The organism is Lentzea sp. NPDC058436 (assembly GCF_042721515.1).
Taxonomy (GTDB): Bacteria; Actinomycetota; Actinomycetes; order Mycobacteriales; family Pseudonocardiaceae; genus Lentzea.
In genome coordinates, this window is the sequence record NZ_JBHXLF010000002.1 from 173,015 (window position 1) to 228,835 (window position 55,821).

The 55,821-nt window shown below is 70.9% G+C and carries 53 protein-coding genes (2 of these 53 only partly in view); 34 read left to right on the forward strand and 19 right to left on the reverse strand.

Annotated features, from left to right (window positions below; genetic code table 11):
- Together ACFWN2_RS08245 and ACFWN2_RS08250 are read left to right on the forward strand one after the other, a co-directional pair.
- Positions 1-1,079 carry the 3' portion of a PHB depolymerase family esterase gene (locus ACFWN2_RS08245; RefSeq protein ID WP_382425806.1) on the forward strand. It extends 142 nt beyond the left edge of the window, so the window shows 1,079 of its 1,221 coding nt (coding positions 143-1,221); the start codon falls outside the window, past its left edge; it ends in the stop codon at positions 1,077-1,079.
- A 20-nt stretch (positions 1,080-1,099) separates the two neighbouring features.
- A complete protein-coding gene (locus ACFWN2_RS08250) occupies positions 1,100-1,792 on the forward strand; it encodes a GntR family transcriptional regulator (protein WP_382425808.1) in 693 nt (230 codons plus the stop codon).
- Here ACFWN2_RS08250 and ACFWN2_RS08255 read toward each other — a convergent pair.
- On the reverse strand, positions 1,789-5,073 hold the full coding sequence (locus ACFWN2_RS08255) for a tetratricopeptide repeat protein (RefSeq protein ID WP_382425809.1): 3,285 nt from the start codon (positions 5,071-5,073) through the stop codon (positions 1,789-1,791). The genes ACFWN2_RS08250 and ACFWN2_RS08255 overlap by 4 nt on opposite strands.
- A 184-nt stretch (positions 5,074-5,257) precedes the next feature.
- Here ACFWN2_RS08255 and ACFWN2_RS08260 point away from each other — a divergent pair, with 184 nt between their 5' ends.
- The 4 genes from ACFWN2_RS08260 (at position 5,258) to ACFWN2_RS08275 (ending at position 8,721) form a co-directional block, all read left to right on the forward strand.
- Positions 5,258-6,019: a hypothetical protein gene (locus ACFWN2_RS08260; RefSeq protein WP_382425811.1), complete on the forward strand. Its 762-nt coding sequence runs from the start codon at positions 5,258-5,260 to the stop codon at positions 6,017-6,019.
- 13 nt (positions 6,020-6,032) lie between these two features.
- A complete protein-coding gene (locus ACFWN2_RS08265) occupies positions 6,033-6,983 on the forward strand; it encodes a trypsin-like peptidase domain-containing protein (protein WP_382425813.1) in 951 nt (316 codons plus the stop codon).
- Between the two features lie 131 nt (positions 6,984-7,114).
- Complete coding sequence (locus ACFWN2_RS08270; protein WP_382425814.1) at positions 7,115-7,669, forward strand: RNA polymerase sigma factor; 555 nt, start codon at positions 7,115-7,117, stop codon at positions 7,667-7,669.
- Positions 7,670-7,680: 11 nt separating this feature from the next.
- Positions 7,681-8,721 (forward strand): hypothetical protein, encoded by a 1,041-nt coding sequence (locus tag ACFWN2_RS08275; RefSeq protein ID WP_382425816.1) that lies wholly within the window; start codon positions 7,681-7,683, stop codon positions 8,719-8,721.
- A 40-nt stretch (positions 8,722-8,761) separates the two neighbouring features.
- Here ACFWN2_RS08275 and ACFWN2_RS08280 read toward each other — a convergent pair whose 3' ends face one another.
- Positions 8,762-9,601: a helix-turn-helix transcriptional regulator gene (locus tag ACFWN2_RS08280; protein WP_382425818.1), complete on the reverse strand. Its 840-nt coding sequence runs from the start codon at positions 9,599-9,601 to the stop codon at positions 8,762-8,764.
- An 85-nt stretch (positions 9,602-9,686) separates the two neighbouring features.
- Here ACFWN2_RS08280 and ACFWN2_RS08285 point away from each other — a divergent pair, with 85 nt between their 5' ends.
- Together ACFWN2_RS08285 and ACFWN2_RS08290 are read left to right on the forward strand one after the other, a co-directional pair.
- Complete coding sequence (locus tag ACFWN2_RS08285) at positions 9,687-10,457, forward strand: SDR family NAD(P)-dependent oxidoreductase (RefSeq protein WP_382425819.1); 771 nt, start codon at positions 9,687-9,689, stop codon at positions 10,455-10,457.
- Between the two features lie 26 nt (positions 10,458-10,483).
- A complete protein-coding gene (locus tag ACFWN2_RS08290) occupies positions 10,484-11,473 on the forward strand; it encodes a hypothetical protein (protein ID WP_382425821.1) in 990 nt (329 codons plus the stop codon).
- On the opposite strand, the gene ACFWN2_RS08295 is transcribed toward ACFWN2_RS08290, so the two are convergent.
- The 5 genes from ACFWN2_RS08295 to ACFWN2_RS08315 all read right to left on the reverse strand — a co-directional run bounded on the left by ACFWN2_RS08295 (position 11,457) and on the right by ACFWN2_RS08315 (position 17,878).
- Positions 11,457-12,065, reverse strand: a complete 609-nt coding sequence (locus ACFWN2_RS08295; RefSeq protein WP_382425822.1) for a TetR/AcrR family transcriptional regulator — start codon at positions 12,063-12,065, stop codon at positions 11,457-11,459. The two genes, ACFWN2_RS08290 and ACFWN2_RS08295, sit on opposite strands and share 17 nt — an antisense overlap.
- A 19-nt stretch (positions 12,066-12,084) precedes the next feature.
- Complete coding sequence (locus ACFWN2_RS08300) at positions 12,085-12,522, reverse strand: nuclear transport factor 2 family protein (protein WP_382425823.1); 438 nt, start codon at positions 12,520-12,522, stop codon at positions 12,085-12,087.
- A gap of 62 nt (positions 12,523-12,584) precedes the next feature.
- Positions 12,585-15,596, reverse strand: coding sequence for a substrate-binding domain-containing protein (locus ACFWN2_RS08305; protein WP_382425825.1), 3,012 nt, complete (start codon positions 15,594-15,596; stop codon positions 12,585-12,587).
- Between the two features lie 194 nt (positions 15,597-15,790).
- Positions 15,791-16,399: a flavodoxin family protein gene (locus ACFWN2_RS08310; protein WP_382425826.1), complete on the reverse strand. Its 609-nt coding sequence runs from the start codon at positions 16,397-16,399 to the stop codon at positions 15,791-15,793.
- 78 nt (positions 16,400-16,477) lie between these two features.
- A complete protein-coding gene (locus tag ACFWN2_RS08315; protein ID WP_382425827.1) occupies positions 16,478-17,878 on the reverse strand; it encodes an MFS transporter in 1,401 nt (466 codons plus the stop codon).
- Positions 17,879-17,980: 102 nt separating this feature from the next.
- On the opposite strand from ACFWN2_RS08315, the gene ACFWN2_RS08320 reads away from it, so the two are divergent.
- On the forward strand, positions 17,981-18,565 hold the full coding sequence (locus ACFWN2_RS08320; RefSeq protein WP_382425828.1) for a TetR/AcrR family transcriptional regulator: 585 nt from the start codon (positions 17,981-17,983) through the stop codon (positions 18,563-18,565).
- Complete coding sequence (locus ACFWN2_RS08325) at positions 18,562-19,452, forward strand: SDR family NAD(P)-dependent oxidoreductase (protein WP_382425829.1); 891 nt, start codon at positions 18,562-18,564, stop codon at positions 19,450-19,452. The genes ACFWN2_RS08320 and ACFWN2_RS08325 overlap by 4 nt, the downstream gene beginning before the upstream one ends.
- Here the strand turns inward: ACFWN2_RS08325 and ACFWN2_RS08330 are convergent.
- Positions 19,433-20,326, reverse strand: coding sequence for an NAD-dependent epimerase/dehydratase family protein (locus ACFWN2_RS08330; protein WP_382425830.1), 894 nt, complete (start codon positions 20,324-20,326; stop codon positions 19,433-19,435). The two genes, ACFWN2_RS08325 and ACFWN2_RS08330, sit on opposite strands and share 20 nt — an antisense overlap.
- Positions 20,327-20,432: 106 nt before the next feature.
- Here ACFWN2_RS08330 and ACFWN2_RS08335 point away from each other — a divergent pair, with 106 nt between their 5' ends.
- From ACFWN2_RS08335 to ACFWN2_RS08350, 4 genes are all read left to right on the forward strand, one after another.
- Positions 20,433-20,816: a hypothetical protein gene (locus ACFWN2_RS08335; RefSeq protein ID WP_382425831.1), complete on the forward strand. Its 384-nt coding sequence runs from the start codon at positions 20,433-20,435 to the stop codon at positions 20,814-20,816.
- Between the two features lie 76 nt (positions 20,817-20,892).
- Positions 20,893-21,657 (forward strand): SDR family oxidoreductase, encoded by a 765-nt coding sequence (locus tag ACFWN2_RS08340; protein WP_382425832.1) that lies wholly within the window; start codon positions 20,893-20,895, stop codon positions 21,655-21,657.
- A gap of 42 nt (positions 21,658-21,699) precedes the next feature.
- Entirely contained in the window at positions 21,700-22,329 is a 630-nt protein-coding gene (locus tag ACFWN2_RS08345) for a TetR/AcrR family transcriptional regulator (RefSeq protein WP_382425834.1), read from the forward strand.
- Entirely contained in the window at positions 22,326-24,764 is a 2,439-nt protein-coding gene (locus ACFWN2_RS08350; protein ID WP_382425836.1) for a carboxylesterase family protein, read from the forward strand. Before ACFWN2_RS08345 ends, ACFWN2_RS08350 begins: the two co-directional genes overlap by 4 nt.
- On the opposite strand, the gene ACFWN2_RS08355 is transcribed toward ACFWN2_RS08350, so the two are convergent.
- The gene (locus tag ACFWN2_RS08355; RefSeq protein WP_382425837.1) at positions 24,743-25,867 is read right to left on the reverse strand and encodes a sensor histidine kinase; all 1,125 of its coding nucleotides are present in this window, start codon (positions 25,865-25,867) and stop codon (positions 24,743-24,745) included. The genes ACFWN2_RS08350 and ACFWN2_RS08355 overlap by 22 nt on opposite strands.
- A gap of 193 nt (positions 25,868-26,060) precedes the next feature.
- Here ACFWN2_RS08355 and ACFWN2_RS08360 point away from each other — a divergent pair, with 193 nt between their 5' ends.
- From ACFWN2_RS08360 to ACFWN2_RS08375, 4 genes are read left to right on the forward strand one after another with little or no spacing between them, the layout of a single operon-like run.
- Positions 26,061-27,209 (forward strand): MFS transporter, encoded by a 1,149-nt coding sequence (locus tag ACFWN2_RS08360; protein ID WP_382425838.1) that lies wholly within the window; start codon positions 26,061-26,063, stop codon positions 27,207-27,209.
- Positions 27,206-27,625, forward strand: a complete 420-nt coding sequence (locus ACFWN2_RS08365; protein ID WP_382425839.1) for a Dabb family protein — start codon at positions 27,206-27,208, stop codon at positions 27,623-27,625. The genes ACFWN2_RS08360 and ACFWN2_RS08365 overlap by 4 nt, the downstream gene beginning before the upstream one ends.
- Positions 27,626-27,653: 28 nt before the next feature.
- Complete coding sequence (locus ACFWN2_RS08370) at positions 27,654-28,691, forward strand: medium chain dehydrogenase/reductase family protein (protein ID WP_382425841.1); 1,038 nt, start codon at positions 27,654-27,656, stop codon at positions 28,689-28,691.
- A complete protein-coding gene (locus ACFWN2_RS08375) occupies positions 28,688-29,218 on the forward strand; it encodes an ABC transporter permease (protein ID WP_382425843.1) in 531 nt (176 codons plus the stop codon). Before ACFWN2_RS08370 ends, ACFWN2_RS08375 begins: the two co-directional genes overlap by 4 nt.
- Positions 29,219-29,286: 68 nt before the next feature.
- Here the strand turns inward: ACFWN2_RS08375 and ACFWN2_RS08380 are convergent, their stop codons facing one another.
- On the reverse strand, positions 29,287-30,798 hold the full coding sequence (locus ACFWN2_RS08380) for a multicopper oxidase family protein (RefSeq protein WP_382425845.1): 1,512 nt from the start codon (positions 30,796-30,798) through the stop codon (positions 29,287-29,289).
- A 147-nt stretch (positions 30,799-30,945) separates the two neighbouring features.
- On the opposite strand from ACFWN2_RS08380, the gene ACFWN2_RS08385 reads away from it, so the two are divergent.
- Complete coding sequence (locus ACFWN2_RS08385) at positions 30,946-31,599, forward strand: response regulator (protein ID WP_382425846.1); 654 nt, start codon at positions 30,946-30,948, stop codon at positions 31,597-31,599.
- 1 nt (position 31,600) lies between these two features.
- On the opposite strand, the gene ACFWN2_RS08390 is transcribed toward ACFWN2_RS08385, so the two are convergent.
- Positions 31,601-32,440 (reverse strand): DeoR/GlpR family DNA-binding transcription regulator, encoded by an 840-nt coding sequence (locus tag ACFWN2_RS08390; RefSeq protein ID WP_382425847.1) that lies wholly within the window; start codon positions 32,438-32,440, stop codon positions 31,601-31,603.
- A gap of 221 nt (positions 32,441-32,661) precedes the next feature.
- Here ACFWN2_RS08390 and ACFWN2_RS08395 point away from each other — a divergent pair, with 221 nt between their 5' ends.
- Genes ACFWN2_RS08395 through ACFWN2_RS08415 form a run of 5 tightly spaced genes read left to right on the forward strand, consistent with a single transcriptional unit; the run spans position 32,662 to position 37,430 of the window.
- Complete coding sequence (locus ACFWN2_RS08395) at positions 32,662-33,783, forward strand: SIS domain-containing protein (protein WP_382425849.1); 1,122 nt, start codon at positions 32,662-32,664, stop codon at positions 33,781-33,783.
- A 1-nt stretch (position 33,784) separates the two neighbouring features.
- Complete coding sequence (locus tag ACFWN2_RS08400; protein WP_382425851.1) at positions 33,785-34,741, forward strand: N-acetylglucosamine kinase; 957 nt, start codon at positions 33,785-33,787, stop codon at positions 34,739-34,741.
- A 9-nt stretch (positions 34,742-34,750) separates the two neighbouring features.
- Positions 34,751-35,668, forward strand: coding sequence for a DMT family transporter (locus tag ACFWN2_RS08405; RefSeq protein ID WP_382425852.1), 918 nt, complete (start codon positions 34,751-34,753; stop codon positions 35,666-35,668).
- Complete coding sequence (locus ACFWN2_RS08410) at positions 35,665-36,585, forward strand: 1-phosphofructokinase family hexose kinase (RefSeq protein WP_382425853.1); 921 nt, start codon at positions 35,665-35,667, stop codon at positions 36,583-36,585. Before ACFWN2_RS08405 ends, ACFWN2_RS08410 begins: the two co-directional genes overlap by 4 nt.
- Positions 36,582-37,430 (forward strand): ketose-bisphosphate aldolase, encoded by an 849-nt coding sequence (locus tag ACFWN2_RS08415; RefSeq protein ID WP_382425854.1) that lies wholly within the window; start codon positions 36,582-36,584, stop codon positions 37,428-37,430. The genes ACFWN2_RS08410 and ACFWN2_RS08415 overlap by 4 nt, the downstream gene beginning before the upstream one ends.
- Here the strand turns inward: ACFWN2_RS08415 and ACFWN2_RS08420 are convergent.
- Positions 37,387-38,235 (reverse strand): helix-turn-helix transcriptional regulator, encoded by an 849-nt coding sequence (locus ACFWN2_RS08420; protein WP_382425855.1) that lies wholly within the window; start codon positions 38,233-38,235, stop codon positions 37,387-37,389. The two genes, ACFWN2_RS08415 and ACFWN2_RS08420, sit on opposite strands and share 44 nt — an antisense overlap.
- Before the next feature lie 143 nt (positions 38,236-38,378).
- Here ACFWN2_RS08420 and ACFWN2_RS08425 point away from each other — a divergent pair, with 143 nt between their 5' ends.
- The 6 genes from ACFWN2_RS08425 (at position 38,379) to ACFWN2_RS08450 (ending at position 45,913) form a co-directional block, all read left to right on the forward strand.
- Positions 38,379-39,425, forward strand: a complete 1,047-nt coding sequence (locus ACFWN2_RS08425; RefSeq protein WP_382425857.1) for an SDR family oxidoreductase — start codon at positions 38,379-38,381, stop codon at positions 39,423-39,425.
- A gap of 4 nt (positions 39,426-39,429) precedes the next feature.
- Positions 39,430-40,269 (forward strand): endo alpha-1,4 polygalactosaminidase, encoded by an 840-nt coding sequence (locus tag ACFWN2_RS08430; RefSeq protein ID WP_382425858.1) that lies wholly within the window; start codon positions 39,430-39,432, stop codon positions 40,267-40,269.
- A 196-nt stretch (positions 40,270-40,465) separates the two neighbouring features.
- A complete protein-coding gene (locus ACFWN2_RS08435; protein WP_382425860.1) occupies positions 40,466-41,542 on the forward strand; it encodes a BtrH N-terminal domain-containing protein in 1,077 nt (358 codons plus the stop codon).
- 187 nt (positions 41,543-41,729) lie between these two features.
- A complete protein-coding gene (locus tag ACFWN2_RS08440) occupies positions 41,730-42,335 on the forward strand; it encodes a hypothetical protein (protein ID WP_382425862.1) in 606 nt (201 codons plus the stop codon).
- A gap of 90 nt (positions 42,336-42,425) precedes the next feature.
- Positions 42,426-44,639 (forward strand): glycoside hydrolase domain-containing protein, encoded by a 2,214-nt coding sequence (locus ACFWN2_RS08445; RefSeq protein WP_382427417.1) that lies wholly within the window; start codon positions 42,426-42,428, stop codon positions 44,637-44,639.
- Positions 44,636-45,913, forward strand: coding sequence for a glycosyltransferase (locus tag ACFWN2_RS08450; protein ID WP_382425864.1), 1,278 nt, complete (start codon positions 44,636-44,638; stop codon positions 45,911-45,913). The genes ACFWN2_RS08445 and ACFWN2_RS08450 overlap by 4 nt, the downstream gene beginning before the upstream one ends.
- Positions 45,914-45,968: 55 nt before the next feature.
- Here ACFWN2_RS08450 and ACFWN2_RS08455 read toward each other — a convergent pair whose 3' ends face one another.
- On the reverse strand, positions 45,969-47,120 hold the full coding sequence (locus tag ACFWN2_RS08455) for a sensor histidine kinase (RefSeq protein ID WP_382425865.1): 1,152 nt from the start codon (positions 47,118-47,120) through the stop codon (positions 45,969-45,971).
- An 8-nt stretch (positions 47,121-47,128) separates the two neighbouring features.
- Positions 47,129-47,809, reverse strand: coding sequence for a response regulator (locus ACFWN2_RS08460; RefSeq protein WP_382425866.1), 681 nt, complete (start codon positions 47,807-47,809; stop codon positions 47,129-47,131).
- A gap of 97 nt (positions 47,810-47,906) precedes the next feature.
- Here ACFWN2_RS08460 and ACFWN2_RS08465 point away from each other — a divergent pair, with 97 nt between their 5' ends.
- Together ACFWN2_RS08465 and ACFWN2_RS08470 are read left to right on the forward strand one after the other, a co-directional pair.
- A complete protein-coding gene (locus ACFWN2_RS08465; RefSeq protein WP_382425868.1) occupies positions 47,907-48,857 on the forward strand; it encodes a GlxA family transcriptional regulator in 951 nt (316 codons plus the stop codon).
- 111 nt (positions 48,858-48,968) lie between these two features.
- Complete coding sequence (locus ACFWN2_RS08470; RefSeq protein WP_382425869.1) at positions 48,969-49,664, forward strand: alpha/beta fold hydrolase; 696 nt, start codon at positions 48,969-48,971, stop codon at positions 49,662-49,664.
- 2 nt (positions 49,665-49,666) lie between these two features.
- On the opposite strand, the gene ACFWN2_RS08475 is transcribed toward ACFWN2_RS08470, so the two are convergent.
- From ACFWN2_RS08475 to ACFWN2_RS08485, 3 genes are all read right to left on the reverse strand, one after another.
- On the reverse strand, positions 49,667-51,136 hold the full coding sequence (locus tag ACFWN2_RS08475; RefSeq protein WP_382425870.1) for a M14 family zinc carboxypeptidase: 1,470 nt from the start codon (positions 51,134-51,136) through the stop codon (positions 49,667-49,669).
- Positions 51,137-51,286: 150 nt separating this feature from the next.
- Positions 51,287-51,973 (reverse strand): response regulator, encoded by a 687-nt coding sequence (locus ACFWN2_RS08480; protein ID WP_382425871.1) that lies wholly within the window; start codon positions 51,971-51,973, stop codon positions 51,287-51,289.
- Positions 51,970-53,145, reverse strand: coding sequence for a sensor histidine kinase (locus ACFWN2_RS08485; RefSeq protein ID WP_382425872.1), 1,176 nt, complete (start codon positions 53,143-53,145; stop codon positions 51,970-51,972). The genes ACFWN2_RS08480 and ACFWN2_RS08485 overlap by 4 nt, the downstream gene beginning before the upstream one ends.
- 154 nt (positions 53,146-53,299) lie before the next feature.
- On the opposite strand from ACFWN2_RS08485, the gene ACFWN2_RS08490 reads away from it, so the two are divergent.
- Positions 53,300-54,232: an ABC transporter ATP-binding protein gene (locus ACFWN2_RS08490; RefSeq protein WP_382425874.1), complete on the forward strand. Its 933-nt coding sequence runs from the start codon at positions 53,300-53,302 to the stop codon at positions 54,230-54,232.
- Complete coding sequence (locus ACFWN2_RS08495) at positions 54,232-55,056, forward strand: ABC transporter permease (RefSeq protein ID WP_382425876.1); 825 nt, start codon at positions 54,232-54,234, stop codon at positions 55,054-55,056. The genes ACFWN2_RS08490 and ACFWN2_RS08495 overlap by 1 nt, the downstream gene beginning before the upstream one ends.
- A 3-nt stretch (positions 55,057-55,059) precedes the next feature.
- Here the strand turns inward: ACFWN2_RS08495 and ACFWN2_RS08500 are convergent, their stop codons facing one another.
- On the reverse strand, positions 55,060-55,713 hold the full coding sequence (locus ACFWN2_RS08500; RefSeq protein WP_382425877.1) for a hypothetical protein: 654 nt from the start codon (positions 55,711-55,713) through the stop codon (positions 55,060-55,062).
- A 10-nt stretch (positions 55,714-55,723) separates the two neighbouring features.
- Positions 55,724-55,821, reverse strand: partial view of an alpha/beta hydrolase gene (locus ACFWN2_RS08505; protein WP_382425878.1) — the 3' portion only. The gene runs 1,345 nt beyond the window's last position; the window shows 98 of its 1,443 coding nt (coding positions 1,346-1,443); its start codon lies beyond the right edge, outside the window — the gene reads right to left on this strand; the stop codon is at positions 55,724-55,726.

Here is a 55,821-nt window from a genome sequence, read left to right on the forward strand (position 1 = left end):
GCATCTCGTCCGGCGGCTACATGGCCAACCAGCTGCACGTCGCCTACTCAGGGCTGTTCCAGGGCGCGGGCATCTTCTCGGCCGGCGCCTACGACTGCGCGCAGAACAACGTCAACACCGCGCTGCTTGCGTGCATGGACACGTTCCAAGCTCGCAAGACCCCTGCCCAGCTCGAACAGCTGACTCGCGACCGGGCGGCGGCGGGCACGGTCGACGCGCCGCAGAACCTGTCCGGCGACCCGGTGTGGCTCTTCCACGGCACCGCGGACGACACGGTCGACGCCGCGGTGAACAACGACCTCGCCACCTACTACCGCGACTTCGGCGCACGGGTCGTCTACAACAGCACGACCGCGGCCGGGCACGCCTGGATCAGCCCGATCGGCCCGAACGCCTGCGGCTCCACGGCGTCGCCGTACATCAACAAGTGCTCGGCGGACGTCGTCCGGGAGATGCTGGGGCACCTGTTCGGTTCCGTGAACGCGGCCGCCTCGACGCTGACCGGCAAGCTCGTCCAGTTCGACCAGAACACCTACGCGCCCGGCGGCAACGCCTCGTCGATCACCATGGGCCGCGAGGGTTTCGCGTACGTGCCCAAGGCGTGCGAGACCGGTCCGTGCAAGCTGATGGTGGCGTTGCACGGCTGTCAGCAGACGTACGGCCAGATCGGCAACGCGTTGATGGACAAGGCTTATCTCAACGAGTACGCCGACACCAACGGCATGGTCGTGCTCTACCCGCAGGCCACCACGTCCACCGCGAACCCGCGCGGGTGCTGGGACTGGTGGGGCTACCAGTCGGCGCAGTACGCGCAGAAGACCGGTCCGCAGATGACGGCCGTGGTGAACATGGTCAAGGCGCTCTCCAACGGCGGCCCACCGCCCACCACGACGACGACCACGCCGCCGGCCACCCAGTGCGTCACCGCCAGCAACTACGCCCACACCGTCGCCGGCCGTGCCTACGCCAACCTCGGCCAGACCTACGCGCTCGGTTCCAACCAGGCGCTCGGCCTCTGGAACACCTTCACCACCAGCACGATCCGGCAGACCTCGACGAACCACTGGGTGCGGTGTTGATCAGCCCATAAGGTGGTCGCATGACTGGCGCCGACTGGCTCGCGTCCCTGGCCGCCGAGGGTGTCGTGCTGGGCAGGGTGAGCACGGCGGAACGCGTGGCGGAGTTCGTCAGGACGCGCGTCGTGGAGGGCGACCTGCTGCCGGGCACCCGCCTGTCCGAGGAAGCGCTGCGCACCGCGCTCGGCATCTCGCGCAACACCCTGCGCGAGGCGTTCAGGCTCCTGACGCGCGAACGGCTTCTGGTGCACGAGCACAGCCGGGGCGTCTTCGTGCGCACCCCGGACGAGGCCGACGTCGTGGACCTCTACGCCGCGCGCCGGGTGATCGAGAGCGGCGCGCTCTCCGCGTGGCCGCAGGCGCCGGAGGAGAAGCGGCAGCGGGTGCGCGACGCCGTGCACTTCCAGAAGGAGTCGGCGGCGGCGCGGCGCTGGAGCGACGTCGCCACCGGCAACATGAGGTTCCACCAGGCGATCACCGGCCTGGTCGGCAGCGCCCGCCTCGACGAGGAGGTGCGGCGGCTCCTCGCCGAGCTGCGCCTGATGTTCCTGCACATGGGCGACCCGCGTGAGTTCCACGAGAACTACGTGCGGCTCAACCGGGAGATCCTGGAACTGGCCGACTCCGGCTCGGTCACCGAGGCAGGCGAGGCGCTGCGGAGGTACTTCGACGTCGCCGAGCAGCACCTGCTGACCCGCATGCGAGCACACGGCTAACGCGCCCGCTCCAGCACTTCCGCGGCACGTGCCTGCGCGTAGCGGTTCCCGGTGGCGCGGTGGACCTCGACGGCGTCGCGCGCGTACCGGGCCGCATCGGTGAGGGCGCCCGCGCGGAGGTGGGCGTGCGCCAGCGCGGCCAGCGCGGACCCGGCCAGGTCGCGGAAACCGGACTTCCGGGTGAGGTGCAGCGCGGCGCTCGCGGGATCGGGGTCGGCGGTCGAGAAGGACAGGCCGGTGAGCGCCTCGCAGGTCGCGTAGGGGTTGCCCGCCTCTTCGGCCACGGCGAGCGCGCGGGTGTGAGCGCCGGTCGCGTCCTCGGTGCGGCCGAGGGCGAGGAACACGGTGCCGAGGGTGTTGAGCGCGAAGGCCACGTCGATCGCGTCGCCCACCCGTTCCGCCAGCGAGAACGCGTGCTCCGCCAGCCGCAGGGCCTCGGGCAGGTCACCCGCGCGGCGCCTCACGACCGCGAGCCGCCGTGAGCACTCGCCCTCGGTGCCGAGGTCGCCGTGGGACTCGCTGAGCCGCAGGCCGTCGAGCAGCACCTCCCGCGCCCGGTCCAGCTCTCCCACCTCGCTCAGCGCCTCGCCGAGGTTGGCCGCCGCGACGCCCTGCCCGAACCGGCTGCCCAGGCGCAGCTGGAGTTCGCGCGACCTCGTGCAGATCTCGACGGCCGCGCGCAGCCTGCCGGAGTCGCGCAGGACGAGCCCCAGGTTGCCGAGCGGGCTCATCTGCGCCTGCGGTTCGCCGTCGCGTTCGAAGATCCGCAGCGCCGCCTCGAAGTGCGCGGCCGCGTGCTCCAGCTCGCCGTTCTTGAGGAACACGATGCCCATGTTGTTGAGGACGGCCGCCTCGCCCAGCGTCCACGGCGTGCGGCGCACCAGCGCCAGCGCGGCGTGCAGGTGGGTCAGCGCCGCGGAGGTGTTGCCGCGCAACCGGGACAGGTCACCGAGGCTCAGCTGCAGGGCGGCCTGGGCCGCCGCGTCGCCCGTCCTCTCGGCCGCGGAGAGGGCGGCGTTCGCGGCGCGGGCCCAGTCGGACAGGTGCGCGCCCATCGTGAAGTGGCCGCGCAGGACGTCGGTCAGCGCGCAGACGAGCTCGGGGTGGTCCTCGTGCAGGCCCGTGACCGCGGCGACGAGCCCGGGGCGTTCGGCGTCCAGCCACGCCCGCGCGCGGTCTCCGTCGGCGAACTCGGGAGCCGCGGCCAGGTGCGGTTCGGCGCCCGGCAGGACCGCCATGCTCCGGTACAGCACGGCGCGTGCCTGGTGGACGTGCGCCAGCGAGTGCAGCAGCACCCGGCGATGGGCGTCGTGGCGGTGCTCTGCGGAGTCCTCGTCCGCGCACCGGGCGGCCGCGTAGAGGCGGAGCAGGTCGTGCAGCGAGTAGCGACCCGCGCTGCGCTGGTGCACGAGGTGCGCGGACTCCAGCAGGTCCAGCGCGGACGCGGCGTGCCGCACCTCCGCGCCCTGCGCGGCGGCGACCGTCGCGGCCGTCAAGTCCGGTCCCGGCAGGATCCCCAGCAACCGGAACACCGCCCGGACCGGGGCGCGCAGCCGGCGGTAGGACAGGGTGAACGACGCGCGCACGGCGGCGTCCTCGTCGTCGTCGATCGCGAGCGCGTCGAGGCTCGCCACGCCCGTGAGCGTCTCCGCGTGCTCGGCGACGGACAGGTGCGGGCGGCTGCGCAGGATCGCGGCCGAGATCCGCAACGCCAGCGGAAGCCGGGCGCAGCGTTCGGCCAGGTCCGCCACGGCGGCCGGTTCGGCGGCGGCACGGGCCGTGCCGAGCTGCCTGGCCAGCACCGCCCTCGCCGCGGCCGGGGTCAGCACGTCCAGCACGAGCACGCGGGCGCCGTCGCGCGCCAGCAGACCGCCGAGGCGGTTGCGGCTCGTGACCACGACGGTGCTGGCGGGCGCACCCGGCAGCAGCGGCCGGACCTGGTCGGCGGTCGCGGCGTTGTCGAGCACCACGAGGACCCTGCGTTCGGCGAGCAGCGTCCGGTAGAGACCGGCGCGCTCCTCCGGGGCGTCGGGGACCTCCTGCGGCGTCGCGCCCAGGGCCCGCAGCAGCCCGGCCAGCGCGTCGTGCGCGGTCACGGGTTCGCCGCCGGAATGGCCGCGCAGGTCGACGTGCAGGCTGCCGTCGGGGTGCGCGGCCTGCTGGTGGTGCGCCCACTGCACGGCCATTGCGGTCTTGCCCACGCCGGGCGTGCCGACGACCAGCAGCACCGCCGTGACGCCCTGCGCGACGAACTCCGCGCGCATCTCGTCCATCGCGGTCATGTCGGCCTCCCGGCCGGTGAAGCCGACGGTCAGCGGGGGCAGCTGAGCGGGCGTTCGCCGCGCTGCCGGCACGTCGAGCGCGGCGGGGCCCGAGTACAGCGCGGTGTGCGCGGCGCGCAGCACCACACCCGGTGCCACGTCGAGCTCCGCGCGCAGCCGGGCGCTGATGTCGGTGTAGCAGGTGGCCGCGAGCGCGCGCTGACCCGACGACGACAGCGCGCGGATCAGCGCCGCGTGCAGCTCCTCGTGCAGGGGTTCCACAGTGGACAGTGGCAGCAGCCTGGCCGCCACGGCGGCGTGTTCCCGCGGCGTCGTGGCGGTGGCGGCGTTGAGCAGGGCGGTGGACAGGCGTCGCTGGGCCACGGCGATGGCGGCCGGGTGCCACCGCAGCCGTTCGTGCGAGCCCGCGAGCACCTCGCCGCGCCACCGCGCCAGCGCCGCCGTCGTCAGGTCGTGCACGGTGGTGCGATCGCCCTCCGCTGCGGACGCGCGGCGCACCAGGCCGGCGAACTCGAGCACGTCCGAGGCGTCCGGCGACAGCACGTACCCGCTGCGGTCGCGGACGAGCGCGGCGCCGCCCAGCCGTTGCCGCAGGCGGGAGACGTAGGTGTGCAACAGGTTCACGCAGCTCGGCGGCGGGTTCTCGCCCCACAGCACGTCGACCAGCTCGTCCTGCGAGATCGGTTCGCCCGGCTGCAGCGCGAGGACGCCGAGGACCAGCGCGTGCATCGGCGGTCCGGGGTCCACCGGTTGCCCGCGGCGTTCCACGACGAGCGGACCGAGGGCGCCGACGCTGAGCTCCACGACCTCGGGCGGCGCACCGAACAGCCCGGTCGCGGCGGCGAGCACCTGTTCGGTGTGCGGGTGCGGCGTGCGCACCCGCCCGTTCTCCAGGTCCCTGATCGCGCGGACGCTCACGCCGGTCCGGTGGGCGAGGTCGGTCTGGGTCAGCCCGAGCCGGCGCCGGGCCGCCCGCAACCGCTCTCCGAAACCGTCCACCGCAACACCACCTGAAGATCATTCTGCCGGTTCTGCCGGTCGGGCGCGTCGACCGAACAGCGGCAGTGCGCTGGTCCGCGCCCGATGCCGCCGCTACGTCCGCGTCCAGCGGACCTACCCGTTGTGCCCCATAGCTTTTCGGTGTGCCGGAACACCGGCGTGACACCTACCGGAGGGACCTCCAGTGACCACCACCGACCGCGCCGCGTTCGTCCACGCGCTCGACATCGGCGTCGTGCACCCGAAGCTCGCCCGTCCCCGCATGGCGAACGAGGTGACGCCGCAGGGCCCCACGGCCGCCATCGACGCGGGCAGCCTCATGTCGTTCACCTCGGACGTCAGCGCCGTGCACCGCAGCGACGCGCTCAACTCGACGCTGATCGCGCAGCTCAACTCGGACAAGCTGTTCAACCGCTTCGACCCGGCGCAGCTGATCCCCTGGTACCAGAACTACACCACCGTCCTGTCCCACCTCGGCTGGGACATCCAGCAGTTCTCCTTCGAGCGCTACCAGGCGAGCGGGTCCACGATGTCGGTCAGCACGGCCGTCCTCGGCGTGCTCGGCGCGGTGCTGCCCGCCGGCGAGCTCGCGCTGGTCGCCGCGGCGCTGAAGGCGTTGGCGGCGCTCAAGAGCAACGACCCGTGGTACCAGGTGTGGGACGTGACGACCCACGACCAGTCGAACGGCAACTTCCAGATCAGCAACTGCGTCGACCACGACGGCGACGGCAACACCCTCGTGATGCGGCTGTCCGGCTACTCGCTGCACACCACCGACACCACCGTGCGGTTCCTGTGGAACGACTACCAGACCTCGTCCACCGACCTCATGTTCGCGAGCCAGGCCTGCACGCTCGACGAGGACGTCTACAGCCAGGTCCGCGCCGCCGTGATCAAGAAGCTCGGCGACAAGGCCGTCCAGTACGTCGGCAACCTCGACATCTGAGCAGGGGGACACCATGCCGAACATCGACGAAGTGCTGGAACGCCACAAGGAACGCCTGCTGGACCTGCCGGGCTGCACCGGCGTCTCGCTCGGCAGGAAGGTGGCCGGCGGCACCACGACCGACGAGATCGCGATCGTCCTGCACGTCGCGCACAAGGGCGACCAGGACCCGGACACGGCGATGCCCGCCACGATCGAGGGCTTCCCGACGGACGTCGTCGAGGCGACCTACCGCTTCGAGAACATGTCGACCGACCCGTTCGAGAGGCACGACCCCCTGTTCGGGGGCATCTCGGTCACCGCGCTCGAGGACTCCTCGAACTACGGGACCATCGGCTGCTTCGTCAAGGCCGACGGAACGGTGGCGACGGTGCGAGCGGGCGTCTACCTGCTGACGAACCGGCACGTGGTGACCGCGGCACTGGGGCAGGGGTCGACCAACGTCGTCATCCAACCCGGCAACGTGGACACGCCGGACAGGAAGCTGCGGCTCGGCGCGGTGGTGGCCAGTTCGGCACCGGGAGACAGCCGGGCCGACTGCGCGATCGTCGAACTGGGCACCAGGGGGTTCAGGAACGAGGTGCCGAACCACCCGAAGGAGCCCGGCCACAGGAAGCTCGTCGGGATCGACCGGGCACAGGTCGGCGACGAGGTCTACAAGTACGGCGCCACGACCGGGTTCACGTGGGGTGTCGTCGAGCAGCTGAACTTCAGCTTCCAGGACCCCGACACCAAGGCCAGGGTGGACGGCGCGCTCCTGGTGAAGGGTCGCGACGGGAAGGTGTGGTGCAACGGTGGCGACTCGGGTTCGGTTCTCGTGCGTGAGGCGGACGACATGGTGGTGGGCCTGAACTTCAAGGCCGACACCACGTCCGGCACGGAGGACCAGGGCTACACCTGCGGTCTCGCCTATGACATCACCTCGCAGATCAGCCGGTTCAGCACCGCTGTGGCACTGGCGTAGCGAACGGTTCCCACGAGAACGGCCCCGCCCCACCGGCGGGGCCGTTCTCGTGTGCGGGGAAGCAACCTGAACGGTTTCGGCGCGAGTTGACAACAACGGGGTGGAAAGGGAAGCAGAACCCGAGGAGCTCCATGGCGTCAGACGCTGAACTGATCGGCAGATCGCTGCGCGGAGACGCAGACGCCTTCGTGGAAGTGGTCAGCCGGCACGAGAGCGCGATCGGCGGTTATCTCGCACGCAGGGTCGGGCGGCAGACCGCGGAGGACGTGCTCGGCGACGTGTGGGTGGCGGCGTACGCCTCCCGTGCGAACTACGACCGTTCGTACCCCGAGGCCCGGCCTTGGCTGTACGGCGTCGCGCTCAACAGGCTGCGCCGGCACTGGCGGTCCGAGCCGGAGGAAGAGCCGGCGGCAGACGTGGCGCGCATGGCGAGCGGATGGGACCCCTGGCCGGCGGTGGACACCCGCGTGGACGCGCAGGCATCGCTGCGCACGGCACTGGCACGGCTCAAACCCGAGGAACGGGAAGTGCTGAGCCTGGTCGCCTGGGAGGACCTGACCGTCGCCGAGGCCGGACGGGTGCTCGACATCCCCGCCGGCACGGCCCGCCGCCTGTTGCACCAGGCGCGCAAGTCGCTGCGCGACGCCCCCGAGGTGGCCGCGCTGCTGCAGGTACCGACGACGTGAAAGAACAACCCATGGATGAGATGGACCTGATGAAGAAGCTGCGTGACGTTCCGTCCCCGAGCCCCGAGGCCTACGACAACGCCCGTGCGGCACTGCGGACGGCGATGGCGGAGCCGGTGAACACCGTCGTGCGCCCGAAGCGCTGGTTCTCGTGGACCAGGGCCGGCATCGCCGCCGTGGGTGCGGCGGCCGTCGCGGTGGCCGTGGTGATGGGCACGACGGGTGGCACCGTCCCGACCTCGCCGACCGCTCCTGCTGTCGCGGCACCGCAGGAGGTCGAGTCGCCGCTGCTGAAACTGGCCTCTGAGGTGAAGGCGGCCGGTATGCCCGGCGACTCGTCGCTGATCATCCGCTCGTCGCTCGCACCGGACAAGTCGACGTACGTCTTCTACACCGTCTACACGGACAAGGGGCAGCGGTTCCAGGGCGACTCGCCGAAGTCCCTGAAGGAGTCGGCGGCCAAGGGCGAGGACGCGTCCACGGACTACGACCGGAAGCTCATGGCGGCCGCTCGTCTCGCGGCGACCGGTGACCTGGAACAGGCCAAGCGCGACATGGTCAACGCCGCGGGCTGCTGCTGGGCGCTCGGCGGCACCCCCGCCGAGCAGGAGAAGGCCTGGGCCGAGGGCCTGGAGCGCAGGGCGGAGATCTTCCGCATGAAGGGCATGGAGGTGCCGCCGGCCAAGCCGCGCCCGACCGGCAAGGAGCTGGAGGACGCGATCAACAACACCCTGTGGAGCAACAGCACCTACGCCCTGTTCATCGGGGCCGCCAACGCGGACATCCGCGCGGGCGTGCTGAAGCTCCTCGCGACGATCAAGGACGTGACCATCGAGAAGGCCGAGCTCGACGGCCAGCAGGTGCTCAAGCTCATCGCCGTTCCCCCGGTGAGCTCCGGTGAGGGTGCGCACGTCGTGACCGTCGACGCGGGCAACGGCCTGCCGATCCGCTCCGAGGTCGTCCCGGACAAGGGTGCGCAGGACCCGCACTCGGTGGCGAACTACAAGTCGTCCCGCGTGAACCTGGCCGACATCGTGGCCGGCAGGATCTGATCCACCGTCCTGAGAGGACCGGGCGAACCGCTCGGTCCTCTCAGGAGTTCGTGAACTTCTGCGCTCCCAGCACGTTCAGCAGGGCGAGCGCCTCGGCGTCGCGGGATCCGGCCGGCGCGCTGTAGAGGATCAGGTGCTGGTCGCTGTCGGTGAGGGCGAGCGAGTCGCAGTCCACGGTGACCTCGCCGACGAGCGGGTGGTGGAACGTCTTGCGCAGCGTCGGCGCCGCCTGCACGTCGTGCCGCTCCCAGAGCCGGGCGAAGTCGGCGCTGCCCTCGCGCAGTTCGTCGACCAGCCCGGACACCTCCGGGTCGGACGGGTAGCGCGCGAGGGCGGCCCGCAGGTGCATCACGACGTGGTGCCGGAACTCGGCGGCGTCCGACACGCCGTACAGCCCCGGAACCGGGTGGAGGAACGCGCGCCGCGCGAGGTTGCGGTCCTGCGGGGCCAGCTCGCGGAAGTCCTCCATCAACGCGGCCGTGAGGTCGTTGCACGCCAGCACCTCGAACGCCGCCGACGTCACGAAGCCCGCCGTCTGCGGCAGCCGTTCGAGCAGCGCGAGGATGCTCGGACGCACGTCACGCCGGTGCCGTCCGGTGCGGCTCGGCGCGGTGCCCGCGAGGACGTGCAGGTGGTCGGACTCGGCGTCGGTGAGCCGCAACGCGCCCGCTATCCCTGCCAGGACCTCGGCCGACGGACGCGGCGCCCGGCCCTGTTCGAGCCGGATGTAGTACTCGGTCGAGATGTGCGCGAGGACGGCCACCTCCTCGCGGCGCAGTCCGGACGTCCGGCGGCGCGGGCCCGCGGGCAGACCGACGTCGGACGGCAGGAGCCGCTCACGCCGGCTGCGCAGGAACGTTCCGAGCTGCTGCTTGTCCATACCCCGAGTATGCGCGGCGGGTGGCCCCTCAGCCTGGTACAGCCTGTGCCTCCCTCGGCCCCGCGACGCGATCGACGCTGGTGGCATGACGAACAACAACACCGGCCTCCTCGCCGGCAAGGTCGTGCTCATCACCGGCGCCAGCCGGGGCATCGGCGAGGCGGCGGCCAGGCTCTTCTCCCAGGAGGGCGCCTCCGTCGTGCTCGCCGCCCGCAGCGCAGACGCCCTCGACCGCGTGGTCACCGAGATCCGCTCCGAAGGCGGCACCGCCGACGCCGTCACCGTGGACTTGGGCGACCGCTCCAGCATCCGCGCCGCCGTCGAGCGCGTCGGGGAGCTGCACGGACGGCTGGACGGCGCCTTCAACAACGGCGCGGTCGTGCAGCAGCCCGGCCCGTTGCACGAGACCAGCGAGGACGAGATCGACGAGCAGTTCGAGGTGAACTTCCGCGGCCACTGGACCGCCATGAACGCCGAGGCGGCTCTCATGCGGCAGAACGGCGGCGGCGCGATCGTGAACACCTCCAGCATCGGCAGCCGCCGCGCGAACCCGGTGCTCCCCGCGTACGGCGCGATGAAGCGCGCGCTCAACAGCCTCACCGAGAGCGCCGCCGTGACGTGGGGCAGGGAGGGCATCCGGGTCAACGGCATCACGCCCGGCGGCACCGCCACGTCCATGATCGACGAGTGGGAGGCGGCGACTCCTGGGGTGAGCGCGCACATCACCGCGTCGATCCCGCTGGGGCGGATGGCCGAACCGCGTGAGGTCGCCGAGGTGGCGGCCTGGTTGCTCAGCGACAGGGCGTCGATGGTGAACGGCGCGATCGTGCCGGTCGACGGCGGCGCGGGAGCCTGATTCCTTTGCGGGGCTAGGCTCTCGGGATGGCTCGCACCTCCCCGCCGCGCCCCGTCGACGTTGCTCGGCACCTGCCAGGACTGGCGCCGCTGGCCCGCACCGCCGTACGCCTGCACCCCAGGCCGGGTGCGCCCACGGCGGCGGACAGCTCGGCCGGCGGTCCGTTGCTGTGGCCGGCGGGGGAGCCGTGGCCGACGTGCGCCGTGCACGCGGACTCCTTTGTGGAGGGTGCGTCCGTGTCCGACGTGTTCGCGCGACGGCGGATTCTGACCGAGGCGTGGGCTCGTCCCCGAGCCCAGGGCGTGAACCTCCTGACAGCGGACGAGAAGGTCGTCGTCGACCGGGCCGACGAGGGAACGCAGGTCCGGCAGGACGGCCCGATGCCGATGGTGCCGGTGGCCCAGCTGTACGCGCGGGACGTTCCCGGCCTGCCCAGCCCCGGCAGCGCCGACCTGCTGCAGGTGTTGTGGTGCCCCCTCGACCACGAGGACGAGGGGTACGTGCCGAGCACGGTGCTGCGCTGGCGGGTCGCGGCGGACGTGGCCGACCCGTTGGCCGAGGCACCGCTGCCGGCCGCCGTCGACGACAACTACCTGCCGCAACCCTGCGTGCTGCACCCGGAAGTGGTCACCGAGTACCCGGCACCGCACTGCCTGCCAAGGGATCTCGCCGCGCGGGTGCACGAGTGGGAGGAACGGGAAGGGCAGAAGTACCAGTACGAACTGTCCGTGGCCGACGGCTGGAAGGCCGGCGGCCACGGGCCGTGGAGCTTCTCCGACCCGTGGCCGATGTCGTGCCCGGACTGCGGTGCGGACGTCGAACCGTTGCTCACGATCGCGAGTGCGGAGTGGGACGGCGGGCAGAGCTGGCAGCCGGTCGAGGACGCGGAGGCCGTTCACCCGCCGTACCCCGCCGCGCACGAGCCGACGATGGTGATGATCGGCCGCGGCTACAACCTGCAGCTCTACACCTGTGCCGCCGCGCCGGAGCACGGGCACGTCACGAACATGCAGTGATCGACGCCAGAACGATCTGTTGCGCCGCACGGGCCGTGGCGGTCAGCGAGTCCGGATCACGGCTGATCCGGTCGATGCCCGCGCGCATCGCGCCCGACAACAGCTCCACGGTCAGCTGCACGTCGTCGACCTCGGCGAACTCGCCGCGGCTGATGCCGTCCCGCACGACGTTCTCCACCTCGACGACGAGGACGGTGAACGGGTTGTCCGGTCCGTCCGGCAGGTCGGCGACCAGCGGGCTGGAGTTCGGCAGGAACATGAGCCGCAGGCCGTGGTTCGTGGACGCCGTCAGGATCGCCTCGACGATCTCCCGCATCCGGTCCGCCGCTGCTTCGTCGGAACGGGCGGCGATCGCGGTCACCTGCTCGGCCAGCGGACGGCTGGCGCGGCGGGCGAGTTCGAGGACCAGCGTCCGCTTGTCCTTGGCGTAGTTGTAGAGCGTGTTGCGCGCGAGTCCTGCCTGGGCCGCGATGTGACCCATGTTGATCGAGTCGTAGTCGCGTTCGAGGAGCAGGTGCCGCACCGCATCGGTGAGGTCGGCCCACACCATCTCGTGGTGCTCCTCGATGGTGGCGGCGCGAATCCGCGGCATCTGGTCGTTCTCCTCGGCTCTACCGCGCGATGGCGGGCAGTTGCGGTGCGTTCTCCTGGTGGATCGCCGTCAGCTTGACACGGGTGAGCCGCCAGCCGTGCGGGGTGCGGACCGCTTCGTTGTCGTAGAAGCCGACGACCAGCCAGCGGCCGGTGTGCTCGTCCGGCAGCCAGTGCTCGGCGCGGACGTGCGCGTGGATCCTCGCGGTGTCGCCGTCGATCGTGACGACGTGGCCGGTGATGGCGTGGTGCGTCGCCTTGAACGGCGCGAAGGACGCGCTGAGGACCTCGACGTAGGTGTCCAGCGGGATCTCCATCGGCGGCATGCCGGTGACGGACTCGAAGTCGAGCGTCAGTTCGTCGGTGAAGACCTGACGGGGCAGTGCGTCGAACTCCTTCAGGTCCGCGATGTCGGCGTAGTGGCTCATCAGTTCGATGATCTCGGCGCGATCGTCCATGTCGTCCTCCTTTTGCGACAACCTGTCGTAAACGTTACGACAGGTTGTCGCGAACGACAAGGTCAGAAGTTCGACGTGATCGCCGCGATCAGGTCGTCGGTGATCGTGCTGGGATCGGCGGCCTCGTACGCGCCCGCCGTCGTGGCCTCGGCGATCTTCTTGAGCTCGTCGCGTCCGGCGGCGTCCTCGGGGCTGAAGCCGTAGGCGATGGTGAACACCCGGACCGGCTCGGCCCCGGCCGCCGGCTTGATGCGTTCGAGCAGCTGCGCGAGGTCGAGCCCGGTCTCCTTCTCGTTCTTGCCGTCGGAGAGCACCACGACCGCGTTGATGGCCTTCTGGTCGAGCTGCTGCCGCATGGTGGTGACGGCCTGGTCGACGGTGTCGAACAACCCCGTTCCGCCGTCCGCGGGCAGGTCCGCGATCTTGGTCGCGATCTCCCTGCGCTTGACCTCGTCCAGCGGGCCGATCGCGTGCTGTTCGCAGTGGTCGTCGCGGCAGGCGGGACCCGTGCCCGCGTAGCCGGCGGTGGAGAAGTTCCACAGGCCCAGCCGGTCGGAGTTGGTGAACCCGTTGACGATCTCCGTGCGGTACTTCTTGATCAGCTCGATCTTGGACGGGCAGAGGCGGGTGGCCGGGTCTCGTTCCAGCCACTTCGGGTCGCAGGTCTGCTTCTCGACCTTCTCCGCCGTGACGCCGAACCTCATCGAGCCGGACGTGTCGACGACGAGCAGGACGTTCGCCGGCTTGCGCACGGTGCTCCACACGTTCAGCACCTTGCTCAGCGTGCGCGCGGACGGCGCCTGCACCTCCTTCACCGCGAAGTCCGGTGAGACGCCGTTCGCGTCGCCGGGCTCGTTCGACCTGTGCTCGGGATCGCGGAAACCCAGTTCCCCGAAGCGCTTCTGCACCTCGGAGGACCGCAGGTGCGCGAAGAAGTCCTCGGACACGTCCCGCTTCGCCTGGGAGGTGTCCGGCCACGCCAGCTCGACGTACGGGTGGTCGTGGAAGATCGTCCCCTCCTTCGGGTACATCGCGACGAGCTTGGTGCCCGGCGCGGTCTCCTTCAGGTCCACAGGGGACAGAGCGCCCGCCGGGTAGCCGGCGTTGTAGGCCAGCATGGAACTCTCGTCCACGGTCAGCGCCGAGACGTAGGAGAGGCCCTGCCCACGGCGTTCGGCGTTGCGGAGGTTGCGCAGGAAGTGCAGGCTCGTCTCTCCGTAGTGGACGATCGACTGCTCGATGCTCTGGACGAACTTCTGCGCGTTGACGTTGTCGACGTCGTCGTCGACGAGCGGCCCGGTCGAGTCGATGTTGGCGCGGAACGCGTGGAACGCGCCGATGGTCGCGTTGAGGCCGGAGGTCGAGTAGTTGGGGTTCGTCTTCCCGAGCCGGAACGCGCCCCAGTCCTTGCCGTACCGCGCCCACCCCTGCGCGTCGGTGGCGAGGTCTGCGAGCGTCCGCCAGCTGACCTCCCTGGTGCCCGGCCAGCCGAGCGTCTCCGCCATGGGCTTCGGCATGGCGATCACCAGCGGTGACGTCACGACCGGTCCGCGGCTCGCCGTCGGCAGCGCGGCGAGGGCGCTCGCGTTGTGCGTGGCCCGGTCGCGTGCGATGTCCAGCCATTCGCTGGAGGCCGGTGACCAGACGTCGGGACGCGGGCCGTCCGACTCGGTCCAGCCGCGGGCCAGCGTGTTCGCGGCGGCGCCGGAGTTCAGCTCGGTGATCTGGACCTGCACGCACCGCCCGTCGGCCGACCGCGCGCCGTACCCCTTCGCGAACTCCTTGAACAGCTCGCTCTTGTCCGCGGACACGCCGACGTGCACGGTCGTGTCCGGCGTCGCGGAGCACGAGGCCAGCTGCACCTTGGCGTCACCGGCGGGAACGACGAGCGGCACCACGAAGAACGCGAGCAGCGCGACGACCGCCGCCAGCGCGGTCCACCGCGTCCTGGCCTGGCGCCAGAACGGGACCGGGGGAGTCTCACTCTGCTCCCGCACCGCGCCCATCGCCTCGCTGAGCTCCGCGGCCTGCCGGCGGACCTCCTCGGGCACGCCACCGGCGAACGGCGCGCACCCGGCGATGATCTCGTCCAGCGACGGCCGCAGCGCCGGATCCTTGTCGAGGCACCGCCGCAGCAGCGCGACGAGGTCGCTGTTCCAGCCCGCCAGCCCGCTCAGGTCCGGTTCGTCGGCGAGGATCCGGCGCACGGTGTCGTCCGGGTCGTTGCCGAACGGCGGCGTGCCCGTCGCCGCGTAGACCAGCAACGCCCCCAACGAGAACACGTCGCTCGCCGCGGTGACCTCCTCGGTCCCGCGAGCCTGCTCCGGGGACATGAACGCGACGGTCCCGACGGCGCCGTGCCGCGTGAGGCCGACGTCCTCCCGGTTCTTCGCGATGCCGAGGTCGATGATCCACAGGTCCTCGACGCCCAGCAACACGTTGGCGGGCTTGAGATCCCGGTGCACCAGCCCCTTGCCGTGGATGAGCCGCAGCTTGCGCGCCAACGCGCCGGCGAGCCACGCCACCGCCGCGGGCCGCCACGGGCTGGAGACCAGTTCCTGCAACGGCCTGCTGGGCAGGTACTCGGTCGCGAACCACGGCCGTTCCGCGTCGGCGTCGGAGTCGAGCAACGTCGGGAACTCGCCACCCGCGGCCTTGCCCACCTCGTCGACGGACTTGATCTCCCGCCCGAACCGGTCGCGGCTGACCTGGTTCGCCGCGACCTCGGCGCTCATCACCTTGACGACCACGAGCTGGCCGAGCTTCCCGCTGGCACCGAGGAAGACGTTGCCCGTCGCACCGGACCCCACCCTGCCGATCAGGGTGTACGGGCCGATCTTGCGCGGATCGCCGTCGCGCAACGCGTCCAGCTTCAGCGCGTCGAGGAGCTTCTCCCCGTCCCGACCGGGCTTCGGCAACACGAACCAGAGGCTGGTCAGTGCGACGAGCGCGCTGATCACGCTGCCCCACTTGTCGGCGCGGTCGAGTCCCTGCAGGGCAAGGAAGACGATCAACGACACAGCGATCACGAACGTGGCACCGGCCACGATCCGGCGCTTGGGAAAGTCGTGCAAGGAGAACCATCCCCACCTGGAACTCGGGCGGAGTTCGCACGCTCCCCGCGCACGGCTCCGCTGCGGTCGTTCGGTCCGAGCCGACCAGGCATTACATCGCTTGATCGCTTGGGTCCCGTTACAACGCACAAGTGAGGTGGAATCGGCTTCGTGCACGAAAAAGCCCACGCCGGAGCGTGGGCTTTCGGCCGTGCTCAGGACACGGGCGGGTACTGCTCGGCCCGGAGCAGCCGCGCGAGGTGCGCGGCGTTGCGGGCCGCGGTCGCGTTCGTGGACTTCACGGCGTCCGGCGTCTCGTCCAGGTCGTTGTAGTCGACGGTCTGCATCGCCTGGCCGTTCCAGTACGTGCAGCCCTGCGCCGGGATGGAGAAGCCGGTGTCGTTGAGGGCCTGGAAGAGGTCCGCGACGATCTTGTGGGCGCCGTCCTCGTTGCCGACGACGGCGGCCAGCGCGACCTTGCCGAACATGGCGGGGCGGCCCTCGTCGTCGGTCTCGGACAGCGAGGCGTCCAGGCGTTCGAGGACGCGGTGCGCGACGCTGGAGGCGTGTCCCATCCAGGTGGGCGTGGCGATGATGAGGATGTCGGCCTCACCGATGGCGCGGCGCAGCGCGGGCCACTCGTCCCCGTCGCCCATGTCCGCCTCGACGCCGGGCTTGACGTCGTGGTCGACGACCCGGACGACCTCTCCGACGACGTCGTGGTTCTTCAGCTCGTCCAGCAGCTGACCTGCGATGAGTTCGCTGCTGGACGGGGCGGGGGACGGCTTCAGGCTGCAGACCAGAGCCACGGCACGCAAGGACACGGTGAACCTCCACTGTTGCGCGCGCCCTGCTCGGGATCGACGGGGCGCACCCTGGAGGGGAACCCTTTTCGGCGGCGGTCAAACCTGTCCTGAGTGGACCGCGGTGGTCCGGGGGAGCAGGCGCAGCAGCGGCAGGCAGAGGACGGTCACGGCCAGGACGGTGATGATGGCCAGCGTCATGGCGTGGTCGGGCGCACCGCCGTGGAGGTAGACGGTGGTGACGGTGGCGGAACCCAGTGCGGTGGCGAGTTGCTGGACGGCGGTGAGGGTGCCGCTGGCGCTGCCCGCCTCGGACGCGTCCACGTCGCCGAGGGTGATGTCGAACAGGGTGCCGAAGCACGCGCCCATGCCGATGCCGGTGAGCACGCCCGCGGGGGCCAGGGCGAGGAGCGTGACGGTGGTGCCGCTGGTGATCACCAGTGCCAGCAGCCAGCCGCCTCCGGCGAGGGTCACGAGCATGCCGGCGAGGATCAGGTTGCGTCCCAGCCTGCCGGCGAGACCCATGCCCGCCCCGGCCCCGGCGATGATGCCGAGCGTGAGGGGGAGCATGCCGAGTGCGGCGCTGCCGGGGCTCGCGCCGAGCGCCTGCTGGAGGAACAGGGACAGCACGAACGCCAGTCCGTTGGTGACGGCGAAGAACATCAGCCCGACGGTCAGCCCGGAGACGAAACCCCTGTTGCGGAACAGCGACGGCTTGATCAGCGGGTCGGCCGCGGTGCGCTGACGGCGGGCGAACAGCAGCAGGAACACCGCGCCGACCGCCAGGGAGAGCAGGGCGGGCAGGCCCCAGTCCGTCTCGGAGCCCTCGATGAGGCCGAACATCGTGCCGAACATCGCCACGGCCAGCAGGCCCGCGCCGGTGCCGTCGACCCTGGTGGAGCGGTCGGCGCTGTCGCGGGGGAGCAGGCGCGCGGCCAGTGCGACGCCCGCGGTGCCGAGGACGAGGTTCACGAGGAAGATCGGGCGCCAGGACAGTCCGGCGATGTCGGCCTCGATGACGAACCCGGCGAGCACGGGCCCCGCGATCGTGGCGATGCCCAGCAACGGGCCGAACAGGTTGAACGCGGTGCGGCGCATCTCCGGCGTGAAGTGGCGGGTGATGATCGCCATGCCCTGGGGGATCAGCAACGCGCCGAACGCGCCCTGCAACACCCTCGCGACGACCAGGACGACCGGGCTGGGGGCCAGGCCGCAGAGCGCGGAGGCGAGCGTGAAGCCGGTCATCCCGACCAGGAAGAGCCTGCGCTGCCCGTACCGGTCGCCGAGCCGCCCGCCGACCACCAGCAGCACGCTCATGGCCAGCGCGTAGGCGGCGCCGAGCCACTTGATCAGGCCCGGTCCGCCGCCGATCTCGCCGACGATGCTCGGCGCGGCGATCGTGGTGACGGTGGCGTCGATCATGTCCAGCGCGTCGGCGAGCAGGACCAGGCCGAGAAGCGCCCACATGACCGTTCTGCTGAGCGTGGTGGTTGTGTGCACGGGTGCTCCTCGGTGAGGTGGATGACGTCGCCGAGAAAACCAGAACGAATCTAGTTTTGCAATCAGTATGAGTTCGGATGTGTTCTAGGTTATGCTGGCGGCATGGTGACGACCTCTGGACCGGGCCGCCGTGACCGGAAGAAGGCCGCGACCCGGCAGGCCCTGGCCGACGCGGCGTTGAAGCTCTTCCTCGAACGCGGCTACGACAACGTGACGGTGAAGGAGATCGCCGAGGCCGCGGACACGGCGATCGCGACGCTGTTCGCGCACTTCCCGGCAGGCAAGGAGGCGTTGGTCCTCGCGGACAGCGGTGAGCGGCTGGAGTCGTTGACGGCCGCGGTCCGCGAACGTGCCGACGGCGCCTCGGTCCTGGACACGCTCCACGCGTTCTTCGCGTCGCGCGGGCCGTTCAGCGACGACCTGCCAGAGGAACACCAGCGGCACGTCGACCTGGTCATGAACACCCCGGCGCTGTGGCCGTACGCCCGCACGGTGTGGATCGCCTGTCAGGAGCCCCTCGCCGACCTGCTCGCCGAAGCGGCCGGCCACGACGGGCCGGACGACTCCCTGCACGCGCTGGCCCGCTACGTCCTCGAAACCCCGGACCTCGCCTCGCGCCGCCCCGACCGCCGGGCCGCACTGGCCGAGGCCTTCGCCCACCTCAAGCAAGGATGGCCAGACCTGTGAACGTCCTGGTGACCGGCGGCAACGCCGGAATCGGCTACTTCGTCGCCGAACGGCTGGCCTCGGCAGGAGCCGCCGTCGTGCTCGGCAGCCGTGACGCCGGCAAGGCGACGGCCGCCGCTCGTGCCATCCGCGACCGAGTGCCCGGCGCGTCCGTCCGCCACCTGCCGCTGGACCTGGCCGACCTGCCGTCGTTGAAGTCCTCTGTGGACAGTATTGTTCAGCTGGACGCCGTGGTGCTCAACGCCGGTGTGGCGCTGGACGACCCGCCCCGGCGCGAGACCGCCGACGGCCACGAGCTGATGTTCGCCACCAACCACCTGGGGCACTTCGCCCTCGTCCACTGGCTCGGCCCACTGCTCGGCGCCGCCCGCATCGTCACGACGGGCAGTTTCGCCGCCCGGACCGAACGCCTCGACCTGGACGACCTGCAGTCGTTCGATGCTTACGATCCAAAAAGGACGTACGGACGCTCCAAACTGGCGCAGATGAGCTTCGGCTTCGAGCTCGACCGCCGCCTGCGCGCCGCGGGAAGCCGTTGTCTCAGCGTCGTGGTGCATCCCGGCGGAGCACTGGACTCGCTGACTCCCGCCCGCGCCGGGGTCCACGTCCGTTCGGCGTCCCAGCGCCTGCTCGGCCTGCCGGCGGGACTTCTCCTGCACGGCAAGGACTCCGGCGCGCGCACCGCAGTCCACGCCGTTCTTGATCCTGATGTCCGCGGCGGGCAGCTGTGGGGTCCGCGGCAGTTCGGCCTGCGCGGCGCACCCCACCTGGAACAACCGCACGCGCACATGACCGACCCCGACACCGCGGAGGTGTTGTGGCGCAGGAGCGTCGAGTTGACCGGCGTCGACCCGATGGCGTCGCTGGTCAGCGCAGGTCCTTCCTGATCCAGGTGGTGATGGAGGTGTGCTCGGGCTTCCAGCCGAGTTCCCTCGCCCTCGTGGCGCGGACCCGACTGTTCGCCCCCAACGCGTAGCGCGCGAAACCTTCACCCCACACGCGCGCCGCCTCTTCCAGCGGCCACGGCTCGACGGGGCCGAGGCCCAGCCTGTCCGCGATCGCGGCACCGATCTCGGCGAACGACGCCTCGCCGTTCTCCACGAAGTAGAACCCGCGTGCGGCGGGGTCGGTCAGCGCGATCGAGTACAGCGCGGCCAGGTCGTCGAGGTGCACGGTCGACCACGTGTTGAGGCCGTGGCCGACCACGCGCACGACTCCGCTGCCGCGCGCCTGCGAGACCAGCGGCACCAGCAGGACCGTGTCGGGATGGGGCGCGCGGCCGGTGCCGTAGACGAGCGAGTTGCAGAGCACGACCGTGCGCACGCCTTCGTGGGCGACGACGTCGGTGTCGAGCGCGAAGCGGGCCTGCCGGACCGGGTGGGAGCCGGCGACGATCTCGCGTTCGTCGTCGTGCACGGTGAGGGAGAGCGCGTTGCCCTGGGCGTCGTCGGCGATGAGACTGGTCCCGCTGGTGTGCACGAACGGTTTGCCGGAGCCGCGTAGGCCGCGCAGCAGTGCTTCGACGGCGGCGCGGTGGTCGCTGTTCGCCGTGTTGATCACGCCGTCAGCCCGTTCCGCCTCCGCCGTGAGCAGGCCGGCGTCGTCCAGGTCGCCGAGCACAGGCGTGATCCCGGCCTTCAGCAGCAGCGGCGCGTGGTCCGGGTCGCGCACCAGGCCCCGCACCTCGTGCCCCTCGGCGACGAGACGTTCGCCGACGGCGCCTCCGATGAACCCGGTCGCGCCGGTGAGGAAGACCTTCATGGTGCGAAGTCAGCCACGACCACCGCGGACCGCCCAAGTCGTGTTGCCGATCCGGCAAAACGCGTTCCGGGACCCGTCCCCGCATCTCACTCGTACACTCCCGGTCATGCCCCGAATCCTGCTGGCGCTGCTGGTCGCCGCAACGCTGAGCGCGTGCACCACTGCCGAGCCAGGAACACCGGAAACCACGGCGACCTCCGCGGTGGACAAGATCGTGCTGGACGTGACCGGCACCGCCACCATCTCGACGCTGACCCTGGTCGTCGACGGCACCTCCACCGAGGAGCAGGCGGTGACCCTGCCGTGGAGCAGGACGCTCGAGTTCCCCGTGGACAGCGGCCGTCACGAGTGGAAGCTGGTCCTGAAGTACGGCGGCGGCAGCGTGCTGGCCAAGAGCACGGCGAACGGCAAGCCGCTGACGCAGACCGCGGGCAGCAGCTCACCGGGCAGCGACAGCAGTTCCGAGCTGTCGGGCAGCATCTCGAAGTGACCGTCTGAGGGGGTCCTGGCAGGACCCCGGTCGATCAGGGACCTGGGACGTCCGGCGATGGCGGCGAAGACTGGCCATGTCAGCGAATGACATGGAGGAACATCTCGTGGACCTGTCCAACCGCACCGTTTTCATCGCCGGAGGAACCTCCGGCATCGGCAGGGAGCTGGCCCTGCACCTGACCGCCGCGGGCAGCACCGTCGCGGTGGGCGGCCGCCGGGCCGGCGACGGCGAGTTCGTCGTCGACGTCACCGACAGCGCGTCGGTCGAGGCCGCCCGCGACGCCGTGCTCGACCGGTACCCCCGGCTGGACACCGTGGTGATCATGTCGGGCGTCATGCTGCTGGAGGACCTGCGCGATCCCGCGCACTTCGACGCCGCGCAGAAGACCATCGACACCAACCTCACCGGCACGATCCGGGTCATCGACGCCTTCACCCCGCACCTGGTCGGGCGCGGTGCCGGGACCATCGTCACCGTCACCTCGGGGATTGCGTTCCTGCCGTTCCCGCCGATGCCCACCTACGCCGCGTCCAAGGCCGCCGTCCACGCCTACTCCGAGGCCCTGCGCGCGCAGCTGGACGGGACCGGGGTCGACGTCGTCGAACTCGTGCCCCCGGCCGTGGCCAGCGCCGGCCAGGAGAAGGTCAACCCGCGCGCGGTGCCGTTGCAGGACTACGTCACCGACGTCGTGAAGCTGCTGTCCCAGGAGCCCACGCCGAAGGAAGTCCTGGTCGAGCAGGTCCAGATGCACCGCTGGGCGGAACGCGACGGCACCTACGACGACCTCGTCGCCCAGCGCGCCCAGGCCCTGTCCATGCTCCCCGGTCGCCAGAGCTGATCCAAATGGTCTATGGTCCAATCAATCGATTGATTGGACGCGATGGTGGACGAGCAGTGGAACCAGGGCAGGCTGGCGACGGCCGCCGTCGTCCTGCCGGAGGGAACGACACCGACGGGCACGCAGGGGCGGGTGCTGCACGCCGCGCTCGGCCTGTTCGCCGCACGCGGGTTCCACGGCACCTCGATCCGTGAGATCGGCGCGGCCGCGGGCATCAACTCCGCGACCCTGTACGGGTACTACAGCTCCAAGGAACTGGTGCTGGCCGAACTCGTCCTCGTCGGGCACCGCGAGCTGCACCGCAGGCTCCTCGACGCCACCGACGGCCTCACCGATCCCGCCGAACGGCTCACGGCGTTGGTGCGCACGCATGTGTTCGCCCACACCGACTTCTCGTTGCTGGCCGTGGTGACGAACAGCGAGCTGCACGTGCTCTCTGCCGAACTGGCCGCGCCCTCGCTCGCCCTGCGCGCCGCCTCGGAGCAGCTGCTGCTCGACGTGCTGGCGGACGGCCCGTTCGACGTGCCCGACGCGCGCCTGGCCGCGCGGGCGATCGGCGGGATGGGGCAGCGCGTCGGGAACTGGTTCGGTCCCGGTCAGGACCACACCCGCGAGCAGGTGGCCGACGCGTTCGTGCTCTTCGCGCTGCGCCTGGCCGGAGTGCGGGCATGACCGGGCGGGCGCGTCTCGGCGCGGTGCTGTGGGTGCTGGTCGCGCAGTACTTCCTGCTGCTGTTCGTGGTGGAGGCGCGCTGGGAGGTTCCGTACAGCTGGCTGCGCAACGCGATCAGCGACCTGGGCGCGGCCACCTGCTTCCAGTCGGATCAGGTCGAGCGCTGGGTGTGCTCGCCGTGGCACGTCGTGTCCGGGGTGTCCTGGACGGTCGCCGGTCTGTGCCTGGCCGGCGGCGCCCTGCTGATGAGGCCGCTGTTCCCATCCGTGCGGACGGCCCGCGTCGGCCTCGCACTCCTGGTCGTCACCGGCCTCGCCCTGGTCGTCGTGGGCCTGAACCCCGAGGACACCAGCGCCACCCTGCACGTCGTCGGTGCGATCGTCGCCATCCCGGTGGGTGAGGTCGCGATGCTGCTGACGGGGCTCGCTCTGGCGGGCACCGAACGGTGGCGCGTTCTCGGCCGCGTTGGTGTCGCTGCCGCGGTCGTGGCGATGGTGACCCTCGTGCTGATGGTGGCCCAGGTCGGTGGTCCCGCGCTGTTCGGTCTCTGGGAACGCATCGCCGCGTTCCCGGTGCTGTTGTGGGCTGTCGTGTGCGGTGTGGCGTTGCCCGCCAAGCCCGCGGGGCGCCTTCTCCAGCCGCGCTGGTGGATCCCGCTCAGCGTGATCACCGTTCTCTCGTTCGTTCTGCTGTTCCTGAACCAGAGCCCGTTCTGGGGCTGGGGACTCGTCGTCTCGCTGCTCGCCGGTCTGGCGGTGCTCTCGCGACGATGGCTCACCCGGCGGGCGTTGCTCCAGGTGGTGGCCTGGGTGATCTCGGCGGCGATCGTGTTCACCACCGCCGTCGTGGCCTACCCGCCGCCGGCCAACCGGATCGCCGGCACCCAGGCGACCGGCGTCGTGAACACCGAGGACGGGCCGGTTTCCGGTGTGTACAACAGGGATCGCAGCGTCGAGATCTTCGCGGGCGTGCCGTATGCCGCACCACCGACCGGCGACTTGCGCTGGCGGCCACCGCAGCCACCGCAACGCAGGACCGAGGTGCTGACCGCGAACCGCTTCGCCGACTCCCCGACGCAGTCGTCGTCCGGATTCCTGACGCGGGCGCTGACGAGCGTGGTGGACGTGCCGCTGGCCAACAGCCTGGTGAACCCGTATCCGTCCAGTGAGGACTCGCTCTACCTCAACATCTGGCGCAGCACCCAGCCGAAGTCGGCGAAGCTCCCAGTGCTCGTCTACGTGCCCGGCGGCGGGTTCGTCAGCGGGTCCGGCTCCCTGCCCGTCTACGACGGCGAGAACCTCGCCCGGCGCGGGGACGTCCTCACGGTCACCATCAACTACCGGCTGGGCGTCTTCGGTTTCCTGTCCCACCCCGAACTCGCCGCGGAGTCCGGGAACGGCGCCTCCGGCAACTACGGGATCATGGACCAGCTCGCGGCGCTGAAGTGGGTCAAGGACAACATCGCCGCCTTCGGAGGCGATCCGGACCGGGTCACCGTCGCCGGGGAGTCCGCAGGTGGCGAGAGCGTGTGCATCCTGTCCGTCACCCCGCTGGCCAAGGGCCTGGTCGACGGTGTGATCGGCAGCAGCGGAGCCTGCATGGGCACGGCAGGCGACTCGGGCGCGGGGGACCAGGCCGACACCAGGGCGTCCGCCGAGAAGGCAGGACTCCAGCTGAGTTCCGACCTGAAAGCCAATTCAGTCAACGACCTGCGCTCCATGTCCACAAAGGACGTCTTCACCGCCGCGCAGAAGATCACGGGTCACTGGCGGCCGTCGATCGACGGCCACGTGCTCGCCAAGGCTCCGGCGGAGAGCTATGCCGCCGGCGAGCAGCTCGACGTCCCGATCCTCGCCGGCAGCAACGCCGACGAAGCGTCTTTGAGTCTCCTCAGCCCACCCGACGCCGATCCCGGCGAGTACCGCCAGAAGGTCAAGGACCGCTACGGCGACCAAGCGGAGACGTTCCTGAAGCTCTACCCCGGAGACACCGCCGAGCAGGTGCTCGCCTCGACCCTGCAGGCCGACACCGACAGGGTCATGACCCGTGCGGTCCACCGCTGGACCCACCTCCAGGCCCGCACCGGGAAGTCCGACGCGTACCTGTACTTCTTCACCCACGTCCCGCCCGATCCCTCGCTGACGAAGTTCGGTGCCTACCACGGCGCCGAGGTCATGTACGCGTACGACAACCTCGGCAGGGACGGCCACGCCGTCTACACGGCCGCGGACCACCGGCTGCGCGACCAGATGAGCGGCTACTGGGTCAACTTCACCAGGACCGGCGATCCCAACGGGCCCGGCCTGCCGCGCTGGACCACGACCCGATCCGACCCCGAGAGCGTGATGGAACTGAGCGGTGGCAGCCGCATGACCCCGAGGCCCCGCAAGGACCACGTCGACTTCTGGATGACCTACGAGGGCCCGGTCGCCTGATCCAGGGTGTGCACCCGCGCGGGCAGTTCGACGCGCAGCACCCACTGGTCCCGTTCGGCCTGGGCGGTGAAGGTCCCGTCCACGGCGGTCACCCGCTGCTCCAGGCCGGCGAGGCCGATCCCGCTGCTCGGTGCGGCCGAACGCGACCGGATCGGGTTGTGCACGTGCAGCGTCACGCGGTCGCTGTCGACGCCGATCCGGATGACGGCCTCACGCGGCTCGGCGTGCTTGGCGACGTTGGTCAACGCCTCGCGGAGCACGTCCTGCAACACGATGCGCTGCGTCGCCGACACGTGGTCGATCGCCCCGGTCATGCCGAGGTCGATGGTCATGCCGGCGTCGCGGTAGGTGGTGATGAGCCGGTCGAGCTCGTCGTGCCCGAACGGCAGCGGCGAGCCGTTTCCCCGGTACATCAACGCGAGCGCCTCGCGCAGCGCGTCCATGCCCGCCCGTCCGGTCTCCTCCGCGAGCCGCAGCGCCTCGACCGCCTCGGCGGGGGAGGAGGTGAGGTTCATCCGCGCCCCGGACAGGTGCAGCAGCACGACGGTGAAGCTGTGGCCGACGAGGTCGTGCAGGTCGCGGGCGATGCGCTGCCGTTCCGCCAGGACCACGCCCTTCGCCAGTTCGGACTGCGTGCGTTCGAGCTGTTTGATCAGCGACTGCTGCTCGCCGACGAGCCTGCCGAGCACCCAGCCGAGCAGCAGTCCCGCCGTCCACAGCCAGGCGCCGATGTGCTGGTACCAGGGGTTCGTGCCCAGCGCCCACACGAAGAACGGTGACAGCAGGCACAACGTCATGGCGATCATGTCGGCCCGCCCCCGCCCGCCGGCCGCGACGATCGCCAGCGCGAGGATCACCACCATGGTCGCGCTCTGCGTGACGACCAGCGCGTCGCCCACGACGGTCGGGATCGCCACCCACGCCAGCAGCAGCCAGCCCGGCATGGTGCGCCAGAAGATCCGGACGATCAGCGCCGGTGTCATCACCGCCGCGAGGATCCAGCCCCAGCCGTCGGTGTAGGCGAAGTTGAGCACCTCGAACCCGGTCCCCAGGACGGCCGCCCGCAGGACGAAGGAGTCGCGGTCGCGCGGGATCAGGAACATCACCCGATGCTAGGTCAGCGCACCCGCCCGCACCTCCTACCGGGGTAGGAGCACACCCCTCCGTTCGTACCCCGGTACCGGCGGAAACGGCACCACCGGCGGAAGACCGGGAGTCCCGCGCGTCACTACCGTCCTCCTCGCCCGAACGGCTTGTTCCTCCACAGTGGACTCGGGCGCTCCCGGAAGGTGACGAGTGTCCGTCGAACCCCAGGCCGTCGCCCGCGGCACGATCCTCGCGGCGGCGACCCTGACGATCATGGCCCCGGCCATCATCGCGCCCAGTCTCCCGATGATGGAACAGGTCTTCGCCGCGCCGCTGCTGGTGCGCCTCGCGCTGACGGTGACGTCGCTCGCGGTCGCGGTCACGGCGCCGCTCGCGGGACTGGCCGTCGACCGGCTCGGCCGCCGCCCGCTGCTGGTCGGGTGCCTCGCTCTCTACGCGATCTCAGGCACGTCCGGGTACTTCCTGACCGACCTCGGCCTGCTGCTCGTGAGCCGGGCCGTGCTGGGGATCGCGGTCGGCGGCGTGATGACGGCGGTCAACGCCACGATCACGGACTGGTTCGACGGTCCACGGCGAGCGTCTTTCCTGGGCCTGCAACAGGTGTTCGCGAGCGCGAGCGGTGTCGTCTTCCTGCCGCTCGCCGGGGTGCTCGCCGGCTTCGGGTGGCGGATCCCCTTCTGGCTCTACGGTGTCGCAGCGCTGGTGGCGTTGTTCGCCTACTTCTCCGTGCACGACGTGCCGCGAACGGTGCACGCGTCCGGCGCCGCGCCTGCGTTGGGACACGGGGTCTTCGGCATCTACCTGCTCGCGGTCGTGGCCACGCTGATCTTCTACATGGCACCGACGCAGGTGCCGTTCCTGCTGGCACGGCAGGGGATCGGGCCCGCGTTCGTGGGTGTGGTCGTCGCCCTCAGCACGCTGTCGAGCATGCTCGGCGGGTTCGCGTTCCCCGCGCTGCGCAAGCGGTTGCGGACCGACGTGATCACCGTTCTGTGCATCGCCCTGCTCGGTGCCGGGTGGCTGCTCGTCGGCGTCACCGGCACCACCGCGGGCACGGCCGCGGGCCTGTTCGTCGGAGGGCTCGGCGTCGGGTTCGCCATCCCCAACCTCACCCTGCACCTGTCCGAGCTCGCCCCGCCCGCCTGGCGCGGCCGCGTGTTCAGCGGCCTGGTCGCGGGGATCTTCCTCGGGCAGTTCGTGTCACCGCTGGTCGTCCAGCCCCTGATCGCCCTCCTCGGTGTCGGCGCCGCGTTCACGTGCAGCGGCGCCCTCCTGATCACCGGCGCGCTCGTCGCGTCCGGCTTCCTGAAGTCCCGTTCCGAAAGGACAGTTCGATGATCTACCACGGTATCCGCTTCTCCGTCGTGCCCGGTGTGTCGGCGCAGGAGGTGGCGGCAGGCCTGCAGGCCATGCGCGACGCGTCCAGCGCGATCCCGTCCGTCCGGTCGTTCGTGGTGGGCCGCGACTTCGGCGGCGAGTACGAGTTCGGCGCGGTGTCGGTGATCGAGGACCTCGCGGGCTACGAGCTGATGATGAACCACCCGGCACACCTGGAGATGGACCGGGCAGGACTGCCGCTCATCGCGAAGTTCGCGTCGTTCGACATCACCGACGACGAGGACCCGGAGCTCGGCGCGAAGATCGCCGCCATCCACCAGCGCCGCTACGACGCCAACCCGGACGTGGCCGGCCTGGTCTCGGACCTCGACGAGTACAGCGGCAGCGCCGCGCCCGGCAAGCACGCCGACCAGTGACCGCGAACCCTTCGAAGAGGTGTCCCCGTTGACCAGCTCTGTCACCACCCGCGCCACCGAGATCGTGCTGCCGGGCCCCGTCGAACCCGGCGGCCTGCGCGTCCGCGTGCGCGACCTGCCCGCCCCCGGCCCCGGACAGGTGGTGCTGCGGATGGAGGCGACCGGTGTGTCGTTCGCCGAGCAGCAGATGCGCCTGGGCAAGTACTACGACCAGCCGCCGTTCCCGTTCGTGCCCGGCTACGACGTCGTCGGCACGGTCGTCGCCACCGGTGCCGGTGTGCCCACCACGCTGGTGGGCAAGCGTTTCGCGGCGGTCACCAAGGTCGGCGGGTGGGCGAGCCACCTGCACGTCGAGGCGGGTGACCTGGTGCCCGTGCCGCACGGCCTCGACCCGGCCGCCGCGGAAACCGTTCTGGTCAACGGGATCACCGCCTGGCAGATGCTGCACCGCTCGGCATCCGTCGAGACCGGTGGCACCGTCGTGGTGCTGGGCGCCAACGGCGGCGTCGGCTCGATCCTCGTGCAGCTGGCGAGGCACGCCGGCATCAACGTGATCGGCACGGCGTCCGCCCGCCACCACGACGCGGTCCGCGCACTCGGCGCGTTGCCCGTCGACTACCGCGACCCCGACATGTACGAGCAGATCCGCAAGCTCGCCCCCGACGGCGTGGACGCGGTGTTCGACCACGTCGGCGGCACGGGCCTGGCGCAGTCGTGGCGGCTGCTGCGCAAGGGCGGCTCGCTGGTCAACTACGGCTCGGCGTCAACGAAGGACGAGAAGGGCAACGCAACCCTGCCGCTGCTGATGCTGTTCGCGCGCTTGTACGCCTGGAACTACCTGCCCAACGGCAAAAGCGCGTCGTTCTACAATTTCTGGGCCGGCAGGCGCAGCCTCGACAAGTTCCGCGCCAGGCTGAGCGAGGACCTCACCCAGCTGCTGCGCCTGGTCGCCGCGGGCTCCGTGACGCCGCAGATCGCCGCCAGGATTCCCCTGGAGCAGACCGCCGAGGCGTTGGCGCTGGCCGAGTCGCGCACGGTGCTGGGCAAGGTCGTGATCACGGGATGAGCGAGATCGACAACCGTCCCGCGTACGTCGGCTTCGCGCTGGCGTACGCGGTCGGCCACGGACTGAACGCGGTGTCGCTGAAGCCGTCCTGGCTGCCGTGGACCCTGCTCGCGGCCGGGTTGGTCGCGGGTGTGGTGCTGAGCGTGCGGGCGGGCATCTGGTCGCAGCCGGACGCGGCCCGCAAGCGGGCGGAGACGTTGCTCGGCATCGCCTGGTGCACCGGGTTCGTCGCGTTGTTCCTCGCGGTCACGGGCCTGAGCACCGCCTTCGAGAAGCCGGAGTTGCAGGACGTGCTGTGGCCCGCCGGGTCGGTCCTCGTCGTCGGTCTGGTCTACCTGGCCGAGGGCGTGGCACGGAACAACGCCCTGCACTACGCCCTCGGCTCGTGGCTCGCTCTCGTCGCCTCCGCGTCGCTGTTCCTCGACCTGCGAGGGGTGTACGCGGTGCTGGCACTGGCGGCTGGGGGTGGTTACGCGGTGGCCGCGGTGCTGGAACGGCGGCGGCTCAGCGTCGCCGGCGCCCGCTGAGCCGGTCGGCGCGGCACCGGCTCACCGGTGCGCGGTGAGGTGGCTGGCCGGCTCGCTTCGGCATCCGCTCACCGGTGCTGGTGCCCGCTGACCTTCCCCACCTGCTCGCCCTCGCGCAGCACCACGAACTGCCCCATCATCCCCTCGTCCTCGTGCAACATGAGGTGGCAGTGGTACATGTACGGCACGTCGGGGTTGGTGAAGTCGCTGAACTTCATGGCCAGCCGGTGCTTCCGGTCCGGCTCCAGCTGAACGGTGTCCTTCCAGCCGGAGAGATGCGGCGGCGGCGCCTGCCCGTCCACGTCCAGCACCTGGAACTGGACGTCGTGCACGTGGAAGTTGTGCATGTACCCGTTGGTGTTCACGACCTCCCAGACCTCGGTGCTGCCGACCCGGACACCGAAGTCGATGCGGTTCATGTCCATCCGCGCGCCGTTGATGTTGCGGCTGTTCAGCTCGAACGAGCGGGTCTGCGCTATCTCGGCGCCGGCCAGGTCCGGTGCGGTACCGAGGTTCCGCGGGACCTCGGTACCGTCGCGCAGCGAGTCGGCGGCGCGGAACCGCACGAGGTCGAGGCGGTCGGCGGCGCCGTTCATCCGGGAGTTGAAGTCCGAACCCGCCGGGTACGAGCGGAGGTCGACGGTCTCGCCCGGCGCGAACGCCACGACGATCTCGGCGCGTTCGCCGGGGGTGAGCTGCAGCCGGGTGGTCTCCCAGGCCTTCGGCAGCAGGCCACCGTCGGTGCCGATCAGCTGGAACGGCCGGTCGTCGGAGAAGCCGAAGTTGTACAGGCGGGCGTTCGAGGCGTTGAGCAGGCGCAGGCGGACCAGGCGCGTGCTGACGTCCGCGAACGGGCCGCGCGTGCCGTTGACGAGGATCTCGTCGCCGAACACGCCGCCGGTGCTGAGCAGCGGCGCGGTCTCGTCGAACTGGTTGTCGCCGTCGAACGCGCGGTCCTGCACGATCACCGGGAGGTCGTCGACGCCGTACTCGTCGGGGAGGTTCAGGCCCGCGGTGCGCTCGTCGTCGAGGATGAACATCCCCGCCACGCCCCGGTACACGTGGTTCGCGGTCTTGCCGTGCAGGTGCGGGTGGTACCAGAGGGTCGCCGCCTGCTGGCTGATCGTCCACTGAGGACGCCAGGTCGCGCCCGGCTCCACGGTCTGGTGCGGGCCGCCGTCCATGTCGGCGGGCAGGTGCATGCCGTGCCAGTGCAACGAGGTCGCCTCGCTCACGCCGTTGCGGACGGTGAACGCGACCTTCTCGCCCTTCGCGGCGCGGATCGTGGGGCCCAGGAACGTGCCGTTCACGCCCCACGTCCGCGTGGCCTGGCCGTCGAGGAACCTGGTCTCGCCCTCCTGGACGGCGAGGTCGAACCTCCTGGTGCCGTCGGCGTCCGTTGTGGACGGTGCGAGTGGCGGGATCGCCATCCTCGTGGCGAAGTCGACCTTGCCCACCGTGTCGAGCTGTGCCTGGAGGTAGAAGATGCCGAACGCTCCGGTGGCGGCCAGGAGCACCGCCGCGGTGCCGAGCGCGGTCCACCTCGCCCAGCGGCGCTTCGGCCGTTGTGCTGAATTCATGGCTGGAAGCTAGTGAGCGCGAAGGCCCGAAGTCGTCGGAGCGAGGTCCCGTTCCGGCCTCCTACCGGGGAAGGAGAAGAGTCCGGTTCTCCTCCCGTGGTAGGAGGAAGCGGCGTATCAAATGGCGGCCTGTCCTAGACTTCGCGCATGATCCGCGTGTTGCTGGTCGACGACCAGCCGATGGTGCGGGCGGGGCTCGGCCTGGTGCTGCGCAGCCAGCCGGACATCCAGGTCGTCGGGGAGCGCGACAACGGCGGCCACATCGTGCGCGCCGTCGAGCAGTGCCGCCCCGACGTGGTGTGCATGGACGTCCGCATGCCCGGCACCGACGGCGTCGAGGCCACCAGGATGCTGCGCGCGGCGGGCGGTCCGCCGGTGTGCGTCCTCACCACGTTCAACGACGACGACGTGCTGTGGGCGGCGGTCGACGCGGGCGCGGCAGGCTTTGAGCTGAAGTCGTCGACCCCGGAGAACCTGATCGAGGCCGTGCGGACCGTCGCGTCCGGCGGCACCTGGATCGACGGCACGCTGCTCGGGCCGATCCTCGACTCGTACCGCAGGCTCGCCCGGCCGGGCAACCGCGGCCCCGCCCGGCTCGCCGCCCTCACCGACCGCGAGCTGGAGGTGTTGCGGCTGATGGCCCGCGGCGCCTCCAACCGCGAGATCGCCGCGCACCTCAGCGTCGCCGAGACCACCGTGAAGACGCACGTGGGAACGGTGTTCTCGAAGCTCGGCGCCCGCGATCGCGCCGCGGCCATCGTCTTCGCCTACGACTCTGGCCTCGTCCGGCCGGGCGGCTGACTCAGCCGTCCTTCGTGGTCGTCACCTCGACCACCGTGACGCGCACGCCCGCCGCCCGGATCGCCGCCACCGCCGCGGGATCGGCCGACAGGTCGGTGATCACCTCGTGCACGTCCTGGACGTCGGCGATGCGGGCGAGCGTGGCCTTGCCGAGCTTGCTGCCGTCCGCCATCACGATCACCCGCTGAGCGCGCGCCAGCATCGCGCGGTTGGTGCGCGCCTCGTTCTCGTCGTGCGTCGTGATGCCTGCCGCGGCGTCGATGCCGTCGACACCGATGAACGCCGTGCCGATGCTGATCGACGCCAGCACGTGCTCCGCCCAGGGCCCCACGAGCTCATAGGAACGCGGTCGGGCGACCCCGCCGACCACGACGAGCTTGTGCCTGGGGTGCATCGCCATCTCCATCGCGATGTTCAGCGCGTTCGTCACGACGGTCAGGTCGGCGCGGCCGGGTAGCTGCTTCGCCAGTTCGGTGGTCGTGGACCCACCAGTCAGGGCGATGACGTGCGGCCCGGACGGCAGCAGGCGCACGGCCTCGCGCACGATGGCCCGTTTCGCGTCACGGGAACGACCGCCGCGGTACCGCACCGGCACCTCGTCGATGGCGCCGTGCGGTTTGGCGCCCCCGTGCGTCCTGATCAGCAGCCGTTGCTCCTCCAACTGGGCCAGGTCGCGCCGCAGCGTCGCGGACGAGACACCGAGGCGCGCGCCGAGTTCGCCGACCTGCAGAGAACCTGTTTCCCGGAGCGCTCGCAGTATTTCGGACATGCGTTCGGCCCGCGTCGTGAGCCTTTTCCGCGTGCGTCCCTTGGGCGCGGAGGAATCCGTGGGGTCGGCCATGCAGCGGAGCCTACGACAGTTCATTCGAGTGAGCGATTGTTCACGCGCAGCTTCACCTGATGATCGTCCTGAACTGGGAGGACGCGGCGAAACGCTCACTCCGTTTGTTCATTTGAGCGCCGAACCTTGCCCCTCGCGCAGCGGCGGACGTACGAATGCAGCACTCGGGGAAAGCGCGCCGGAATGCGTTTCGAAGTGCGTCGGTAATCGGAAGGCATCACATGACTGTGTCTGGGCTCGGCGACAGCTGGACCGCTCGCGAGATCTGGCAGCAACCCACCACCTGGCGGGCGGTGGCGGACGTGGTCGAGCACGCCCGGCCGCGGATCGAGGAACTCGTCAGCGCGGCGCTGTTCGACACGAACCCCAGGATCGTGCTGACCGGAGCCGGCACCTCGGCGTTCATCGGCGAGGTCGTGGCACCCGCTCTCGCACGGCACCTCGGCAGGCAGGTCGACGCGATCGCCACCACGGAGATCGTCGCCGACCCGCGTGCGGTGGTCGTGGACGAACGGCCGGTGCTGCTGGTCTCGTTCGCGCGCAGCGGCAACAGCCCTGAATCGCTTGCGGCAGCGGAACTCCTGCACCGGCTCACGCCCGTGCGGCACCTGGTGATCACCTGCAACGCGGAAGGCGAGCTTGCTCGGCAGTGGTCCGGTACCGAGAACGCCGTGGTGGTCGCGCTACCGGACGAGGTGAACGACCGCAGCTTCGCGATGACGTCCTCGTTCACCGGCATGGCGCTGGCGGTGTTGCTGGCCTTCGGCCTCAACGTCGACGTGGAAGCGCTGGCACGAACCGGATCCGAAGTGCTCGCAGAGGCGGCGGAACGGGCGTCGGCGATCGCCGGTGCGAAGCCGAGTCGCCTGGTGTACCTGGGTTCCGGCCCGTTGCGGGGACTGGCGAGGGAAGCCGCGCTCAAGTCGCTCGAACTGACCCGCGGGCAGGTCGTCGGCATCGCCGAGTCGTCGCTGGGCTTCCGGCACGGCCCGAAGTCGGTGCTGGACGACCGCACGATCGCGATCGTCCTCCTCTCCCCGGATCCCTATGCACGCGCCTACGACGTGGACATCGCGCGGGAACTGGTGCTGTCACTCGGCCCGGAGCGCGTGGTCGTGGTGGGAGAGGCAGATTCCGAGTGCGGGGGAGCGCAGGTGTGGCCCGTGCCGGCCATCGGATCCCCGTCCACGTGGGCGCTGGTCGCCGTGATCGCGGCCCAGACCACGGCGCTCGCGTGCTCGCTCGCGCTGGACCTGACGCCGGACAACCCGTTCCCCGGCGGCGAGGTGAACCGGGTCGTGCAGGGCGTGGTCATCCACGAGTTCCCAGAGGGAGTGAGCTGAGATGTTCCTCGGTGTCGACGGCGGGGGTACCAAGACGGCGTTCTGCCTGCTCGATCTCGACGGCCGGGTGGTCGCCGAGGCGCGCACCGCGAGCGTGTACTACCTGAGCGAGGGCATCCAGATCGTCGAACCCCTGCTGCGTCAGGGGATCGGCGAGGTCTGCGAGGCAGCGGGCATCCCGGTCGAGGGCGTCACCTACGCGTTCTTCGGACTGCCCGCGTACGGGGAGATCAGCGCCGACGAGCCCGTGCTCGACGCGCTGCCCGCCACCATCCTCGGCACCACGAACTACCGGTGCGGCAACGACATGATCTGCGGCTGGGCCGGGTCGCTCGGTGGCGTCGACGGCATCAACGTCGTCGCGGGCACCGGTTCGATCGCGTACGGCGAGAACGCCAGCAGGCAGTGGCGCGGCGGGGGCTGGAGCGAGCTGTTCGGCGACGAGGGCTCCGGCTACTGGGTCGCGGTCAACGGACTCAACGCGTTCAGCCGCATGGTCGACGGACGGATGCCCGCCGGTCCGCTCGTCGGGGAAATGCGTGCCGCACTGGGACTTGCCGCCGACTTCGACGCCATCGACGTCGTGGTGAACCGGTGGCACGGCGACCGCGGCAAGATCGCGAACCTGAGCAAGGTCGTGGTCAGGGCGGCGGACGCGGGGGACGCCGTCGCCGCGGACGTTCTGCGGCGAGCGGGTCAGGAACTCGCGCTGCTCGTCAACGTAGGTCGTGAGGCACTGGGATTCGCTGCCTCCCACCAGGTTCCGGTGTCGTACTCGGGTGGCATGTTCGGCTCGCCGCAGGTGCTGGCGGCGTTCCGCGAGTCGCTCACCCAAGACTTCGACCTGCGCGCACCACTGCTGGAACCGCACCTCGGCGCCGCACTCCACGCGGCACGCCTGCACGGACACCCGTTGCGGGCAGAGCAAGTCCACCCAGCCGCAGCGCTCTCCCTCTGAGGAGCCGAAATGACCGGACCTGGCGTGTCCACCTCCCTCCGCTCGACCAGCTGGATCCCCTACGCGGGACTGCTGGTGCTGTTCTGGGGCGTGTGGGGAGCCTTCTCCGCCCTGCCCACCAAGCTCTACGCCTACCCCGACCCGATGATCTACGTCGTGTGGGCGTTCACGATGCTCATCCCCGCGTGGTTCTCGTTGCGCGGCAAGAAGTTCGACTGCAGCCGGACCGCCGCCGGGTACGGCCTGCTGATCGGGCTCACCGGAGCCGGCGGCCAGCTGCTGCTGTTCAAGGCGCTCACCATCGGGCCCGCGTACGTCATCTTCCCGATCGTCGCGCTGTCCCCGGCGATCACCGTGCTGATGGCGTTCGGCCTTCTGCGCGAACGACTCGGCGCCCTGTCCTGGGCCGGTGTGGTGCTCGCTCTGATAGCCGTCGTGCTCTTCTCCGTCTCCACCGGCGAATCCGGTGACAACGGGTGGGTCTACCTGCTGCTCGCGGTGCTGGTCTGCGTGGCCTGGGGCGTGCAGGCGTACTACATGCGCAAGGCTGCGGTGGCCGGGGTCGACGACGCCTCGACGTTCGGCTGGATGACCATCAGCGGCCTGGTGCTGATTCCCGTGGCACTGCTGATGATGGGCGGACTGCCACTGGACTTCCCCTGGCAGGCGCCCGCCCTCACCGCCGGGACGCAGGTCCTGAACGCGGTCGGCGCGCTGTTCCTCGTGATGGCCATGAGCCGCGGCAAGGCCTCGATCGTCGCGCCCGTCACCAACGCGCTGGCGCCCGTGCTGACGATCGTGCTCTCGCTCATCGTGTTCGGCGCGCAGCCCAGCGTCTTCCAGGTGGCGGGCATCGTGCTGGCGCTGGCCGGTTCGACGCTGATGGTCTACCGCGCCGAGAAGAGCAGCGAGGCGGTTCCGACGTGACGAGCCGGATCGTCACCGTCACGCTCAACCCCGCCATCGACGTGACCTACCGGGTGGACGCCCTGCGGGTCGGGCAGACCGTGCGCGTGCCGGAGGTGCGCTCACGGGCCGGTGGCAAGGGCGTGAACGTCGCGGCCGTGGTCAACGCGTTGGGCGGCAACGGTTTCGCTCTCGCGCTGACCACGACCGGGACACCGGACGAGTTCCGCTCGGGCCTTGAGGAGCTGGGGATCGCCCACCGGCTCGTGCCCGCGCTGACGTCGGTGCGCCGAACCGTGGCGGTCGTGGCCGCCGACGGCACCACGACCATGTTGCAGGAGAACGGTTCTCCGGCCTGCGAGGGCGCGGAAGCGGCGATCACCGAAGCGTTGCGCGACGAACTGGAGACCGGAGCGGGCGCTGTCGTCATCTCCGGCAGCGTGCCGAATGGCATGGACCCGTCCGTGCCCGCCCGCCTCGCGCGGGTGTGCGCGGAGTTCGGCACACCGGTCATCACCGACGTGTCAGGACCGGCCCTGCACGCGGCCGCGGACAGCGGAGCCGTCCTGATGCCCAACCAGGACGAGCTGGCCGAACTCGCCGGCGGTGGACGGACCGTCAGCGCCCTGGTCGCCGGGGGAGCGCCTGCCGTGGTGGCCACGGCGGGCGCAGACGGTGCCGTCGCGGCGACCCCACGAGGTGTCTGGCAGGCCCGTCCTGCCGAGGTGGTCACCGGCAACCCGACCGGCGCGGGGGACGCGGCCGCCGCGGCACTGGCACTGCACCTCGCGGCGGCGCGGGACGTCGACTGGCCCGCCGCCCTCGCCGACGTGGTGGCCACGTCCGCGAGCGCGGTGCTGCGGCCGGTGGCGGGCGAGATCGACCTGGGGGCCAGAACTCGCTGGATTCCTCTGACGAAGGTGAAGGAGACACGGTGAACTGGACGACGTTGCTCGGCGACCTGCGCGAGGAGCGGCGCGCGGTGGGGGCGTTCAACGCGATCCTGATCGAGCACGCGGAGGCCATCGTGGCCGGCGCGGAGCAGAGCGGGCTTCCGGTGATCCTGCAGATCTCGCAGAACGCCGTGCGCTACCACGGTTCGCTGGCCCCGTTCACGCTCGCGTGCCTGCGGCTCGCCGAGGACGCCACCGTGCCCGTGCTCGTCCACCTCGACCACGTGGAGGACGAGGACCTGATCCGCGAAGGACTCGACCTGGGCGTCCGCTCGGTCATGTTCGACGCGTCCAAGCTGCCCTACGCCGAGAACGTCGAACGCACCCGCGCCGTCGTCGAACGCTGCCACGCCAGGGGATGCCTCGTCGAGGCCGAGCTCGGTGAGGTCGGCGGCAAGGACGGCGCACACGCACCGGGTGTGCGCACCGACCCGGCCGAGGCGGCGGCGTTCGTCGCGGCGACCGGCGTCGACTCGCTCGCCGTGGCGGTCGGGTCGTCGCACGCCATGACGGACCGCAGCGCGGTGCTCGACGAGGACCTGATCGCGGCGCTCGCGCAGGCGGTTCCCGTGCCGTTGGTGCTGCACGGCTCGTCCGGTGTGTCCGACGACGGTCTGCGCGGCGCCGTGACCGGCGGGATCGTCAAGGTCAACGTCGGCACGCGGCTCAACCAGGTGCTGACCGAGGCGGTCCGCGCGGTGCTCGACGAGCGGGAGCTCCTGACCGACCCGCGCCGCTACCTCGCACCCGGCCGCGACGCCGTCCGCGACGAGGTGGCGAGGCTGCTCACCGTGCTGGCGAACGCGGAGTCCCGGAACGCGCTGAGCTGACCGACCCCAGCAGCGCGAGCTTGTCGGCGTGCTCCGAACCCGCCTCGGGGTGGTAGACGACCAGCATGACGCCCTCCGTGCCGGCGACGAGGTACTTCTCCCGGTTGAGGGTGATCTCGCCGAGCTGGGGGTGCAGGAACCGGACCAGGCCGCTCATCCGCGGCCGCACCTCGTGGCGCGCCCAGAGCCTCTGGAACAGCGGGCTCGCCAGCGTGAGCTCACCGACGAGCTCGATGAACCGGGGGTCGTCGGTGTCGGTGCCGACGGCCTGGCGGAACCCCGCGATCAGGTACGCCGCGGCCAACTCCCAGTCCTGGAACATCTCCTGCTCCTCGGGGTCGAGGAACACGTCCCGCAGCCGGTTGCCGCCCACGGTCAGCCGGGGCGACAGCGCGGTCGCCAGCGGGTTCACGGCGAGCACGTCGAGGTAGCGGCCCTCGACGAACGCGGGGAAGGGCAGCAGTGCGAGCAGCTTGGCCGTGCCGGTGGGGACCACCTCCCGTCGTGCCCGGCGGCGCCTGCGGGGTTTGTCGGCGGCGAGACCGACCAGGTACTCGCGTGCGTCGTCGTCCAGTTGCAGCACGGTGGCCAGCGACTCCAGCACCTGCAGCGACGGGTGGCGGTCGCGGCCGCGTTCGAGGCGCAGGTAGTAGTCGGCGCTGATGCCGGCGAGCATCGCCACCTCCTCGCGGCGCAGGCCGGGAACCCGCCGCACCCCGTGCACCGGGATGCCGGCCCGCTCGGGCGTGACGAGCTCGCGCCGGGCCCGCAGGAAGGCGCCGAGCAGGTTCGGGTCGTCGGTCATGCCTCCACCGTAAGCCGGTCGGCGCGGCGCTGAGGGGCCCTGTCACTCCCCAGGCTGACGGGGGCTCTGGCAGGGGTCCACGACCGGGCGAAAGATCGTTGCTGACCGCTCCGCACCGCACGTGAACAGGGAAAGTGATCAAGATGACGAACGTTCTGGTGACCGGGGGCTCTGGCTTCATCGCCGGCCACGTCGTCCTGCGACTGCTCGAAGAGGGCCACCGCGTCCGGACCACCGTCCGCTCGCTGGGCAAGGAGAAGGCGCTTCGCGCCGTGCTCGCCGACGCGGGCCTCGCGGACGACTCGGCGTTGAGCTTCGTGGCCGCAGACCTGACGAGCGACGCGGGCTGGGCCGAGGCCGTCGCCGGGTGCGAGTACGTGATCCACGTGGCCTCGCCCGTGCACCTGCAGAAGGTCGAGAACGAGGACGACGTCATCGTTCCCGCACGGGAAGGCACCCTGCGCGTGCTCCGCGCGGCCCGTGACGCAGGCGTACGGCGGGTGGTGCTCACGTCGGCGTTCCACGCGGTCGGGTTCGGGCACCCGCACACGCACGGCACGTTCACCGAGGACGACTGGTCCGTTCTGGACGGTCCGGGCATCGACGCCTACGGCAAGAGCAAGACCCTGGCCGAACGCGCCGCCTGGGACTTCGTCGCCGCCGAGGGACGCGGCATGGAGCTCGTCGCGATGCTGCCCGTGGCCGTGATGGGCCCGGTGATGGGCTCGGCGATCTCCGGTTCGAACCACGTGGTGCAGCGCATCCTCGACGGCGAGATGCCCGGCTACCCGAACATGTACATGCCGATCGTGGACGTCCGCGACGTCGCCACCGCCCACGTCCTCGCCATGACCGCTCCCGGTGCCGCCGGCCAGCGAATCCTGGTCGCAAGTGGACAGTCGATCGCCCTGAAGGACGTCGGCGCGTTGCTGAAGAGCGACCTCGGCGACGCGGCGAAGCGCGTGCCCACGCGGACGTTGTCCGACTTCGTGGTCAAGCTCGCCGCACGTTTCAACCCCGAGTTCAAGTCGGTGGCCGCCGACCTCGGGTTCGTGAAGCGGGTGTCCACGGAGAAGGCTCGGGCGCTGCTGGGCTGGGAACCGCGCCCGGCGCAGGACGCCGTGGTCGCCGCCGGCCGGAGCATGGTCGAGAGGTCGCTGGTCAAAGCCGGTCGTGGTGCGGCGGTGTGATGGGATGAGCCGGGTGAGGGTTGGTGTGGTGCTGTCGTTGATCGCGTTGCTGGCCGGGTGTTCGGGTCAGGAGGCTTCTCCGGAGCCGACGCGGACCGTGCCGCGTGCCGCCGTGACGCTGCCGCCGTCGCCCGCCGTGCTCGACTACCAGCTGGGCGCGGCCTACCCGCCACCCGCGGGGGTCACGCTGGTCGCGCGCGACAGCACGGCCTCACCGGCGCCGGGCGTGCACAACGTCTGCTACGTCAACGGTTTCCAGACCCAGCCGCAGGACCGCGAGCTGTGGCTGACCCAGCGCGGGCACCTGGTCCTCAAGGACTCCGGCGGCGACCCGGTGATCGACCCGGAGTGGCCGGACGAGTTCCTCGTGGACACCTCGTCACCGTCCAACCGGGACGAACTGGCGCGGGTGATCGGCGAGTCGATCACCCGCTGCGCCGACCGCGGCTTCCAGTCCGTCGAGATCGACAACCTGGACTCGTACTCACGTTCGGGCGACCGCCTGACCGCCGACCACAACCTCGCGCTCGCGGCCCTGCTCAGCGCACGGGCGCACGAACGAGGCCTGCCGATCGGCCAGAAGAACTCGGCGGAGATCAGCAGGCGCGCCCACGACGAGGTCGGCTTCGACTTCGCCGTCACCGAGGAATGCCACGCCTTCAACGAATGCGCGACGTACACCGACGTCTACGGCCCGCAGGTGATGGACGTCGAGTACACCGACAACCTGCGCGGCACGTTCGCCGGGACGTGCGCGGACTCGGCGACGCCGAAGACGACGACCCTGCGCGACCGCAAGCTCGTCGGGCCCGGCGATCCGGCCCACGTCTTCCAGCACTGCTGACTCCCGGTTAGGATGACCACCGGCGTGTTCCACGCCCAACCTCCTGACCGGGTGCCCACGCCATCCGGCCACAGCGGAGGCAAAGGGGACCTGTGCGCCTCGGGACGCCCTCCTCGTCATGCCTGGAACCAAGGCTGTCGTGACATCGGGGCGCGTGGGGTTCGGATGTCTGACGCGACGGCCGAGGAGTTCGGTGATGACGTCACGCAAGCAGTTCAAGGCCCAGGTCCGCGCCCGCATGGCCAAGACCGGTGAGCGCTACACCACCGCGTTCGCCCACCTGAGCGGCGCCTCGGCCGACGGCGGCTGGACGTTGCGCGGAGGCACGGACCCCGACGCGGCAGGGCTGAACGCCATGCTCGCCGCGCGGGGCATCTCAGGCCTGAACGAGGCGCTGGTGTTCGGCATCGGCGGCGGGATCGGCGCCGGCTACATCCTGTGGGAGTTCAAGCAGCACAACAGCCGCCACGTGACGATCGGCTTCACCAACACGTGGCAGTACGTCACCCGCCGCACCGAGAAGGTGCTGGCACGCCTGGACATCGCCCACGAGTGGCACCGCTCCGCACCCAAGGCCGCCCAGACGTGGCTGACCGCCCGCCTCGACGCAGGCGACGCCGTCATGGTGTGGCCCGACCGCTACCAGGTCGGCTACTGGGACCTGCCCGAGGAGCTCGACGGCCACGGCGGCCACCCGGTCGTGGCGTACCGCGCCGCCGGGAACCAGGTCTACCTCGACGACAGGAACCTGGCACCTCTGACGGTCGCGCGCGAGGACCTGGACCGCGCCGTCGCCCGAGTCGGCACCTGGAAGAACCAGGCGCTCGTGATCACCGACTCCGACCGCGCCGTCGACGTGGAGGCCGCGGTCCGCGAAGGCCTGCGGGACGTCGTCGAGCACCTGTCGGCCAAGTCGGACTCGTTCTCGTTGCCCGCCTGGCGCAAGTGGTCGCGGATGATGACCGACGCGAAGGCCGCCAAGGCGTGGCCGAAGGTGTTCGCCGACGGCCAGGGCCTCGACCACGCGCTGCAGAGCGTGCGGGAGGGCGTGGACGGCCGCTACGGGGTCACCGGCGGGAACCTGCGGCCGTTGTTCGCCGACTTCCTCGACCAGGCAGGGCACTCCGGGCTGGCGCCGCGGTGGCGGGAGATCGGCGAGATGTGGAACGGGCTGGGGGAGATGACCGAGTTCCCGGCCATGGGTGCCCGGCTCGCCGAGCTGCACGCGGCGGAGACCGACGCGATCGCGCGGTTGAAAACCGTCGTGAGCTGATCACCGTGATGCGAGGACGAGGTCGTGAAGACCTCGTCCTCGCATCCCGTCACGCCGTGGCGTGGGGATGTGGCGGTGTCGGCGGTGACATCGGGCATGTCGAGCAACCCGTAGCGCTCGGACGACCCCTCGCGTGAACCTGGTGCCACAGTCAGTGACTCGCACAGATCAGCGAGGAGCAGCAGCCATGCCGGACCGACTCCACGTGCTCGCCACCATCTACCAGTCAGACCGAGCCGACCGAGCCACCACCCTGACCGTGAGCCTCGCGACGATCGGCGTCGCCACGACCTACCTCATCGGCACGATCGCCTTCTACGACAAACTCGATCTCCTCGGCTGGGCCATAAGCCTCCTGCCGTTCCCACTGCTGTGCACCGCCGCCTTCCACTCACAACTGCTCAACCTCGCAGCCGTCCGAGCCCGCTCGATCCTCACCCTCGAACACGCACTCCTCGCCGCGTCCGGCCCCGACGAGAGCCATCCCCTCGAGCCCTCCCACATCGGCGCGACCGCCACCGAACACGCCACCAACATCCACACCGCGAGCACGTCCCACCGCTTGGCCATGCTCATCGCCTACGGCGGAGCAGGCATCATCCCCCTCGCCTACACGGCCCTCATGCTGATCAAGGCGGCACACCACCTCAGCGGCTGGGTCGCCGTCCCCGCGGCGTTCTACCTGATCCTGCTCGTCCCGATCACCTTCGCCTGGCGGGACAGCGCCGCGAAACTCGACCTCCACGCCCTCGCGAACCCAGCCCCGACCGGCACCGAGACCAACCCCGCGTGAAACCCGGCATCGCATGTTCACGTCGCTGAAACCAACGCGGTGCCACCGCTGACCTAGCGTTTCGCCATCCTCGACGAGATTGATCCCTTCATCGGAACGGCTGCCACCTCACTGCCCGCGGCGCAGGGGCTGGCGGCCACCTGGTGGTGGCCGAAAGCGCAGGTCGGCAACACCCATCCCGGCGCGACGTCTCCGCTGGGCATGGTGTCCGCCTGCGCCTACTCCGGTGCCTATCCCACCGGGTACGGCCTCTACGCGAAGAACACCGAGGGGCAGCCGGAGGAGCTGTTCGACCGGCTGCAGGCGTCCGGCTTCACCCACTTCCAGCAGTCCGGCACCGGTGCGATCCGCAAGTACTACAACTACGTGCGGGTGACGCCGATGGTGCAGCCGCTGGACGTCCTCGGCGAGGCTTGGCAGCTGCACGACGAGAACGCCGAGGCCGGGTACTACTCGGCCACTCTCGACACCGGCATCCGCTGTGAGGTCACCGTCGGTGCCAAGGTCGCCGTCCACCGGTACGTCTTCCCCGAGCATCGCAGCGCACGGGTCGTCGTCGACCTGTCCTGCGGCGGGCTGGCCATCGACCTCGGCCGCACGGTGCCGCTGCGGGCGCACGTGGAAAGCCTCGGCAACGGCCGCGCTCAGGGAACCGTGGTCGTCGAAGGCGTGCCGCTGTCGGTGCACATCAAGGTCGACAGTCCGGGCTGGCGGCAGATGCTCTGGCACGACCGCCGGCTGATCGAGGGCGGCACACGGCTCGACTTCGACCGCATCAGGCAGACCACGTCGCGCCCGTTCGGGATGCTCTACATGGGTCCCACCACCGCCGGGCAGAGCGTCGAGATCCAGATCGGGTTCTCCCTGCGCGGCTGCGACCAGGCCAGGGAGAACCTGCACCGCGAATGCGGTGAGGGAGCGCAGGCGTTCGACGTCGTCCGGGCGCGGACCAGGGCCCGGTGGCGCGACCACGTGGGCCGGGTGGAGGTCGAGGGCGGGTCGCCCGCCAGACGGCAGGTGTTCGCGACGGCCCTGTACCACTCGCTGATCAAGCCGTGCTTCGCCGACGACGAGAGCCCGTTCTGGCCGTCCTCCGGGCCCTTCGCGTTCGACATCTGCACGATGTGGGACATCTACAAGACCCAGCTGCCGCTGCTCGTCGCCCTCTGCCCGGACCGGGCGGTCGATCTCCTGGAGTCGCTGATCCGGGTCTGCGAGGAGGAAGGCAACTTCCCCGTCGGATACCGGATGGCCCGCGGCGCGGACAGGTTCTTCCGGCAGGCGAGCGCGTTGGTCCACACGGCGCTGGCCGACGTGCACGCACTCGGCCTCGGTGACCTGGACTGGACCTGGGCACTGGTGCACATGCACGACGACCTGCGCCGGATGTACGGCGAGGACTTCTACGAGCACGGCGTCGTGCACCCGATCTCGCACACCCTCGACCTCGCCTACGCCTGCCACTGCACCGCCGGCGTGGCCAGGAGCCTGAACGACGTGCAGCTCGCCGACGACCTCGACCGTCGCAGCCGCCTGTGGTCCAACGCCTTCGACCCGGACACCGGCCTGCTCCTCGACTCGTCGTTCTACGAAGGCGGCAAGTGGAACTACTCGTTCCGGTTGCTGCACGACATGGCCGCCAGAATCGCGATGGTCGGCGGGAACGAAGCGTTCGTCGGCATGCTCGACGCGTTCTTCGGCTACGGCGCCCCGCGGGTGGCGCAGCCCGGCAGGCGTCCCGCGGCGGCCGAGATGGCGGCGGGTTACCTGCTCAACCGGTTCGAGGGGCTGAACAACGAGCCGGACGTGGAAGCGCCGTGGTCCTACCACTACGCGGGCAGGCCCGACCGCACGGCCGAGATCGTCCACGCGGCACTGACCTGGCAGTTCGGCACCGGCCGCGGCGGTCTGCCGGGCAACGACGACTCGGGCGGGCTGAGCTCCTGGTACGTGTGGGCCTCGCTCGGCCTGTTCCCGGTCGCCGGGCAGAACCTGTTCCTCGTCAACGCGCCCGCCTTCAGCCGCGCCACCCTGCACCTCGGGGACCGCGACTTCGTCATCGAGACGAGGGGACACCGCGAGACGTCGATCAGCTCCGACGGCCTCGACGAGAACCCGCCACCGCAGTACGTGCAGTCCGCCCGGCTGAACGACGTCCCGCTGGACGCGGCGCACCTGCGCGCGACCGACGTCCACGCCGGCGGCCGGCTGCTGCTCGAACTCGGCCCGCATCCCTCGGAGTGGGGACGCAAGATCCTGCCGCCATCCGTGTCCGACCCGCTCGGAAAGGGGTCTCGCACATGAGCAGGCCACGCCGCCGTCTCGTCATCGTGGTCCGGGCCGACCCGGTCATCTGCGGTCACTCCGGAGAAGCCCGCAACCTGGCCGAGGTCGCGCTCACCCGCGGGTTCGACGACGTCAGACTGCTGACCTGGCCGATACCCGTGCTCCAGGCGGCCGGCCTGCCGCTCAAGCCGCTGGACCGGATCCTGCCCTACAGCGAGGGCATCACCGTGGAGAGGCCGGAACCGGTCGGCGACTACCGGGTGCCCGACGGGCGGTACGTGGCCGGTCTGACGGGCCGCCTGGTCGAACTGCTCGCCGAGCGGGTTTCGACCACGTGCCTGTCGATGTACCTCGCTCCCCACGACGCCGTCGTGCGCGACGCCGTCACCGCGGCACGCGCGGCCGGCTACGCGCCGGACGTCCACACGATCGCGAAGGCGGTCGGCTCGGACGTCACCAACGTGATCCGCTCGTGCCTGCGCGAAGGACGATTCGGCGCGGCCGTGGTCCTGTTCACCCGCTTCCTCGCCAACGACGAGGTGATCGCGGTGTCGGAGTACACCAAGCAGGAGATCATCGCCTGCGCGGAGGCCGTCGACACGCACTGCGGCACCCGGTTCGCCCGCCAGTGCGCGCGCCGGATCACCGTCAGCTACCCGCCGATCGACACCTCGGCCTACCTCGACCTCGACCCGGCGCAGGTGGACGCCGCGCTGAAGCGACGCGGCCTGGAACGCGACGGGTACGTGCTGTTCCTGTCCAGGGTGACCCGGGCCAAGGGCGTCTACGACCTGGTGGACGCGTTCGCCCGGTGCCGGGCACGGTCACGGCTGAAGCTCGTGATCGCCGGCAACGGCCCCGAACTGGAGCACCTCCGGACGATCACCCGGCACGACGACCGGATCCTCTTCCTCACCGACGTCGAGGACGAGGAGAAGCCGATGCTGATGAACGGCTGCGCCGCGTACGCGTTGCCGACCAAGCCCGAACCGGACTTCGTCGAGACCTTCGGCATCGCGCTGACCGAGAAGATGCTCGCGGGCGGCGGACCGGTGATCACGACCACCACCGGAGGCGTCGGCGAGGCGGTGGGCGGGACGGCCGTCCTCGTCGAGGCCGGGAACGCCGCCCACATCGCCGACGCGATCGACCGGGTGGCGTTCGACATGACAACCGAGGAGCGGGAACTCATGGCGGACCGGGCACGCGAGCACGCCCTGTCCTTCGACCGGGTGCGAGTCTTCGACGACCTCTTCGCCACGTCCGGCAGGGCCGCCGCGCTCACAGGATGAACCCCTGTTTCCCTGGAAGACGTGGCTTCTGACGAGACCGGGGTTCGAGGGTCCGTCACCGGTGATCGGCCTGGAGCGGAAGCCGGGCCCTCAGGACGAACGCGCCGTCCTCGCGCCGGTGCGCGGTGAGCTCGCCCCCGGCCAGGGAGACCCGGCGCTCCAGACCGGCCAGTCCACGGCCCGGCGGCGCGGGTGCCGGCCGGTCAGGTCCGCCCGGCTCCGTCGTCACCTCGGCGACGAGGCCGTCGCCGCCGTGGATCCGCACCGAGGTGCGACGTCCCGGCGCGTGCTTGAGCGCGTTGGTCAGTCCTTCCTGGACCACCCGGTACACGGTCAGCCGGACGAGTCCCGAGGCCGTCTCGTACCCGTGGTCGTCCTCGGTGAGCTCGACCGGCTGGCCCGCCGCCCTCGTCTGCTCGACCAGGTCGGCGAGCCGGCTGATCGTCGGTTCCCTCGTCGCGAACCGCGCGTCGTGCGGGGGAGTGAGAACGTTCAGCAGCTCCCGCAGGTCGGCGAGCGCCCGGCGGCCGGTGGAGCCGATCGCGACCAGGCCGTTGGTGATCCTGGCCCGGTCGGCGGGGTCGACGTACTGGGCGGCGTCCGCTTGCATCACCATCGCGGTCACGTGGTGGGTGACGACGTCGTGCAGCTCGCGGGCGATGCGCTCGCGCTCCTCCCGCAGCTCGTCGTCGGCCCGTTCACGGCTGCGCAGGGACTGCTCGCGCAGGCGGCCGCGCGCCACCGTGCCCAGCAGCCAGCATCCGGCGGGCAGGGCGAAGAACAGCAGGAAGTCCCCTGCCGGGAAAGGAGAACCGGCGTGGATCATCCCCCAGGCGGTGGTGGCGTACCCGGCGCACCACAGCACCACCGAGGCCGCGCGGAACCTGTTCTGCAGCATCCCGGCGCTGTAGAGCGCGAGGTACAGGCTGATCGAGGCGAACGTCGGCCGGTAGCCCAGGCCCTGGTACAGGAAGAACGCCGCCGACGTCACCGCCAGGGTCAGTTCCGGGTGGCGGCCGCGCACGGCCAGCGGGAGGGCGTGCGCGAGGACGAGGCAGATCGCCAGCACGTCGAACGGACGTTGTGCCGCCTGCCATCCGAGGGCGGTGCCCTTGTCTGCGACACCTGGCACGAACGACAGCACGGCGACGGCCACCGCCAGTGCGGTGTCCCTGACGCCGGCCGGAAGCGGCCACGAGAAGCGCATGCGCAGTCCTAGTCCGGTAGTACGAGACCGATCCGATGGGCGAGCACGACGGCCTGCACCCGGTCGCGCAGGTGCAGCTTCGCGAGAATCCGGGACACGTACGTCTTCACCGTCTCGACGCCGATGAACAACGCGGCGGCGATCTCCGCGTTCGACAGCCCTTCCGCTATCAGCCGCAGCACGTCCCGCTCGCGGTCCGTCAGCACGGCGAGCGCGGTGTCGAGCTTCCGGTCTGCACCGCCGCTCCTGAGGCGTTCGCCGAAGCGGCCGATCAGCCGCCGCGTCACCTCGGGCGCCAGCAGCGCGTTGCCGGAGGCGATCGTGCGCACCGCGGCGATCAGGTCGGGAGGTGGCGCGTCCTTGAGGAGGAACCCGCTGGCACCGGCGCGGAACGCCTCGAAGACGTACTGGTCGAGGTTGAACGTCGTGACGACCAGGACCTTCAACGCGCTCGACGACTCCGGGCCCGCGATGCGCCGCGTCGCCTCGATGCCGTCGAGCAGGGGCATCCGGATGTCCATGATGACGACGTCGGGCACGAGGCTTCCGGCCGCCGCCACTGCTTCGAGGCCGTTGCGGGCCTCACCGACGACCTCGAAGTCCGGCTGGGCGGACAGGATGGTCACGTATCCCGCCCGGACGAGCTCTTGGTCCTCGCAGACGAGGACGCGGATGATCGGTGGGGCCACGGGAGGGACGGTAGAGGTGGTCGAGCCCGGGGAAGTCACTCTCCAGGGGGACCCGCTGAACCGATGGCAGTCCAGCACTGTTCGCTACGATGCTGCCATGCCTCGGCACCGGATGGTCGTCGTCCTGCTCGACGACGTGCTGCCCCTCGACTACGCCATCCCGGTCCACGTCTTCGGCCGGGAGGCGTCGGAGGCCTACCAGCTGGTGACCGTGTCCGTGGGCGGGGGTGCCGTGCCCGTGGCGGGCGGGACGTCGGTGGTTCCCGACGGCGGCCTGGAGCTGCTGCGCCGGGCGGACACGGTCGTCGTGCCCGGCTACGCCAACGCCGTGGAGCGCGAGCTGCCCGGTTCGCTGGTGCGGGCGCTCGTGACCGCGCACCGGCGGGGCACGCGCATGGTGTCCATCTGCTCCGGGGCGTTCGCGCTGGCACGGGCGGGGATCCTGGACGGGCTGACGGCGACCACCCACTGGTCGCTGTGCGAGGAGCTCGCGGCGCGGTTCCCGTCGGTCGCGGTGGATCAGTCCGCGCTCCTCACCGGGTCCGGCGCGGTCTTCACCTCCGGCGGCGTCACGGCGGGGGTGGACCTCTGCCTGCACCTGCTGCACCTCGACCTCGGCACCGCCACCGCACGGCACGTGGCGCGGCGCATCGTCATGACCCCGCGCCCGAACGACGGGCAGCGGCAGTTCGTCGAGAAGGCGGTCGTCCCTCCCGGTGACGACGTCGTCGCGCAGGCCCAGCAGTGGATGCTCACGTCGCTGGACCAGCAGCTCTCGGTGAAGCAGGTGGCCGATCGGTTCGCGATGTCCGAGCGCACGTTCCACCGCCGCTTCCGCGACAGGACGGGACTTCCGCCGCTGACCTGGCTGCGCGACCAGCGGATCGCCCGCGCCAAGGAACTGCTGGAGGGCTCGGAACTGTCCATCGAGGACATCGCGCGCAGGGTCGGCTTCGGCACGGCGACCAACCTGCGGGTGCGGTTCCGGCAGGCGACGAGCGTCTCGCCCCGCGAGCACCGCAGGTCCTTCGCCTTCGACCGGGCCTGATCCGAGGCGTAGCAGGATCGTTTCGAAGGCGGGCAGTGCTGCCACTGGTTGCGTGGTTCCCCGGAGATGAGACTCGGTGTCGTGCCGACGCAACCCCAGGAGAACGAACCCATGAACCAGCCGACCACCGTCCTCGTCCACGGCGCCCTGACCGACGCCTCGGTGTGGCGCCGAGTCTCCCTGCGCCTGCAGGACGCCGGTCACACCGTCATCGCGCCGTCGTTGCCGATGCGCGACTTCGACGGTGACATCGCCTACCTCCGGCAGTTCCTCAGCACGCTCACCGGTCCGCTCGTGGTCGCCGCGCACTCCTACGCCGGGTCCGTCGTCTCGGCCCCCGAGGCCTTGACCGCGCACGTCCGGTCACTCGTGTTCGTCACGGCGTTCCAGCAGGACGCGGGGGAGACGGCGAGCGCGCTCAACGGGAAGTTCCCGGGAAGCCTGCTCGTGCCGGACAACCTGGTGGTGCGCGACTACCCCGGCGGGGTGGAGGTCTACCTCCGGCCGGACCGGTTCGCCGAGGTCTACGCCGGTGACGCGAGCGAACGCGACCAGAAGATCCTCGCCACCGCCCAGAAACCGTTCGACCCGATCACCCTCGAAGGCAGCTTCGCGACCGCGGCGAGCTGGCACGACAGGCCTTCCTGGGCGGTGGTGTCCACTCAGGACAACTCCATCCCCGCGGAGACCCAGCGGTGGATGGCCGAGCGCGCCGGGTCCGTCGTCGTGGAGGTCGACTCCTCGCACGCCGTTCCACTGGTGCACCCCGACGTGGTGGCCGGGGCCGTCGTCGCCGCGGCCGGCTGACGTCACCTCAGCGAGTGCGCGACGGTGGCGAGAACGGCCTTCCCCTGCACCGCGACCAGGTCGCGGATCGGGACCGGGTCCGCCGGACTGTGGCTGTCCGCCTCGGCGCACCACTGCTTCAGGAGGTCGTCGGCCTCGGCGCGCACCCGTGCTCCGGACGGCATCGCCCGCAGCAGCATGCCGCCCAGCCGGAGTCGCAACGAGTGCGCGTCGGCGACCGCGCTGAACGCCTCCGCCGCCGTCGCCGGCCGCTGGTGCTCCGGGTCGCTCTCGATCTGCAGGCGTTCCGCCTGGAGCGCTTCCGGCGACATCGGCGTGAGGAACGAGTCGAGGGCGTCGCGGAACGGCCCGGCGGTCAGTGGTTCCGCGGCCGACCGCAAGGCTTGCAGCCGTTGTGCCATCTCGGTCCTGATGTCGAGACCTCGCAGCGCGGCGTCACGCCGGCTGACGGTGCCGGCCGTGGTGTCCCCGGCTCGCTCGTCGCGCCAGTAGGGGAGTTCGACGGCGAGTCCGAGCACGGCACCGTGCCTGCTCGCGTAATCCCCGGTGTTCCCGCCCGTCACGACCTGGGCGGGATCGCCGCCGGCCTGCTCGACGTAGTCGTAGATCATCCGCGCGGTCGGCAGCGTGTACACGGCGGGGCTCAGCTCCGCCGCGACCGGGATCTCCGGTTCGCCCCGGTGCAACGGGATGCCGTGGATGTCGCACAGCCCGGTGAGAACGGGGTACAGCGGCGCCGCGCCCGCGTTCGCGTAGTAGTAGGCACCCCCGGTCTCGCTGTTGTGCAGTGAGGCCAGGACAGTCGGCTTCACCTGGTCGATCGCGGCCATCAACGCCCTGGTCTCCGGCATCGGGGCGTCCACGGCGAACGAGCCGGCGCGGAACGGGAACGTCCACTCGACCTGCTGCTCCCCGCCGGGCCGGAAGAAGTTGCGCGCGTAGTGCTCGCGCGTCCACGGCCCGCGGAACCAGCCCTCGTTCAGCCGGGTCGCGTCCGGGTCCGCACACAGCACGAAGAACCAGTCCGCACCGGCCGCGTCGAGGGCGCCGGGACGGGCGAGCAGCCGCTCGGCCAGCGCGACGACGGTGGCCATGCCGATCGGCTCGTTCGGGTGCGGCTGGCCGACGACGAGAACGCGGCCGCGGGGGTTCCGGGCGCGCACCGAGAGCATCTGCACGGGGTCGCCGGCGCGGGACCGCCCGACCTCGGTCAGGGCGGCCCGGTCGGAGTGCTCCCGCGCCATCCGGGCGCCGAACTCGTGCATCTCGTCGACGGTCGGGAACGCGCGGATCTCGGCGAGGTCGTCCAGCAACCCCCGGTGCACCGCTTCGACCGGCGACTCGTCGTCGCAGCCGGCGAGCAGAGGCGTGAGGGCCAGGGTGCCCAGGAGCGCGCCGCGGAACAGGGTCCGCCTGGACACCGCGTGCGGGATGTTCGTCATGGTCAGTCCTTCGTCGATGAGGAAGGACACGAACGTAGGGTCGCCTGCCGGTGCGACGGCTCACCCGCGGTGGGGAACCCGCGGTCCCTCCCGTGGGGGATCCCAAACCGGAAAACGGCCTGCCACAAGAAGAACCCGACCCTGGCCGACAGGCGCTGGACCGCAAGGCTGTCACGCGCCTCAGCGACCGGACGGACCACCTGGCGGCGTGTCACCGGGCCGGACCAGCCCGTTGTGGTAGGCGATGACCACGAGCTGCGCCCGGTCCCGCGCTCCCAGCTTCGTCATCGCCCGGTTGACATGGGTCTTGGCAGTCAACGGGGACAACACGAGACGCTCGGCGATGTCCTCATTGGACAGTCCATGTGCGACCAGGACCACGATCTGGCGCTCGCGGTCGGTCAGGTCGTCGAGCGCTGGCAACGGCACGGGTTCGGGCTGGTTGAGGACGTGCTGCACGAGGCCCCTGGTCGCCTTGGGGGACAGCAGGGCGTCACCGGAGGCGACCACGCGGACGGCGTGGATCAGCTCGTCCGGGCCGACGTTCTTGCCGAGGAAGCCGCTGGCCCCGGCGCGCACCGCGTGCAGCACGTTCTCGTCGTTCTCGAACGTCGTCAGCACGAGCACGCGCACGCCGGCGAGGTCGTCGTCGGCGGCGATGCGGCGGGTGGCCTCGATGCCGTCGACCTCGGGCATGCGGATGTCCATGAGCACCACGTCGGCCCTGGTCGTGCGGGCGAGGTGGACGGCGTCCCGTCCGTTCACCGCCTCGCCCACGACCTCCAGGTCCGGTTCGGCGTTGAAGATCATCTTGTAGCCGGCGCGGATGAGGGCCTGGTCGTCGGCGAGCAGCACCCGGATGGTCATGTGGTGGCCTTCGGCGTCGGGGCGGGGAGTTCGGCGTGGACGGCGAACCGCCCGTCCGGCCTGGCCGCGGCGTCGAGGGTGCCGCCTGCGGTGGCCGCGCGTTCGGTCATGCCGAGGATGCCGTAGCCCGAGGTGACCGGCGCGCGGTCCACGGCGATGGGGTTGACGACGTCGAGCGTGAGGGCGTCCGCGGTGTAGGTGATCGTGACGCAGGCGCTGCCGGTGCCGTACTTGTGGGCGTTGGTGAGCGCTTCCTGCAGGATCCGGTAGGCGGCGAGGTCGACGACGGCGGGCAGTTCCCTCGACTCGCCGACCTGCCTGCGTTCCACGGTGAGGCCGGTGGCGGCAAGCGAGTCGATCATGGTGTTGAGCGCGGCCAGTCCGCGGACGGGCTCGCGGTCGTGGTCGTTGTTCTCGCGCAGCACCCCGACGATCGAGGCCAGTTCGCTCAGGACGGTGCCGCAGGCGTCACGGATGTGCGTGAGGGCCCGGCGGGCCTGGTCCGGATGACGGACGAGGACGTGGCTGGCGGCGCCGGCCTGCACGTTGATGACCGCGATGTGGTGGGCGACGACGTCGTGCAGGTCCCGCGCGATGCGCACCCGTTCCTCGGCGACACGGCGGGCGGCCTCCTCCTCACGGGTGTGCTCCGCGCGGCGGGCCCGTTCCTCGACCGCGGCGACGTAGGCACGACGGCTGCGCACGGCGTCCCCCGCCGCCGCGGCCGCGGTGATCCCGGCGATCAGCCCGAAGCTCTGCGGCGACCACGCGGACGCCGTGTCGGTGTAGGCGTCCACCAGGTAGAGGCCGACGGCGATCGGAGCGGCCAGCATCACCCCGGAACGGCGGCCGGTGCTGGAGGTCGTCGTGTAGGTGAGCACCACGAGGGTCACGACCAGCACGGGCTGCAGCACGCCGGTGACCAGCACGAGCACCGCCACGGCGACGGCCGTGCAGACCAGGCTCACCGCGGGCCGCAGGCGACGCGTGGACACCGCGACCAGCGCGATGGCCAGTGCCACGACGTCCCGCGTGGTGATGGCCCCGTCGGTCTGGCCGCGCATCCCGCTCAGCTCACCGGCGATGCCGCCCGCCACCACGAAGCAGGTGAGCGCGACGTCGCGGAGCACCGGGTGGCTCGCCACCCACCTCCCGGCCGACATCCGTGTCATGACGATCAAACTAGACGCACCGCCGGAGCGGGTCATCTTCTCGCCGTCGTACCGCGAGCCGTGCGGCCTACCACGAACGCAGTACAACCGACTGTCCTATGTGTCCACGGCTGTACGACGCGCACGGGCCCGTGCCGGGAGCATCGTTGTCGGCATGATCGAACTGCGGCAACTCACCAAGACCTACGGCACCAAAGTCGCCGTGGACGGCATCACCGCCACCATCCGCCCCGGGATCGTCACCGGCTTCCTCGGCCCCAACGGCGCGGGCAAGTCCACGACCATGCGCATGATCGTCGGCCTCGATCGCCCGACCTCCGGCACGGCGCTGGTCAACGGCCGCCCCTACGCGGCCTCCCGCACCCCGCTCGCCGAGATCGGCGCGCTGCTCGACGCCAAGGCGGTCGACACGGGCCGCAGCGCCCGCAACCACCTCCTCGCGCTCGGCGCCACCGTCGGCATCGGCCGCCGCCGGGTCGACGACGTGCTCGCCCAGGTGGGCTTGAGCGAGGTCGCGCACAAGGCGGCGGGCTCGTTCTCGCTGGGCATGGGCCAGCGCCTCGGCATCGCCGCCGCCCTGCTGGCCGACCCGGCCGTGCTGATCCTCGACGAGCCGGTCAACGGCCTGGACCTCGACGGCATCCAGTGGATCCGCGAGCTGCTCAACGAGCTGGCGGGGGAGGGACGCACCGTGCTGCTCTCCTCGCACCTGATGAGCGAGATGCAGCTGGTCGCCGACCACCTGCTGGTCATCGGCCAGGGGAAGATCCTCGCTGACTCGTCGATCGCGGACTTCATCGAGGAGTCCCCGGGAGGCAACGCGGTCGTCGTGGTCTCTCCCGACGCCGGAAGGCTCGCGGCGCTGCTCTCGGGCGACGGCGTCGTCCTGACGACCCGCGAGCCGGGCCGGTTCGAGGTCCGCGGCATGACCTCGGCCGCGATCGGGGACATCGCCACGGAGCACCGGATCCGCATCCATGAACTGACGCCCGTCACCGCCTCACTTGAGTCCGCCTACCTCGAACTCACGCGCGACAGCGTCGAGTACACCGCCACCGTTCCCACGCACGAAATGGCAGCAGCCTGATGACCACGACGCTCTCCGCACCCGTCACGACGCGCCCCCAGACCCTGGCCAGGGCGATCCACGCCGAGTGGATCAAGACCCGCAGCCTGCGCAGCACCTGGATCGGCATGGCGGCCGTCGCCGTCGTCATGATCGGCTTCGGTGCGATCGCCTCGGCCGTGTCCGCCGGCACCGTCGCCGCACCAGGCAGAGGCGGCGGCCCGTTCGCCGGCGGGGGAGCGCTGTCGACCGTCCTGACGGGCTCCACGTTCGCCGTGCTCCTGATCGGCGTGCTGGGCAGCCTGGCCGGCGCCCGCGAGTACGGCTCGCGCATGATCACCGCGTCCGTGGTCGCCGTGCCACGCCGCTGGCAGGTGGTGGTCGCCAAGGCCGTCGCCCTGTCCGCCGCCGTGATCCCCACCGCGCTCGTCGCCGTCATGGGTTCCTACGCAGCAGGCACGGCCATCCTCTCCGCCAACGACGCCCCGACCGTCGCGCTCACCGACGACGGCGTGCTGACCACGTTGGTCGGCATGGTCGGCTACATCACCGCCATCGCCCTGATCGGCCTCGGGCTGGGAATCCTGCTGCGCAGCGTGGCCGGCAGCATCGGCGCGGTCGTCGGCGGCATCCTGATCCTGCCCAACATCGCCGGTGCGCTGCTGCCCGACAGCTGGGACACGATCCTGCGGTTCCTGCCCAACTCCGCCGCGTCAGCGTTCACCGCGGTCGCCGCGGCAGGTGACACCAAACTCGGCACGGTGGCCGGTGTCGCGGTCCTCGCCATCTGGGTCGCCGCCGCCCTCGTCGCCGCCGTGGTCAGCCTGAGCCGCCGGGACGTCTGAGAGTCATCCCACTCCGCCGTCGAGCAGCCAGCTGTAGCGCAGCCGCAGCGCCCGTTCCGTGCTGGCCAGCGCCGCGACCACCCCGAGCGCGATGTTGAGCCACGTCGGGAGCACCACGGGTGAGACGAAGATCCCGACGTGCTCGGCGATCGGCGCCGGCCGCGTCAGCTTCTCCAGCAGCTGCAGGACGAGCACGGCCAGGGCGGCGAGCAGCACCACCGACGACACGACGCCGATGCCGCGGCTGAGCGCGGGATGGGCCTCGGTGAGACGGGCGCGACGTCCTTCGGCCGACGCGCGGTCCGGTTCGAGCTGGTGCGCGGTGCCGTCGGCGGTGACGTAGTGGCAACGCTTGAGCCCGAACGCGCTCGCCTTCACCTCGATCGTGCCGCCGGGGACGGGGAAGGCGGCCGGGAGCCGGGACCGGGCGTGGTGCCTGCCGTCGACGTACAGGTCGGCGTTGACGTACCCGTCGGCATCGCTGCGGTTGTGCCGGACGTCGACGGCGTAGACGGACCGCCCGCCTGCGCCGTCGGCCAGCCGCAGGTAGAACAGGGCGCGGCCGAAGGTCTGCCACCAGCGGAACCGCCGCAGTTCGTGTCCGTCGCCGGGCTTGATCCGCTTGGCGGCGCGGCGGCTGCGCATCTCCTCGAACATGATCAGCCCCTCACTTGGCCGGGTCGGCGGCGCAGGCGAGGTCCCGCGCGGGACGGTGCCCGGTGGTCAGGAACTCCGTCGTCGCGCTCTTGGCGCACGCGTTGCCCC

Bases quoted from the DNA above. Each gene is read 5' to 3' on its own strand.
- ACFWN2_RS08430 (WP_382425858.1), top strand. From the start codon at position 39,430: ATGAGCCGGGTGAGGGTTGGTGTGGTGCTGTCGTTGATCGCGTTGCTG.
- ACFWN2_RS08340 (WP_382425832.1), top strand. From the start codon at position 20,893: ATGTCAGCGAATGACATGGAGGAACATCTCGTGGACCTGTCCAACCGC.
- ACFWN2_RS08350 (WP_382425836.1), top strand. From the start codon at position 22,326: ATGACCGGGCGGGCGCGTCTCGGCGCGGTGCTGTGGGTGCTGGTCGCG.
- ACFWN2_RS08425 (WP_382425857.1), top strand. From the start codon at position 38,379: ATGACGAACGTTCTGGTGACCGGGGGCTCTGGCTTCATCGCCGGCCAC.
- ACFWN2_RS08465 (WP_382425868.1), top strand. From the start codon at position 47,907: ATGCCTCGGCACCGGATGGTCGTCGTCCTGCTCGACGACGTGCTGCCC.
- ACFWN2_RS08480 (WP_382425871.1), bottom strand. From the start codon at position 51,973: ATGACCATCCGGGTGCTGCTCGCCGACGACCAGGCCCTCATCCGCGCC.
- ACFWN2_RS08500 (WP_382425877.1), bottom strand. From the start codon at position 55,713: ATGTTCGAGGAGATGCGCAGCCGCCGCGCCGCCAAGCGGATCAAGCCC.
- ACFWN2_RS08355 (WP_382425837.1), bottom strand. From the start codon at position 25,867: ATGTTCCTGATCCCGCGCGACCGCGACTCCTTCGTCCTGCGGGCGGCC.
- ACFWN2_RS08385 (WP_382425846.1), top strand. From the start codon at position 30,946: ATGATCCGCGTGTTGCTGGTCGACGACCAGCCGATGGTGCGGGCGGGG.
- ACFWN2_RS08270 (WP_382425814.1), top strand. From the start codon at position 7,115: ATGGCGTCAGACGCTGAACTGATCGGCAGATCGCTGCGCGGAGACGCA.
- ACFWN2_RS08390 (WP_382425847.1), bottom strand. From the start codon at position 32,440: ATGGCCGACCCCACGGATTCCTCCGCGCCCAAGGGACGCACGCGGAAA.
- ACFWN2_RS08435 (WP_382425860.1), top strand. From the start codon at position 40,466: ATGACGTCACGCAAGCAGTTCAAGGCCCAGGTCCGCGCCCGCATGGCC.
- ACFWN2_RS08320 (WP_382425828.1), top strand. From the start codon at position 17,981: ATGGTGACGACCTCTGGACCGGGCCGCCGTGACCGGAAGAAGGCCGCG.
- ACFWN2_RS08420 (WP_382425855.1), bottom strand. From the start codon at position 38,235: ATGACCGACGACCCGAACCTGCTCGGCGCCTTCCTGCGGGCCCGGCGC.
- ACFWN2_RS08400 (WP_382425851.1), top strand. From the start codon at position 33,785: ATGTTCCTCGGTGTCGACGGCGGGGGTACCAAGACGGCGTTCTGCCTG.
- ACFWN2_RS08275 (WP_382425816.1), top strand. From the start codon at position 7,681: ATGGATGAGATGGACCTGATGAAGAAGCTGCGTGACGTTCCGTCCCCG.
- ACFWN2_RS08365 (WP_382425839.1), top strand. From the start codon at position 27,206: ATGATCTACCACGGTATCCGCTTCTCCGTCGTGCCCGGTGTGTCGGCG.
- ACFWN2_RS08300 (WP_382425823.1), bottom strand. From the start codon at position 12,522: ATGGACGATCGCGCCGAGATCATCGAACTGATGAGCCACTACGCCGAC.
- ACFWN2_RS08490 (WP_382425874.1), top strand. From the start codon at position 53,300: ATGATCGAACTGCGGCAACTCACCAAGACCTACGGCACCAAAGTCGCC.
- ACFWN2_RS08405 (WP_382425852.1), top strand. From the start codon at position 34,751: ATGACCGGACCTGGCGTGTCCACCTCCCTCCGCTCGACCAGCTGGATC.
- ACFWN2_RS08440 (WP_382425862.1), top strand. From the start codon at position 41,730: ATGCCGGACCGACTCCACGTGCTCGCCACCATCTACCAGTCAGACCGA.
- ACFWN2_RS08295 (WP_382425822.1), bottom strand. From the start codon at position 12,065: ATGCCGCGGATTCGCGCCGCCACCATCGAGGAGCACCACGAGATGGTG.
- ACFWN2_RS08380 (WP_382425845.1), bottom strand. From the start codon at position 30,798: ATGAATTCAGCACAACGGCCGAAGCGCCGCTGGGCGAGGTGGACCGCG.
- ACFWN2_RS08450 (WP_382425864.1), top strand. From the start codon at position 44,636: ATGAGCAGGCCACGCCGCCGTCTCGTCATCGTGGTCCGGGCCGACCCG.
- ACFWN2_RS08265 (WP_382425813.1), top strand. From the start codon at position 6,033: ATGCCGAACATCGACGAAGTGCTGGAACGCCACAAGGAACGCCTGCTG.
- ACFWN2_RS08345 (WP_382425834.1), top strand. From the start codon at position 21,700: ATGGTGGACGAGCAGTGGAACCAGGGCAGGCTGGCGACGGCCGCCGTC.
- ACFWN2_RS08470 (WP_382425869.1), top strand. From the start codon at position 48,969: ATGAACCAGCCGACCACCGTCCTCGTCCACGGCGCCCTGACCGACGCC.
- ACFWN2_RS08285 (WP_382425819.1), top strand. From the start codon at position 9,687: ATGACGAACAACAACACCGGCCTCCTCGCCGGCAAGGTCGTGCTCATC.
- ACFWN2_RS08395 (WP_382425849.1), top strand. From the start codon at position 32,662: ATGACTGTGTCTGGGCTCGGCGACAGCTGGACCGCTCGCGAGATCTGG.
- ACFWN2_RS08290 (WP_382425821.1), top strand. From the start codon at position 10,484: ATGGCTCGCACCTCCCCGCCGCGCCCCGTCGACGTTGCTCGGCACCTG.
- ACFWN2_RS08330 (WP_382425830.1), bottom strand. From the start codon at position 20,326: ATGAAGGTCTTCCTCACCGGCGCGACCGGGTTCATCGGAGGCGCCGTC.
- ACFWN2_RS08250 (WP_382425808.1), top strand. From the start codon at position 1,100: ATGACTGGCGCCGACTGGCTCGCGTCCCTGGCCGCCGAGGGTGTCGTG.
- ACFWN2_RS08495 (WP_382425876.1), top strand. From the start codon at position 54,232: ATGACCACGACGCTCTCCGCACCCGTCACGACGCGCCCCCAGACCCTG.
- ACFWN2_RS08280 (WP_382425818.1), bottom strand. From the start codon at position 9,601: ATGGACAAGCAGCAGCTCGGAACGTTCCTGCGCAGCCGGCGTGAGCGG.
- ACFWN2_RS08485 (WP_382425872.1), bottom strand. From the start codon at position 53,145: ATGACACGGATGTCGGCCGGGAGGTGGGTGGCGAGCCACCCGGTGCTC.
- ACFWN2_RS08455 (WP_382425865.1), bottom strand. From the start codon at position 47,120: ATGCGCTTCTCGTGGCCGCTTCCGGCCGGCGTCAGGGACACCGCACTG.
- ACFWN2_RS08335 (WP_382425831.1), top strand. From the start codon at position 20,433: ATGCCCCGAATCCTGCTGGCGCTGCTGGTCGCCGCAACGCTGAGCGCG.
- ACFWN2_RS08375 (WP_382425843.1), top strand. From the start codon at position 28,688: ATGAGCGAGATCGACAACCGTCCCGCGTACGTCGGCTTCGCGCTGGCG.